Genomic DNA, 45,740 nt, shown 5'->3' on the forward strand with positions numbered 1-45,740 from the left:
TGCAGTCACCCTGACGCCAACAAGCGACATCCGAACGCACCGCGCAATCGTCTGACGATCGATTACATCGGCCAACCAAGACCGGCCAGAAACGCACCAGCTTCAAAAGCTTCACAAGCTCTCAGGATGAGGAGCGTCGGAGAATGCCGCCCCTCTCTCTGACGTCATGCTGAGACCTTCCCGAAATACCAGTCAATCACCGGCAGCATGGCGATGTTGTACGGATACGCGTTCCGGTCGGCCGAACGGATCGCCACCGCACCCGCGATCTCCTTGTCTTCGGCGACCAGCATGTGGGCCTCGATCCGCTCGACCATCTCGTCGGCCGTCAGGTCGAAACGGAAGAGCCTCAGCAATGTCACCGTACGCCTGGCGTGGCTGGCGAAAAGGCCCTGCCCCGCCACCGAATCCGAAAGATCGAGGCCGGTTTCCTCGTGGACCTCGCGGCGCATGTTGGCCTCGATGTCACAGCGCCCGTCGAAGATATCCTCGGGTTCCAGCGAGCCGGCGGCGAAATAGACCTGGCCGGGATTGGCGGTGTGCGCACCCATGCGGATCGCAACCAGCGCGCCGTCGGAGCTTTCGAGCACGGGATAGGCGAAGATGTGCAGCCCGCCTTGGCGCTGGGGCTGGCGGCGCCAGTACATGAAGGCGGAAAAGGGCGTGACGTAGCCCTCACCCGAAATTCCCTCCTCGCCGAGCGACAGCCGCTGCTGGAAGATCAGGCGTCCGTCGAAGAGCGCCGGGTTGGCGGCGATCTCCCTCACCCAGTTTTCGCGGATCGCCGTTTCCTCGGCGGCGACGAAAGGATGCGTGCCGGGCAGGATGCGGAGATCAACGCCGGCGATAGGAAAGACCGTGCTCTCCGGCGGCCAGCCGGCGAAATCATCGGAAAAATCAGTGTTCGGAAAACTTCTGCTCAAATTCGTTTTCATGTTCGCTTTCAGGGGAGATCCAGTGTCATGACGACGGGGCAATGGTCGGAGGCCTTGGGCCGGTCCCAGCCGGTACGGGGATAACGCTCCACCTCCTGCCCCGGCGGGAAGATGGTACGGTAGGGTTGGCCGCTGCGGATGATCTCGGGCAGGCGGCCGGCATTATGGGCGGCAAGTGCGGGCGAAAGCCAGATATAATCGAGCTGGCAGAGGTGCTGCTCCTGCGGCCCGCGCGCATGATAGAGCGTCCAGCGGTCGAGGGGCGGACGACGGCCGACGACGTTTTCGGCAAAGCTGTCATGGCTGAAGACGTCGAGCGCGCTTTCGGTCTCCACCTGATGCTCGAAATGATAACCGGCGCCACGCCGCCCAACGACGTCGACGCGCTCCTGATAGTCGTTCATGTCGCCGCTGATGGCAAAGCTCTTCGAGGCTGTATGGCCGGCGCCGAAGCGGTCCTCGATGATGCGACGCACGGCGCGCGCCTCGGCGCGACGGAGCGGCAGTGTCGATTGCCGCCCGTCCAGCCCGTCGCGCGCACTGCCCATCGACTTGAAATGCACGACATAGAGCGAGAAAGGCCTGCCGCCGATCAGGAGGTCGAGCTCCAGGCAATCGCGCTTGAAGATCTTGTCGTCGATACGGTTGGTAAGCGCCAGTTCCTCGTCGAAGAGATCGAATTCGCGATAGGTCGCCATCGCATGGCTTCTGATATCCCGAAGCTCGATTTTCTGGCCATCGCGCGTTTCCTCGCGCATCAAGACGGCGACATCGATGCCGCGGCTGTCATTGCCCTCGACCAGGAATTTCTGCCGATAGCCGTTTCCGACCATGCGGAAGAGATAGCCGTATTCAAACGCCTGAAGGGCGGCCATATTGTCGATTTCCTGCAGGCAGAGAATATCGGCGTCGGCATCGGCAATCGCCAGCGCCGTCATCTGCCTGGTATCATCGGTGGCGGCGATCACGCGCGCCTGCTCGAGCTGCTGATAGACGCCCTCGCTGTTCACCTCGAAAAGCTTGATGACGCGGTCCTGGCGCAGCTGGTTGCGAAAACCGGTGAAATCGAAACGGGTCAGCAGATTTTCGACGTTGAAGGTGGCGAGGCGAAGCGACATGGCAGGAGTCCGGTTGCGGACAGTACCTTAACCGGCAATCACCGCAGGAAAAGGTGGCGGACCCAAGAAATATGCGAATAACCGCCCATTTGCAGCCCGGACGCAACGAGCTGTGTTCCAGCTCTACGATCGATGGCAGCGGTTAGAGCGGTCATGTAATGTCTTCTACATTCCTTATGAATTTTTGGATGTTCTGGAGCCGCAAAAATCATGACCCCCAAAGAGAAAGAGATCCTCGAAGCACTGGCGTGGATGTGCGAGCAATACCTCAGCCGGGGCAATGGCTTTCTAGACCACAAGGCGATGCACGCCGGCGAGCTAGCGATCGAAGTCCTTGCCTCCTACGGTTTCGTCAAGTCGGACATCCAAGGAGATAGCTGGACCGAAGAAGGCCTGCTTCTTCTTGAAGGTTCGTAAGGCTTTCAAGTCCTAGCGGGTCAAAGTCGCCACCCGGCGCGGATGACGACACGCACGGCTTCCCCTGCCTCGACGACGACGCGGCTGTAGGCGCGCAGTGTCTGGCCGTTGCCAAGGATCAGCTTCACGGCGTAACGCTCGCCCTCGAAAAGCACGGATTCGACGGTCGCGGAAGCCCCTTCGTCGCCGATGATCACATCCTCCGGCCGCACGAGAATATCGGCGCCATCGGTGTTTGCCGCCTGGAGCGCATCCTGCAACTCGTCCCACTCCAGATGGCGTTCGCCGCCCATGACAGGCAGCGTGACGATCGCGCCGCGCCCGATCAGCCCGCCGACGATGCGTCCTTCCGGCCGGGCATAGATCTCGGCGGGCGGCGCCACCTGCAGCAGGCGCCCCTCCGACATGACGGCGACATCGGTCGCGAGCGCCATCGCCTCGCTCTGGTCGTGGGTGACGTAGATCATCGTCGCACCCGAGCGATGATGGAACTCGCGAAAAGTCTCCTCCATCTCCTGTTTCAGGTGCCGGTCGAGATTGGCGAGCGGCTCGTCGAGCAGCACGACGTCGGGCGATGTCACCAGGCAGCGGGCGAGCGCCACGCGCTGGCGCTGACCGCCGGAAAGATCGGCCGGCCGGCGCCCGGCATAGTCGGCAAGCCGAACGGTCGACAGCCCCTCGCCGACCTTCGCCCTATAGACATCGCCCGAGATGCCGCGGACCTTGAGGGGATAGCCGACATTGTCGGCAACGCTCATATGCGGCCAGAGCGCATAGGACTGGAAGACCATCGCCATGTTGCGCTTCTCCGGCGGCAGCGATTGCGCGGCATCGGCCAGCAGCCGCTCGCCGAGATGGATCGAGCCGTCGGAGGGCGTCTCGAAACCGGCGATCATCCGCAGAACCGTCGTCTTGCCGCAGCCGGAAGGCCCGAGCAGCGCCAGGAAACCGCCCTCGCGCACATCGAGCGAGAAATCGCTGACGGCCGCGCGCCCGGTGCCGAAATCCTTGGCGACACGATTGAGGATCAGTTTCGCCACGGGACCACCCCTTTCGGCAGGCGTTTCGCCAGAAATTCCAAGAGCAGCATCATGACGACGACCATGAGGACGATGAGCACCGAGAGCGCCGAAGCAAGGTCGGAGCTGCCGCTGTCGTCGAGATTGTAGATGGCGACGCCGAGCGTCTGGGTGCCGGCCGACCAGAGCAGCGCCGAGATCGTCAGCTCGTTGCAGGCGATGAGGAAGACGAGGATGACCGATGCGCCGGCGGCCGGCGCGATCAGCGGCACGATGATATCGCAAAGCCGGCGGAAGAAGCCGGCGCCGGAAAGCCGAGCCGCCTCCTCCAGCGCCGGATCGAGCTGGTGAAAGGCGCTGACGACGGGCTTCAGGCTGACGGCGAAGAAGGAGGAGAAATAGGCGATCAGGATGATCCAGATCGTGCCGTAGAGCGAGACATTGAGGACCGGGATCGGTGCGGCGAAAACCAGGATGAAGGCGACCGCCATGACGATGCCCGGCAGCGAATAGGGTATTTCTACCAGGCTGGCGACGATGCGCGACGCCATGTCTCTCCGCCGCGACAGCGCATAGGCTGCAAGCACCGTCACCATAAGCAGACCAAGTGCTGTGGCGCCGGCAAGCGACAGCGAATTGACAAAGGCCGTGCGCGTCACCGCCTGCCGGAACAGGATCTCCTGAAAGGCATGCAGCGACATGGTCTGGAAGGTGAGCGGCACGCCATAGGCCGGCACCAGGGCGCCGGCGACAAGCGCGAAGAAGGGTGCGGCCAGCATGAAGAACAGGATGGCCGAGAGGAGCGGCGTGGCAAGGAAGCGCCAGGGGCCAAGCTGAAAAGCGGCACTTGCCCCTGAGAGGCCGATGACGCGATAGTCCCGGCCTCTGAGCGCCCGGTCCTGGATCATCAGCCCTGCGATCGAGATCATCGCGATGATGCCCGAGAGCACGGCGACATCGCCGAAGGTGCGGCTGGTGAAGGCTGAGAATTTGGTGAAGATAAGCGTCGGCAGCGTGTAGATCGAGGCGGGAATGCCGAGAATGGCAGGGATGCCGAAATTGCCGGTGCAGGAGACGAAGGAGATCGCCGCCCCGGCGATGATGCCGGGCAGCGACAGCGGCAGGATCACGTCGCGGAACACCCTGAGACTGGAGGCGCCGGAAAGCCGTGCGGCCTCCACGCCGTCACGCGGCAGCGTCATCAGCCCTGCCCTGAGCGCGAGATAGACCAGCGGCGCATGCTGCACGCCATAGAGTAACGCGATGCCGCCCACGGAATAGAGCGGCTGCGGCGAGCCCAGCGGCGGCGCAAGCGAGAGCGCCTTCAATAGCGGGCTCGACGGTCCCGACATTTGCACCCAGGCGAGTGCGGTCACCTGCGGCGGGATCATCATCGGCAGCACGAAGAAGAAACTGAGCGGCCCTTTGCCGGGAAGATCGGTCAGTGTCAGCAGGAAGGCGAAGAGGCAGCCGATGGCAAGCGAGATGATCGTGCCCAAAACCGCGGTGACGATGGTGTAATAGGTGGCCTGCCAGAGCGACGGCTCGCTCAGCACATCGATGACGCCGCCACTGGCGAAGGCCGTTATCCCGACCATAGCGAGACGGGCGAGCGGCAGCACGCTGAGGATAAGAACCATGCTGACGATAAAAGGAAACAGCCAGGCGGGCGGGCTGTTTCCTGGTCTTCCATATCCCTGCATGAAAGGATCAGTTCGAGCCGTAAATGCTCGAGAAAGTCTTTAGATCCTGATCGGTATTCTTGAGCGCTTCGGCAGCCTTGATCGGCAGGACCTTGATGGCATCACGCGCCGGGAAACCTTCCGGCAGCTTCATGCCGTTGCGGGCCGGGATGTAGCCGAGCTTCAGGAAGCCTTCCTGGCCCTTTTCCGAGAGCACGTAATCGACGAACTTCTTCGCGGCCTCGGCATTCTTGCTGCTGGCGAGAATGCCGACCGGCTCGGTCACGGCCGAAACGCCTTCGCTCGGAAAGACGAACTCGACGGCGCGCCCTTGGCCCTTTCGCGGATCGGCAGGTAGTCGACGACCATGCCATAGGCCTTCTCGCCCGAGGCGACCGACTTCAGCACGGCGCCGTTGCCGCCGGCCGCGATCGCGCCGTTTTCGGCAAGCGCCTTGTAGAAATCCCAGCCGAGGCCGGGAACGGCGGCCAGCGTATGGGCGTGAATGAGCGCAGCACCCGAAGCGAGCGGGCTCGGCATGGTGACGAGGCCCTTGGCCTCAGGCTTCGTCAGGTCCTTCCAGCTCGTCGGCTTCATCGCCGCCGAGGTGTTGTACATGATGCCTGTCGTGATCAGCTTGGTCGAATAATAGTAGCCGTCGGCGTCATAGAGGCTGGCATCGTACCTTGCGGCTTCCGGCGACTTGTAGGCCAGCAGCTTGCCGTCTTCCTTCAAGCGCTCCAGCGTCACCATGTCGGCGATGAGGAGAAGGTCGGCGACCGGATTGCCGGCCTGGATTTCTGCCTGCAGCTTGGCGATGATCTTCGGCGTGCCGTCGCGCACCCAGTCGACCTTGATATCGGGATTTACGGCCATGAAGCCGTCGACCGTCGCCTGCGCGTCTTCGTTCGGCTGGCTGGTGTAGAGAACGAGGTTTGCGGCCGAAGCCGGCACGGCAAAGAGGCTCGCGGCGAGAAGAGCAGCGGCGGAAACGATCGTCTTCATGGGAGGGGTCCTCGGGAATTGCGTCACCCCTCCCTTATTAGGGGTCGTTGACAGAGATGTGACAGGCGGCGGTAGGCTCCGCGGCCTAGGTCACCAAGGCTGTTGCGTGGGCATCACGAAGAGCTCGGCGATATCCATGCGGGCCGGCGCCTGCAGTGCGAAGAGCACTGTCTCGGCAATGTCGTCGGCCTTCAGGAATTCCATCTGCTCTTTGAGCGCTTCCATCTGACCACGATAATTGCCGTCGGAAATCTGTTCGAACAGCTCGGATTCCACCGCGCCCGGCTGGATGCAGGTCACGCGGATATTATGCTTCTTGGAAAGCTCGAGACGCATGCCTTCCGAGATCGCCGTCACCGCATGTTTGGTCGCGCAATAGACTGCAAGACCCGGGAAGACCTTCCTTCCGGCGATCGACGAGGTGTTGACGATATGCCCAGAGTTTTGCTTGATCATATAGGGGAGAACCGCGGCAGTCGTGTTCAACAGTCCCTTGATGTTGACATCGACCATGCGATGCCATTCATCAGTCTTCCGCGCCTCCAGATCCGAGATCGGCATCAGGCCGGCATTGTTGAAGAGGATATTGATCGAGCCGAAGGTTTCTGCGAGCTTTTCAGCGCCCGCCGTGACGGAGGCCTGATCGACAACGTCCATTTCGAGAGCGACGGCCTGACCGCCATTAGCAGCGATCTGCTGCTGCAGCTCGGAGAGCCGGTCGAGCCGGCGGGCGGCGAGCCCGATCTTGGCGCCTGCCTTTGCAAGTTTCAGCGCGGTGGCAGCGCCGATACCGCTCGAGGCACCGGTGACGAGAGCAACCTTACCATCAATAGACATGTTTGCTTCCTTTCATATGGCGGCCCGAATGCGGAGTCGGCCGCTGTTGACGGAAGACAATCTAGGAAAGGCAGCCGGCCTTCGCGCTTGGGCCTTTGCGGCCGATGTCACGATCTTGCGGCAAACATCAGCCGTTGCGATATTCCGATGGGGTGATGCCGGTGGTCTTGCGGAAGACGGTAGCGAAATGGCTGGGGCTGGAATAGCCGACGTCGAGACCGATCTCGATGATACCCCGGTCGGTTTCCCGAAGCAGCCTTCGCGCCTCGGCCATCCGCATGCGGATGAAATATTCCGAGGGCGAATAGCCCGTCGACTGCTTGAAAACCCGGCTGAAATGGAACGGGCTGAGCCCAGCTTCGCCCGCAAGCACTTCCAGGCTGAAGGCTTCGGCAATCCCGCTCGCCATCAGATCCGTCACTCGTCGAAGCTTGAACGCCGGGAGGCCAATCCGGCGCCGCGGCGGCTGATCCGCATCCGCATAGGAGCGCACGAGATGGACGGCCAGCGCCTGGGCAATCCCCTGCACGAAAATCTCGCTCGGCTCGCTTGCCTCGGTCAATTCGCTGAGGATCAGCTGCAGCAGATGGTTGATCAAAGGGTCGCGTCCGGCCGATACGTCGCGCAGACAAGGCCGGTCGTGGTTGATGGACAAAACTTCCTCGACCGCCGCCTCGATCAGCGGCAGGCCAAGATAGACATGCATCACGCGTAACGGTTCGGCCGAGGTGGAGGTCCAGCGCATCTCATAGGGCGTTGCCGAGTTGGTCAGGTAGAAGTCGCCGACATCGGCGCGGGCCGACTGCCATTCACCGGAGAATTCGCGCTCTTCTATGACGGCCGAGCCCGACACGATTGAGACCAGCAGCGGCTCGGCAACGGCCGGAACGATCAGCCCCTCTTCCCGTCCGCTATGCGACAGGAGATGCACGAGCACGTTCTTCCAGGCGGGTCCTTCGCTTCGTGAGAGAAGACGGCCGTGGATGTGGTCCTTGAGCTTATCGGCGGAGGTTCTGAGCATTCGCGCATTCTGCGGGAACGCCTGCGGTCTTTTCAAGCCCATGATGTGGCTCGCAGCACTCAGGCCACGGCGCTCTCGCGCCATGGCCCCTGGATCGAATATTACTTCGCAGCTTCTTCGATGAGTTCGGCAACCTTTTCAGGCTGCGAAACCATCACGACGTGGGACGCGCCCTCGACCACGACGGTCCGCTTGGACCCTGCCCTCTCGGCCATGAAGCCAAGGGCTGCGGCCGGGATGTTCTTGTCGCCGGTGCCGTAGACAAACCATGACGGCAGCTTCTTCCAGGCGGGCTCACCGGATTTTTCGGTCAGGGCCGCTTCCGTGACCGGTCGCTGGGCCGCCGCCATCAGGGCCGCCTGTTCGGCCGGCACGTCGCTGGCGAACTGGTCATGGAACTTGGCCTGATCGATAGAGAGATCGACGCCGCCTGCGCTGAGTTTCACCGGAGCCGCCAGCGCTCCGCTCAGCGTGCCGCCGGGAAACTTGCCGGCGAGATCGGCGACCGATTCCCCGGCCTCCGGCGCGAAGGCGGCGACATAAACCAGGGACTTGACGTTGGCATGGCCGATCGCGGCGGTCGAGATCACCTGTCCGCCATAGGAATGGCCGACGAGGACGACCGGGCCGGCGATGCTGCCGACGACGTCGGAAACATAGGCGGCGTCGCCCGATACGCTGCGCAGCGGATTGGCGGCGGCCACGACCGGGAAGCCGTCCTTGCGGAGGATTTCGATCACGCCGTTCCAGCTGGATGAATCGGCAAAGGCGCCGTGGACGAGGACGACGGTCGGCTTGGCCGGCTGAGCGACGGCAGCACCGGAAAAAAGAGCGCCCGCCAGGGCGACGACTGCAGCAAACTTGAACATGGGTCATTTCCTTTCGTCGGTTGAGTTTCAAGGGGAGCCGAGCCGGGAGCCACAAGCTGCATTCCCTTCGACATGTAGTTTGCAAGCGATTTCTTTGTACGCTATCTAAATAGAGAACAACATGCCGGGCGTCAATAGCTTGCAAATAGATCGCGCACAAATTATATTGAGCGAGAGGAGAGCGTTATGAAAAACACCCCAACGGATGATCTCGCCGACGTGCCGAAGATCGATGAAATGCTTTGCTTTTCAATCTATTCGGCAGGCCACGCCTTTAACCAGCTTTACCGCCCGCTGCTCGATGAGCTGGATCTGACCTATCCGCAATTCCTTGTCATGACCTCCCTGTGGGCGCGTGATGACCGCATGGTGAAGGATCTCGGCGAAACGCTTTTCCTCGATTCCAGCACCCTCACCCCGCTCTTGAAGCGGCTGGAAAATGTCGGCCTCGTCACCCGCAACCGAAACCCTGCCGATGAGCGCCAGGTGCTCCTGCGCCTGACGCCGAAGGGACAGGCCCTCAAGAGCCGCGCCACCCACGTGTTCGACTGCATCGGCAAAGCCGTCGGTCTCGACGCCGAAACCGTGAACAAGATTCGCGATACGATCGCTTCGCTCCGCGATAATATTCACAAGAAGGACAAGGAAGCGAGCTGACGCGAGGCGGCCTCACCGCGTCGTCGTCAATCCTGCTACATCGGATCTCCTGGCTTTCATCGAAGCCAACCGGTTGATTATCCTCGCGCAGCAGTAACGGAACGTAAGGCTTTCATCGTGAGGCCCTGCATCCGGCGACCAAAACCCATCCCCAACCCCTCCCCACAAGGGGGAGGGACTAACTTGCGGGCACCGTCTCGCTCCTCCCGAAAGATCAAAGATTTTGCGGGTGCGGCAGTTTAAGCCCCTCCCCCTTGTGGGGAGGGGTTTGGGCCGGGGTCTTTAAACTGGACAGCATCAGGCATGAGCGGTTCTCACCCAAGCATAAACCTGCTCTTGCCATTCCCCCGCTATGCGTTACGTCAACCGCATTTCGATGAAGGAGGAGTTTCAATGGAATATCGTCTGCTCGGTCGTTCCGGCCTGAAGATTTCGACTTTGACCATGGGCACGATGACCTTCGGCGGCGTCGGCTGGGCAAAGATGGTCGGCGATCTCGGCGTCTCCGAGGCGAAGAAGATGATCGACATCTGCATCAATGCCGGCATCAATCTCATCGACACCGCCAACGTCTATTCGTCAGGCGAATGCGAAAATATCATCGGCGAGGCGCTCGCCGGCAAGCGGCCGCAGGGCGTGCTGCTCGCCACCAAGGCTCGCTTCGGCATGGGCGACGGGCCGAACGACCGCGGCCTGTCGCGCTACCACCTGATCCGCGAATGCGAGGCCAGCCTGAAACGCCTGAGAACCGATGTCATCGACCTCTATCAGGTGCATGAATGGGACGGCCAGACGCCGCTCGAAGAGACGATGGAGGCGCTCGACACGCTGATCCGGCAGGGCAAGGTGCGTTATGTCGGGTGCTCGAACTATTCCGGCTGGCACATCATGAAGGCGCTCGGCATTGCCAACGAGCATCGCTACCAGCGCTTCGTCAGCCAGCAGATCCATTATACGCTCGAGGCCCGCGACGCCGAATACGAGCTGCTGCCGATCTCGGTCGACCAGGGTCTCGGCGTGCTGGTCTGGAGCCCGCTCGCCGGCGGCCTGCTTTCCGGCAAGCACCGCCGCAACCAGGCCGCTCCCGAAGGCACGCGCCAGTTCGCCGGCTGGACCGAACCGCCGATCCGCGACGAAAACCGCCTCTGGAACATCGTCGAGACGCTGGTGGCGATCGGCGAGGAACGCGGCGTTTCGGCCGCTCGAGTGGCGCTTGCCTGGCTGATCGGCCGCAAGGCCGTCACCTCGGTCATCATCGGCGGGCGCACCGAAGCCCAGTTCCGCGACAACATCGCCGCTGCAGAACTGAAGCTCAGCGAAGAGGAGCGCAAGCGCCTCGACGCCGTAAGCCTGCCGCCGGTGATCTATCCTTACTGGCATCAGCTGAACACGGCGAGCGACCGGCTCGGCGAAGCCGATCTCGAGCTTTTCGGCCCGCATTTCCAGCGATAGCGCCGGACGGCAAGCCAGCCATTGCAGGGCGAAAGACAAGCATGTCGCGCAAATGTGTGCGGTATCGCTCGACGGCTGGAAGCTGGAGGACGAAAACGGCCGGACGCAGACCCTGTCGGGAACGCTTGCCGCAGGCGAACTGCGCACCATTGCGCTCAACGCCGCCGCCGGCGGCCCGCAGCTCGCCAATCGCGGCGGCGCAACGCCGACGGAGCGGTCGCCGACCGCGTCGGCTACGGCAAGAGCGAGACCGCGAACGAGGAGTGGACGACGATTTTTTGATTGGCGCTTGCGCCTGCTGGTTTGCCAAGCGTGGCAATGGAAGGATAAACTGCTTAACCCTTCCCTCTGAGAGAAGAAGGCGGAAGCACTTCCCTCTCCTCTCCTGTGCACGTCACAGGAATGAAGGATGAGAGGGCGTGCCGTGCAGCCCCCTCATCTGCCTGCCGGCATCTTCTCCCCGCTGGGGAGAAGCGGAATGGTGGCAGCGTTTCGCACTTCTTGAAAGCCTAATTGTGGAAATGAAGGAGAGCGTCTTGCCCCCTCTTCTCCCCAGCGGGGAGAAAGGTGGCCCGAAGGGTCGGATGAGGGGGCCACACGGCACAACGGTTATCGTTGTAGCCACTCCCAGCACTCACCCACCAATCTCATCAGTGATCAACCTACCCAGCCGACTAATCCCATCCTCGATCATCTGCTCATTCGCGCAGGAGAAGCTGACGCGGAAGGTATTGGCGCCCGAGCCGTCGGCGAAGAAGGCTTTGCCGGGCACGAAGGCGACCTTGGCCGTCTCGAGCGATTTCGCCAGCAGCTTGGCGCCGTCCATGCCTTCCGGCAGCGTGATCCAGATGAACATGCCGCCTTCCGGCTTCGTCCAACTCGTGCCCTTGGGCATGTACTTCTCGAGCGCCGCCAGCATGCAGTCGCGGCGATGGCTGTAGACCGCTTTAATCTTGACGACCTGCGTGTCGAAACCACGCACGGCGACATCCAATATCGCCATCTGGTTGATCGTCGAGGAATGCAGGTCGGCCGCCTGCTTCATCAGCACCAGCTTGCGGATGACGGGCGCGTTGGCAACGATGAAGCCGACGCGAAGGCCGGGCGCCAGCGTCTTGGAGAAGCTGCCGCAATAGATCGTGCGCGTATCGTTGATATGGCCTTTCTCGGCGATCTCCAGCGCCAGGATCGGCAGGATCGGCTCGCCGTCATAACGCAGCGACTGGTAGGCCGCATCCTCGATCACGGCGATATCGAGCTCTTCGGCGAGCGCCAGCACCCGCTTGCGGCCGGCGAGATCGACCGTTTCGCCGGTCGGATTGGAGAAATCTGCGGAGAGATAGGCGAATTTCACCTTGCCGCCGGCAGCCGCAGCCGCCACGCGGTAGGACTCGGGCGTCCGGTTGCCGCTCGGCGTCAGCTGGTCGTAGGCCGGTTCATAGGCGTTGAAGGCCTGCAGCGCGCCAAGATAGGTCGGCCAGGTCACGAGCGCGGTATCATTGGGCGACAGGAAGAGTTTGCCGAGATAATCGAGCCCCTGCTGCGAACCGGAAACGATGAAGACATTGTCGAGTCCGCAGGGAATACCGAGCGCACCCATCTGCCCGATCAGCCATTCGCGCAGCGGCTTATAGCCTTCGCTGACCGAATATTGCAGCGCCGAGTTGACGGCCGCACCCGAGAAAATATCGGCATAGGCCCGCTGGAATTCCTCGGCCGGGAACAGCGCCGGATCCGGAATGCCGCCGGCAAAGGAAATAATGTCGGGCTGGTCGAGAAGCTTCAGGAGCTCGCGGATTTCGGATGCGCGCATGAGCGACGAGCGCGACGCAAACATGGTGTCCCAGTTCAGCATGGAGGTTTCCTCGTATTTTCTATATCGCCGACAAACCATGCGGTGGAAATTATGTCAATAATACTGACCTATTTTCTTGTCATGGTGACAAGTCGGAGATCTTATTTCCAAGGCCTTGGTGCAAAATTCGCGCTAATGTCGCGGATTCACCTTATGGTGACGCTATCGACGATCGACGGCGCTCGATTCCGAATTTGCTGCTCGACGTCGGCCACATCGAGCGATTATTCCTCTGATCAAGCCGAAACCGGCTGCTTCAGACCTTTCCAAAACCGGCTCGGCGGCGGTAGTGTCGCCGCCACCATTCTATTTGCTATCAAGGTGCCAGCAATGACCGTGACGTCGGCCTCTCCTGAAATCAAAATCGAACTCCACAAGTCCCCCGTCCCGGACGCCGACCGCGTCCAGGCACTGGAGACGCCCGGCTTCGGCAAGGTCTTCACGGATCACATGGTTCTGGCGCGATGGACGGCCGACAAGGGCTGGCACGATGCGAAGGTTACGCCCAGGCGGCCCTTGGAGCTTGATCCTGCGAGCGCCGTGCTGCACTACGCTCAGGAAATCTTCGAGGGCATGAAAGCCTACAAGGCAGACGATGGTCGGATTCTGCTCTTTCGGCCTGAAGAGAACGCACGCCGCTTCGCGCAGTCGGCGACCCGCATGGCCATGCCTCCGGTGCCCGAAGAACTCTTTTTGAAGGCGGTCGAAGCACTGGTCCGCGTCGACAAGGCTTGGATTCCATCCGGCGACGCCAGCCTCTACCTTCGCCCCTTCATGTTCGCCAACGAGGCGTTTCTCGGCGTTCGTCCGGCTCAGGAATATGTCTTCTGCGTCATCGCCTCACCGGTCGGCGCCTACTTCAAGGGCGGCGCGAAGGCCGTCTCTCTTTGGGTCGAAACCGAATACACCCGTGCAGCCAACGGCGGCACGGGCGCTGCAAAATGCGGCGGAAACTACGCAGCCAGCCTCGTGGCGCAAGCCGAGGCGTCGAAGAGGGGTTGCGATCAGGTCGTCTTCCTCGATGCCGCGGAGCACCGCTGGGTCGAAGAACTCGGCGGCATGAACGTCTTCTTCGTGATGAATGATGGATCGATGGTGACCCCGCCCCTTGGCGGCACGATCCTGCCGGGCATCACCCGGGCTTCCGTCATCGTGCTCGCAGAAGAAAGAGGCTTGCGCGTGGAACAGCGTCCCTACTCCTTCGCGGAATGGCAGGAGGATGCCGCCAGCGGCAGGCTCGTCGAAGCCTTCGCTTGCGGCACTGCCGCAGTGCTGGCGGGCATCGGCCTGGTTCGACATGCCGGCGGCGAGTTTCTGGTCGGAGACGGACAGACCGGCAAGCTGACCAGCGAACTGCGCCAGCAGCTCGTCAGTCTACAGAAGGGCGTAACGAACGACGAGCACGGCTGGACGCGCCTCATCCCGGCCTGAACTTCAGACCTTCCACGCGAACGACGGCGCCAGCACTGACATGGTGGGCGCCGCTCTCGGCCTCGCCTTCAAAGCAGCCGGGCTGACGCCGATACGATCATTTACGCGACCCCGAGCGCCACGGTGCCGGCATCCTGACTTGAGACGCCCGTTTCAAGGATCTCGAACGCGCCGTCTACATCGATAAAGAGGACTGACCATCATGTGACCCAAGCGCTCGACTGCGGGCGACAACGCTTCTATCACGAGGTGGGGAATGGTAACGGGCATCAGGGACAGCTGAACCGGCACGCACGGACGGCAGCGAATTCAATGGCGAAAATGACGATCTCGCTTCCGGATAATCTGGCGGATTACATCGCGCGCCGTATCGCAAGCGGCAGATACGACAGCGTCGACGTATTCATGGCGGAGCTGATTATGAAGGACCAGGACCATCGTAAGCTCGACGACGACGAACTGCGCGAGATCCTGAGGCAGGCCGAGGAGAGCGGTATCAGCGACCGGCGCATTCCCGACATCCTTTTGGAAACGAAGGTGAAGCTGCGTGACATCAACCTATAGGCTGACCCGAACGGCCGACGCCGTACTGTCAGGCATCGACGAATATGCCAATCTGCATTTCGGCGAGGCGCAGGCGGATGCCTACCTTCTCGATTGGGACCGGATTTTCATACTTCTTTCGCGCGTGCCCTCCATGGGCGACGAGTGCGACGCGCTCGGCGCCGGCCTGCGCCGCCTCCTCCACATGCGCCATGTCGCCTTCTACCGGGAAATACCCGACGGCATCCTCGTCATCGACATCATCGGCGCCGACCGGCTTGCCGAAAGACATCTCCAATCCAACCGACGAACCGGACCGGCCACCCATCATGCCCCATGACAGCACCTCCGCCTTCTACGACAATAACGCAGAGATATATGCCAACCGCGCGCGCAGCCTGCCGAAACAGAAGCTCGACACTTTCCTTGCCCGACTTGCGCCGGGGGCGGCGATCCTCGAACTTGGCTGCGGCGGCGGCCAGGACAGTGCCTACATGCTCTCTCAAGGCTTCGACGTGACGCCAACCGACGGCTCACCCGAACTCGCGGCACAGGCCGAGGCGCGAATCGGCAGGAAGGTCAAGGTCATGCTGTTTGAGGATCTCAACGCCAAGGCCGCGTTCGACGGCGTCTGGGCCGAAGCGAGCCTGCTTCATGTCCCGAGATCGACCCTGCCCGACATCTTCACCCGTATTCATCGCGCGCTCAGAACCGGCGGCATCCTCCACGCAAGCTTCAAGTCGGGAGAAGCCGAAGGGCATGATGGCTTCGGGCGCTATTACAATTATCCATCCGCCGGTTGGCTGTCGGCGCTTCTGACGGCAGGCGGCTGGCGCAATCTCGCCGTCGAGGAAAGCGACGGCGGCGGATATGACGGCAAGCCGACCCGCTGGCTCATCGTGCGTGCGCAACGATAAAGGTCGGCGCTTCGCCCCGTGTTCGACGGCGATCTGGCACCGTCGCGCTTTCAGGTGAAACGCCGCCCCTTCGTCATTCCTCCGCCTGTCGCAGGAATGACCGACAGAGGACAGTGCCCCACATTGTCTTTCCGGCAGTGCAACGCGAAAGGCGGCCGCCGCAATTCCGCGATTTCGCCGAGGAGGCGATCGACAAACCGGTGCCGCCGCAACGGAACTATCCGCTGCCTCCACGGTTGGATCGCATATCTGCGCTCTTGCCGCTCGGAGCATGCCATGGCTGTACTTTCCCCCAACGATCGAGACGCGACCGCCTATCCGATACAGTCGCTCTTCGTCCCATTCCCTTTCGTCTGCTTCACGCTTGCGCTCGCGACCGATATCGCCTTCTGGCAGAGCAACAACCTCATGTGGCAGAACTTCTCCGCCTGGCTGTTGTGCGCCGGCCTGGTGTTCGGTGTGATTGCGATCCCGGCTGGCTTGATTGACCTCGCGCGGCCCCGCACTCGTCCGCTGCGGTCGGCTTTCCCGTCTGTGCTTCTCTACCTGATCATCCTCGCCCTCGCCTTCCTGAACAGCCTTGTCCATGCCGGCGACGGATGGACTGCCGTCGTGCCTTATGGACTGGCGCTCTCGGCCGTTACATCAGCGCTTTGCCTGGTGGCAGCCGCTGTTTCCGCCCGGAAATATGCCAGATTGGCCTGGAGGATATGATGATGAGATCCCTCGTTCTCGGCACCTCGGTTCTATCGCTCTTCCTCGGATTCGGCACGTCGGCGCAGGAGGCCGAATTCGATCTGTCGCAGCAGATCGGCCCAAATCCGGTTCTGCCTGAGCCATCTTCCTCCCTGATATCTGATCTCAAGGTCGCGGAAGTGGTCGGCTGGAAGGAAGGAGAGACGCCGGCCGTCCCCGACGGCTTGAAGATCAGCGCCTATGCGAAGGGCCTTGCCAATCCACGCACGGTCCATACCCTGCCCAACGGCGACGTGCTCGTCGTCCAGTCCCGCGGCCCGACCGGCGAACCGACCTCGCGGCCGAAGGATCTCATCCGCGGCTGGATCATGTCGATCGCCCACGGCGGCGGCGGCGAACAGAAAGAGAGCAATATCATTACCCTGCTGCGTGACACCAATCGCGACGGCACCGTCGATGAACGCCATGACCTGCTGACGAAGCTCGATTCTCCCTTCGGCCTTGCCTGGATAGACAATACGCTTTACGTCGCCACGACGAGCGCCATCCTTGCCTACCCTTACGAACTCGGCCGGAACGAGGTGACCGCGCAGCCGAAAATCCTGACGCCGCTTCCCGGCGGCCCGATCAATCATCATTGGACAAAGGATCTGGCCCTCAGCCCTGACGGCCAGACGCTCTATGCCTCGGTCGGATCAAATTCCAACATCGTTGAGAACGGGCTCGAAGCAGAAAAAGGCCGTGCAGCGGTCTGGCAGGTCGACCGGCAGACCGGCGCCGCCCGCGTTTTCGCCTCCGGTCTGCGCAACCCGAACGGTCTCGCCTTCAACCCCGAATCGGGTGCGCTCTGGACTGTCGTCAATGAGCGTGACGAGCTCGGCCCGAACCTCGTTCCCGACTATATGACCTCTGTGGAGGATGGCGCCTTCTACGGCTGGCCGTGGAGCTACTACGGCAACCACGTCGACGCTCGCGTCCATCCGATACGGACCGACATGGTCGAAAAGGCAATCTCACCGGACTACGCCCTGTCCAGCCATGTTGCCGCGCTCGGACTGACCTTCTCGATGAATTCCGCGCTGCCAGCCGCATATGCCAACGGCGCCTTCATCGGCGAGCACGGCAGCTGGAACCGGAATAGCTTCAATGGCTACAAAGTTGTCTTCGTACCGTTCCAGAATGGCAAGCCATCTGACAAGGCGCAGGACGTCGTCACAGGCTTTATCCAGGGTGATCAGGCAAAAGGGCGGCCGGTCGGAGTGGGGATCGATGGGACAGGAGCGCTGCTTGTTGCCGATGATGCCGGCAATACCGTTTGGCGCGTCGCTTCATCCGACGGCAAAGTCACGCCGCAGCCAATTGGCACCGACCAGCTTTCGGGGAATCTTCAAGGCTCGATGAATTCGAAAACGGCGCGGACTTTCGATTCGAACCCCGGCGTCGGAACGGAAACGACGAATTCGACCGCCCAAACCCAGGGACATCAGGCCTCGGCCGACGAGCGCTTGACCGGTCAGGAAGCACTTTCCGGAGTGCAGGACAAGTTTCAGCCTGCGCAGATGCAGATTGCCCCTGCGGCCGGCCCCTAAAGACTTGGTGGACGCCGAATTCGAAGAAGGACTGAGACGACATCTGGATAAACACCAAACGGAGATTTCAGGCATGCCGACCACATCCCGGAAGTTCAAACGACTCCTCAGCGCGCTGTCGCTCGCCGTGGCGGTCCTTACCCTACCGCTCCAAGCGAACGCGCAGGCGCCGCCTGACAAATGCGTCGCCCCGTCACAGCCAAACCAGGGCCGCGATTCAACGGATGACCATCAAGATCTCTCCAAGAAACTGGACGAATGCAACGGCGAACTCAGGCCCCCTCCCGTCGGCGATACCGAGATGGTGGAGCCGGCGCCCGACACCGGTAATTCGCGCATCATCCGCCCAGGAGATATGCCGCCCAACACCAATCCGTCGAACAACTCCCATGATTAAGTTCACCGTCCAGAGATCTTTGTGTGGGCCGAGAAGGACAATCTCGCACACAATTGGCGGTTTTTCTTCTTCAGCGGGAACCGAAAACCATCAAGAGGGTTCGGCCACAATCTGACGAAGCCGGCTAAAGCTGAACATGCCGCAGGTATCTCAAAAGCGGACGAAGATTGGAGGGGGAGATACCGAAGATCCCTTATTGACCACCTGTCTCCCTGGATGGATAGCCCGTTCGCTCGCCAGAAGTGGAGTTCACCGAATGAGCCAATTGGCAGACATGAAGAACGCCGAACTTCTCGAGCTCGCGGGGATCGGCCCCCGTTCCGTCGAGCAGATACGGTCGGCGATCAGAAAATTCAAACGTAACCGGACACACATCTCGGCGGCGCAGTCCAAGGAATGATCGACACTGCGGATCGGAGTACGGAATGAACGAGAAGGCTCGACTGGAAAGCGACATCGCAGGCCTGAGGCCATGGTTTCACAATCTGCGGATTAACGGCGTTCAGACCGCGCCGGATCATTTCCTTGGTGACTATCCGTCCTTCAAATGGGCCCATTTTCAGCAGGTTGTGCCTGAAGATCTCCAGGGATGCAGCGTTCTCGACATCGGCTGCAACGCCGGATTCTATTCACTTGAAATGAAGAGAAGAAATGCCGGGCGGGTCGTCGGAATCGATTCCGACCCGCATTATCTCAGGCAAGCCGAGTTCGCAGCCAGACAGACAGGTGAGGATATCGAGTTCAAGCTGATGTCGGTATACGAGGTGGAAAAACTGAAGCAGAGATTTGACCTGGTTCTTTTCATGGGTGTCCTTTATCACCTGCGGCATCCGCTGCTGGCACTCGACCTTCTGCATGAGCATGTCGTCGGCGGCCAGATGCTGTTTCAATGCATGCAGCGGGGTGAAGAGGAAGTCGCGGCACTCAGCGAAAATTACGACTTCTTCAACACGACGATATTTGAGCAGCGCGGCTTTCCCAAAGTGTATTTCGTGGAAGAACGTTACGCTGGCGACCCCACAAATTGGTTCATTCCGAACAAGGCGGCGGTCGAAGCGATGCTGAGAAGCGCCGGGTTTGTCATTCGTGCTAATCCGGAACGGGAAGTTTACCTGGTGGAACATGGAAGCCGCCATCCGATGGCGGAACCGCCTCCATCACTTTGCTGAAAAATTTTCCGATCCACTGCTTCGCAGTCAGGGTCCGATCAATTGCCGCAGGCGGTCCAGGTAACGTTTGATGGTATTTTCAATCCGCTCCCTCTCGGCGCCATCGACGCTGGCCCTCGCCTGCGACCACAGGCCTATCTGAAAACCGAGATAGCAGGGCTCAAAAAAGTTGAGCACATCGTCGCGCAGATGGCAGTCCGCTTCCCGCCTGACGAGATCGGCGAGACGATCACGCTCCTTGCTCGAGAGTTCGAACTCCACGCAGGCACCCACGACGTCCCAGGCAATGTCCTGGCACCCGATCAGATCGTGGGCCGCATTGTGATCGAGCGCATCCGTCTTCACGATGCGCCCGGTGGTCGTCGTCAGCCATTCCCATCGGTGAAGCCGGTTGTCCGTATCGACCCGTCGCAATCGCCCGGCTAGGCGCTCCGGCGTGCCTATCACGCACCTCAATTTTTCTGCCGTGTCCGATCCCGCCGCTTCCGTAATATTGAAAATAGCCATTTCGCACAGTGTCCGGATCGACGCACCGCCGTTTCGCGCCGGGAGGTGACGGGCACGAAAACCGAGATAACGTCCGAGGTGATCCACGATGTCGCGCCTGCTTACACCGCTATGGTCGAGGGGCGTTCCATCCAGCCATTCGTCGACAATAAATCCGTAACAGGTGCCGGCAATCCTAGGAATAAAGCCGGCTTCGCTCAGCAAAGAGCCTCTTCTGGCCTTGTCCACGTCGCTCCCGCAAAGCCCGGCAAACTTGACATGCCATACCCCGCCTTCGGCTTCCATCAGGAATTTGCGTTTTTCCACCTGCATATAGCTCGGCGGCCAATATGAAGGATTGCGATACCGAACAGCGCGCCATGCGCCACCGGACAGGTCCCGCCACGACCAACGTTCAACTCCGACAACATCGGCCGCCCATGTCTGCAAACGATGTTTTGGATCTTGGGCCTTGAGAACAAGATCGTCGAAGCCAACGACATGGCGTGGCCGATCTCGCCAACGGCTCCGATGCGGCTCGCTTGCCTGCGGGCCCGGTTCACCCGTGTGGCTCGGGAAAAAATGAAGCCGACCAGAGGCGACGCCGTTCGCCTGCAACCAGTCCGCAACGCAGCCGAACGAGCTCCCCGATAGCCCCGGCCCCTCATCGACGATGGCGAAATCGGTGTCACGGTCGGTGAGAATGCGCTTGGAAAGAGCCGGTGTGACGCGTAAGCATCGCTCGAAGGGATGGCCAGTCGGGCGCAGCGAATAGGCCGGCTCAGCACCCAAGGCGGCGGAAACCAGAGCCGCGAGTCCGGTCCCGATGCTTCGTATCCCGATGACGACTGTTTTAGGCGTCAAATTTGAGATCGAAGCCGCCTCGATATAGCTCTCGGGATACAAAGCATAAAAGGCGTAGCCCTCGGCGCGCTTCATCCGCACCGGATCGGCACTGGCGAGAGATTCGAGTTTGGCTGTCCAATCCTCTGGAAAGGACAAACTGCCGGCAAATCCATTTCGCCACGATTGCATGATCGCCCGTGCCTGCATGCGCAGAAGTTTCGCGCCTGCGTCCTGAAGCTCAGACATATCGTCCGCGCCTTTTCTCCCGAATTCCTGATCGGCCAGTCCCTGAACCAGTTCTCCGGTCAGGATAAAGGCTCGAACCAAGGTTTCGTGGCGCTGCCGGCTTGGCTGCATTCCGATGCACGCCATCATCATTCTTGAAATCGATGCGCGTATCGCTGCTGCGTTCTCGATGCGCTCGACATCGCCATAGACCAGCATCCGGTCCTCCTTCTTTGCCGCAATGCATGCCCGAACTCGTCGGACGCGATTGAAATAATCGGGAGGGCCGGGAACCGTGGCGGCTCCCGCTTGTTAGCTTTGTAGAAGCCTCAGCAAGCAGCCCTTGGAGGGAACCATGCGTTCAAAATCCATTCGCGTTGGATTGGTGGGAGTTGGCAATTGCGCCTCGTCATTGGTTCAAGGACTTACCTACTATGATAACGCCCGGGAAAACGAGCCGGTTCCAGGCCTCATGCACATTGATCTCGGTGGATATCAGGTACACGATATCGAGATATCCGCAGCCTTCGATGTTGCGGCTTCAAAGGTAGGGCGCGATGTCGCGGAAGCGATCTACGCCGAGCCGAACAATACGCAACGTTTCGCAGATGTCGCTCCGCTTGGCGTGGAGGTGAAACGCGGCAGGACGATGGATGGGATAGGAAAGTATCTTAAAGATCGGATTGAGGAATCGACGGAGCCGCCGGCGGACGTGGTGGAAATCCTCAGGCAAACCGGGACGGACGTGCTGGTTTCCTATCTTCCCGTTGGCTCGGAAGAGGCAACGAAGTGGTACGCCGAGCAGGCGCTGGCGGCCGGTTGCGCCTTTATCAATTGCATTCCGGTATTCATAGCCTCCAAACCGGAATGGCAGCAGAAGTTCGCTGCCCGAAAGCTGCCGATCATCGGCGACGATATCAAGAGCCAGGTCGGGGCAACGATCGTCCACAGAATGCTCGTCAATCTCTTCCGTGAACGGGGCGTCCGCGTGGATCGCACCTATCAGCTCAATTTCGGCGGAAACACCGATTTTCTCAATATGCTCGAGCGCGAGCGGCTGGAATCGAAGAAGATCTCCAAGACCCAGTCGGTCACCAGCCAATTGGATATTCCGCTTCCTGCGGACGATGTACATGTCGGGCCGAGTGACCATGTCCCGTGGCTCACCGATCGGAAGTGGGCTTATATCAGGCTCGAGGGCACCACCTTCGGGGGCGTGCCGCTCAATGCAGAGCTCAAGCTTGAGGTGTGGGACTCGCCCAATTCCGCCGGTGTGGTCATCGACGCAATACGCTGCGCCAAACTGGCCCTCGACCGAGGCCTGGGCGGAGCCCTGACGGGGCCCTCGAGCTATTTCATGAAATCACCGCCGCAGCAGTTCACTGATTACGAGGCCCGCCGCCGAACGCAGAATTTCATTGACGACCAGGAGGATGTTCTGCGCGGAGCCGCGGAATGACGGCAACGTTCTTCCTGGTACGTCACGCCGCGCATGACAATGTCGGGAATTTCCTGGCGGGCCGTACAGCCGGTATTTCGCTGGGCGAAGCCGGCCGCTCGCAAGTTCAGCGTCTCGGGCAGAGGCTGCGGCGCGAGGACATCAATGAGATCTACACCAGCCCGCGCGAACGAACACTGGAGACGGCAGAAGGCATCGCATCAGCCTGTGGCGCATCTCTACTGCAAACAGACGACGCTTTGGACGAAGTGAATTTCGGCGAGTGGTCCGGAAAGACGTTCGACGTTCTCGATGGCGATCCCCTTTGGCGCCGCTGGAATACCACACGCAGCCTCACCCGCACGCCCGGAGGCGAGACGATGCTGGACGTCCAAGCTCGGATTTTCGGCCTCATAGAGACTTTGGCTGGCAGCGGCGACGGTAGGCGCATAGCGCTGGTGTCGCATGCCGACGTCATCAAGGCGGCGGTCAGTCATGTTCTGGGACTGCCGATCGATGCTTGGCCGAGATTTGATATTGCGCCCGCCTCCCTCACGACGGTTGTGATCGGCGACTGGGGGGCAAAAGTGATGACGCTCAACGAAGTGACCTTATAACCCGTTCGTTAAATCCTCCCCGGGGAAGTCAAATGATCGAAGCTGCAATGATCTGGAACGAGCCGAACAACAAATCGCACTGGGATCCTGAGATCGATCCCGAATGGAGCCTGTTTGCGCAAATGGCAATCCTGGCGGCCGATGCCATCGCAGCCAAGAATCCGGAACTGACGAAGGTGCTCGGCGGAATATCTCCGATAGACCCCTTCTTCATCAGCCGCATGAAAAATTACGGCGTGCTCGATCACCTCGATGCCGTTGCGCTTCATGGTTTCCCGCTCGACTGGAACCTCTGGCAGATTCATGACTGGCCAGAGAAAATCAACGAAATACGCGCCGTCACCGATCTGCCGATCTGGGTCAGCGAAGTGGGCGTCTCGACCTTCGGCGCGGAGGAAGTGCAGTTATGGGGCCTACAACGAACTGCCGAGTTGCTCAAGGGCAAAGTCGAGCGCTGCCAATGGTACAGCCTCTACGACCTCCCCCGATCATGGGAGGCAACAACGCGTCATCGCGAAGCGGAAGGCTCCTCCTATTATCGGCACTACTATATGGGCATTCTGCGCGAAGACGGAACGCCCAAACCGGCGCTTGAGGAGTTTGCAAAACACACGCCGGATTTCGGGCTGGTGCAATGGTTCCACTTCGAAGACCCGCGGCTGGATGAGGCCGCTGCCTGGATGCGGCGGTTGGGCGTGAAATCTGTGCGCACCGGGCTTTCCTGGGCGGACAGATTCCGGCCCAATGCTCTCGATTGGTTCGACCGACAGATGCAGGCCCTCGAAGATTTCGAGGTAACGGTGACATTCTGCTTCACACCGGAGCATAGAGGTATCGCGCCGCACCATACCAGCGCGCCCCTGGTGCCCGAAGAATTCGCCGGCTTCTGCGAGGAAATGGTCGAACGTTATGCACCGCGCAGAGATAGCGGATATGTGTCACGCGTTGCCAAGTCGGCTGCCCGATTGCTGGGGCTTGAATCACGTGCGTCCCTCGGAGCCGGCTAAACCCAGGCTCTGGGCTATCCTGCCGATCGGCCCCCTGGAATAAGCGATCCCCTGATAGCATGCCAGGGCCGCACGAGCCCACAGAATGTAAATTCTGGGGCTGTGCAAGAAATCGGCGATTGCAAAGACACGATGACTCCAGAAGCTGATCCAATAGCGCATGATGTAGACCGCCATGCGCTGCCGGGACAGGCCATTGCTGCCGGCACGGACTCGTTTGCGCGGGCGCATACCCATACGAGGCCAGCTCAACCGGAATGCGAGGCCTTCACGACGCTGGCGGAATCCGGCTGCCTGGGTGGCCACAACGAAGGCGGAATCGACAGAAGACAGTGCGATCCTCTTCTCAGCGATCCCCGCATGGATCACATCCAGAAGTGCATTTGAGCGGACGATCACCACGTTCGTTCCTCTTCCATCAGAGGAGTAGGGCTCCTTCCAGGCATCCCCGAAAGCGATATCGGCCGTTTCTGCAACGACGTCGTCGCAGAAATTGCAGGCGGAATTCTGAAAAAAGCCCGCACCCCAGTCCCCATCGACCAGATCCCACCAGTCTTGGGCGCACGTCTCTCCGTTTTCGAGCGTCAGCTGCGCCCGATACCAATTCGCAGGCCGGTCCTGAGTTTTCTTCCTGTAGTCGAGCCGTTTAACCTTCCGGATGTCCTGCCCCATCTGCCATGCGAAGCTCTCCGCCATGCGCGCGCTTTTCATATGGCCGCAAAATAGCCCAAGCGTGAAGGCAATTCGCTCTTTCAATACCCGGTCATCGGCACAGGCCAGTCGCACCGCCTTGATGAAACAGGGAATGCCAACCACGGCATACCGGCCCGGCGCCTCACGAATGGACTGAAGCACGCCGGAAAGCTCGACAGGATAATATCGAGATTTGGCGCCCGCCTGAAGTTCCTGCAGATTGCGCGACAGCGAATAATGAAACAGGCGTCCTTCCGATTGCGGATCATCGCTCTCCTTGACGTGAGCGACACAGTCGACAAGCCCCAGGCGCAGCAGTTCCGCCGCCACCCAGGTGACCATGCCGCCGGAGCTGCCGCTCGAACGATATTCCCCTTCCTCGACGTAGCCGACAAAGGCGGCCTCGAAACGCCCCAGCAGAGGGTCTCGGTTTTTCGCAGCGGCAAAATACTCGGCCGCCAATTCGTCCTCGTCCCGGGCCACCGGCGAAAACGGGCAAATTCGCGCCAATTCTTCATCACTGCCCTGCAACCACGTCTTCGGGCCTGTCGGCTTCATCTGCCCGTACCGGTCGAGTTTCATGTGCACATCAGGTCGCGATGACCTTGCGACACAGGAGCCGCAGCCGATGCAGAAGCCCGAGCCTGCAATATCCTTGGGAGCGATGCACGGCGCGAGCCGATTCTTTTGATCGGAGCTATTGCAAGGCATGGCTGAGATAGGCGTTGGAGGTATCGCGCAGGGAGGATATTCGCTGCGAAATACCCGTCGGAAGTGGATTACCGAGGATAACATCCAGATGCGACGGGGACGTATCTTCGGTCAGCACGTGATGTCCAGCTCGGACGAGCCGCGTTAGATCGCGAATCTTGTTGGAGCGGTAATCGGAGAGGACGCATGCAAACGGCTTCTCGTTGACAAGCGAGAACACGCATCCATGAAAGAAGTTCGTCACGACAGCCTTTGCTTCGGAAATGAAGCCGGCGAAGTCCTCCGGCCCGGCATCAATCCATTGCTCGTCGGCCCAATCGTTCCGATAGCCGATGCTGACAAGCGGATAGCCCCGGTCTCCTGCCCATCGGCGCACTGCATCCTGGAACCACGTGGGAAAACTGTGCCCGTAGACGGCTATATAGGTTGCCGCCTCCCCCTCATCCCTGCTCGCCTTCATCGTCTGCGGAAATTGCAGGCACGGGTCGAGAACGAGTTCGGGCTCCAGTCCCAATGTCTCGCGGATGATCCGCTCCGAATGGAGATCCCGGACAGAAATATGAGAAAACTTTCGCAGCTTTTCCGCCCAACCCTCCAGTCGCTCCGACGACGCCAGACTTCCAAACGTCGCGGCATAGGAGACAAGACGCCCGCATCGCAGGCCCTCTCCATAAAACAGCGGATACCCACCATACCAGGGATGGCGAAGGTTCCACACCTCGTCGCTGCCGACGACGATGAGCGAATAGTCGTCCATCGCGGCTGGGTTCTCCAAGGGAAAGGGCGATGAAAGAGGTAGACTGGCAAACGAGTGAAAGAATTTCCGGATCTTCGCTTTGTAGAGCGGGTAGTCTTCCCTTGGCGTTGCGGCAGGAAGCAGCGGTTGCAGCGCGCATTGCCATTCCGCGCGGTTCACGCGATCGGACATATGTTCCAGAAGAACGGCTTCTACTCCCATGGATGCTAGGCCTTTCGCCAGACAGCGTGCCTGCCAATAGGAACCGTAATTGATGCAGCGGTGAAAGGTAAGAATTCCAGCCTTAGGCATTTGGTCCCTGAAGCAGATCGAAATATCGCACTAACCGATCAACTCCAGTTCCGTTCCCAACAAACCGAGGCTCGTCTCCTGCTTCGCGTGATGTGATCACTACCAATCGGTGCTCGATTGCCGCGTGTTCGGGAGCAGGTTTCTTCAGCATGTCGCAACGAATCAAATAACCCCCAGCGCAGCCGGGGGTTATCAGCGGTCTGTAGGCTGGATTTACTCCGGCCTCGCTATTTACTTTAGTGGAACAGCTTAGTTCACGCTCTTGTCGACCAGCTTGTTCTTGCCGATCCAGGGCATCATGCCGCGCAGCTTGGCGCCGACTTCCTCGATCTGATGGCTGTCGTTGTTGCGGCGGATGCCCTTGAAGCGGGCGGCGCCCGACCGGTATTCCTGCATCCACTCGGAGGTGAACTTGCCGGTCTGGATGTCCTTCAGGACGCGCTTCATCTCAGCCTTGGTTTCTTCGGTGATGATGCGCGGACCGGTGACGTATTCGCCCCACTCGGCCGTGTTGGAGATCGAGTAGTTCATGTTGGCGATGCCGCCTTCATAGATCAGGTCGACGATCAGCTTCACTTCGTGCAGGCATTCGAAATAGGCCATTTCAGGGGCATAGCCGGCTTCAACAAGCGTTTCGAAACCGGCGCGGATGAGCTCGACGAGGCCGCCGCAGAGAACGACCTGTTCGCCGAAGAGGTCAGTTTCGCACTCTTCGCGGAAGTTGGTTTCGATGATGCCCGAGCGGCCGCCGCCGACGCCGCAGGCGTAGGAGAGAGCGAGTTCCAGCGCATTGCCGGACGCGTTCTGATGAACGGCGACGAGGCAGGGAACGCCGCCGCCCTTCTGGTATTCGCCGCGAACCGTGTGGCCCGGGCCCTTCGGGGCGATCATGACGACGTCGACGGAAGCCTTCGGCTCGATCAGGCCGAAGTGGACGTTGAGACCGTGGGCGAAGGCGATGGCAGCGCCGTCGCGGATGTTCGGTGCGATGTCGGCCTTGTAGATGTCGGCCTGCAGCTCGTCCGGCGTCGCCATCATCATCAGGTCGGCCCAGCCGGCGGCTTCGGCGACGGTCATGACCTTGAAGCCGTCGGCTTCGGCCTTCTTGATCGTGGGCGAACCGGCCTTGAGAGCGATGACGAGGTTCTGGGCGCCGCTGTCCTTGAGGTTCAGCGCATGGGCGCGGCCCTGCGAGCCGTAGCCGATGACGGCGACCTTCTTGGCCTTGATGAGGTTAAGATCGGCATCACGATCGTAATAGACGCGCATTTGAAGTTCCTTCCCTTGTGCTTGTCCTGTTGACTGTCATTAAGGCGAAATCAGCCGAGAGCCGGCATCTCCGCCAGAACCTTCTCCGTGCCGTAAAGCCGGAGGAAGGCGGTCACCGCCCTCTCCGCCTGGCGCGCGGTATCCTTGAGGCCGGGTTCGCCGAGCAGCATGCGCACATGCAGGTCGGAAACAACAAGGCCGTAAAGCGTGTGATAGGCTTCGTCGGCATCGGCAAAGCGCAGCAGCCCTGCCCTCTTGCCGGCGTCGATCAGCGCCATGGCGCGCCGGTCGATCTGGCGGCGGCCGCGTTCAAGCAGGAGCTTGCCGAGCTTCGAGCCGTCGCGGTGAGACTGGCCGATCGCCAGCCGGTTCAGCGCCAGCGAGACGTCGCCGGCGAGCACCTCCAGCAGGTCGCGCGCGAAGATGACGACATGGTCGTGCAGGCTCGCCGCCGTCAGCCGTTCGCCGTTGCGCTCGAAAGTGCGCACCTTGCTCGCCTGATAGGCGATCATCGCCGAGAGCAGCCCGTCGCGGTCGCCGAACCACTTGTAGAGGCTTTCCTTCGAGCAATTGGCGGCGCGCGCAACACCCGAGGTTGTCAGCGCTTTCTCGCCGCCATCAACGAGCAGCCGCAGCGCCTGCTCCAGAACGGCGTTCTGGCGCGGCGAAAATTCGCTCGGCTCTGCGGTATCGACGGACACGGTCATGGCTCCCAGATACGTACCGTACGGTACGGTTCGCGAGCTTTATGCGGCAATCCGATCGGGCCGTCAAGCGGGCCCGGAAGATTTTTATACGGGAAAGTCCGGTGCCGCACCAGAATTGGATAGGCGGACATCGGATTGAGATTGCATAATGCGGCAGAATGTCATTTGCCGGGAGCCTTCCATGTCGCGTCTATCTGCTGCCCTTCTCCTAGCCGGAGTGATGTTCCTCGGAACGACGCCCTTCACCGGCCGCGCCGCCGCTCAGTCGGATAGTGAGGTCTATAACCGCATCGAGGAATTGCACGGCAATGCTGCCGGCTTCGACAGGCCGCTGCGCCAACTTGTTTTGGCCATGCGCTCCGGCGACGCCGAGACCATCGCTGGCCTTGCCGAATATCCGCTGAGCGTAAAGGCAGATGGCGAAACCTATGATGTCGAAAACGCCGAGGATTTTGTCGAGAATTTCGACGATCTGGTAACGCCGGAGACCCGCCGCGCGGTCGGGCGCCAGCAATATGAGGATCTCTTCGTCAACAGCGAAGGAGTGATGCTCACAAATGGCGCCGTCTGGATGGGTGCAGTCTGCGACGACAACGCCTGCGAGGAAAGCCATTGGGCGATCATCGCCATCAATAATTAGCCCGCGGCATTTGTCGCGCGGGGCTGTCAGCTATCGCTGCGAAGCTTGCGCGCCAATGTCTGAAGCTCCTTAAAGGCTTCGTAACGCTTGCGGTGGAGATCTGAAATTTCACCCTCTGACGGCTGAAAACGCTTTTCCACCTTGGTGAGCTCGCTCATCGCCTCGCCGACATCGGCAAATTGCCGGCCGGCGACAGCGCCGAGGATGGCCGCTCCCAGCAACACCGGCTCCTCGGCCTTCGTCGCCACCACCGGCTTGCCGCTCGCATCAGCGAGCACTTGGCGGACGAAATCGTGCTGACCGGCCCCGCCGCTGATGACGATGTTCTCAACGGCCACGCCCGACTGGGCCTGTGTTTCGATGATCTGCCTGAGGCCGTAGCCAATGCCACAAAGCCCGGCGATGTAGAGCGCGACCAAGTTGTCGACATCCCGCTCCATGCCGAGACCGGTAATGACCGCGCGGGCATGGGGGTCGGCGAAGGGCGCACGGTTGCCGAGGAATTCGGGAACGACGTGCAGCCCGGCCACCAGCCTGACGGCCTCGGAAGACCGGCCCGCCTTGCGGGAGGCCATGTCGGCAAGCAGGACCGGCAGCGCAATGCCGGCGCTCTTCGCAAGCTCCTTCGCCTCGCCGGCTGCCGGATGAAAGGCGAGGAGGTGGTCGATCGCCGCGCCGGCGGCACTCTGGCCGCCCTCGTTCAGCCACAGGCCCGGCACCATCGCCGAATAATAGGGCCCCCAGACACCGGGCACGAAGGACGGTTCTGCCGTCGATGTCATTGTGCAGGAAGAAGTCCCGAAAACATAGGCAAGATTGGTCTGCGGGTCGGCGCCGACGGTTCCGACACCGCCCGCATGGGCATCGATCAGTCCGGCTGCGACGGCCGTGCCCGGCGTCAGGCCGAACTCCTCCGCCGCGGCCGCAGTCAGTCCCTGGCCGAGCGCCGAACCGGGCTCGACAATGACTTCGCCGATGCGAGCAAAGCCTTCCTCCGCCAGCACGCCGAGACCGATCCGATGGAAATAACCGCTGTCCCACCGCTTTTCATGAGCAAGATAGGTCCACTTGCAGGTGACCGTGCAGGTCGAGCGCGACAGATCGCCGGTGGCCCGCCAGGTGAGGAAATCCGCAAGATCGAAAAACTGCCAGGCAGCATCGAAGACGCCAGGGCGGTTTTCCCTGAGCCAGAGAAGCTTGGGCGTTTCCATTTCCGGCGAAATACGGCCGCCTACATAACGCAGCACGTCATGCCCAAACGCATTGATGCGCTCCGCCTGCGGGACGGCGCGATGGTCCATCCAAACGATGATGTTCCGGTCCGGATCTTCGGAAGGCCCGACGGGAAGTGGTTTGCCGCCTTCGCCGAGCACGACGAGCGAGCAGGTGGCGTCGAATCCGAGCCCGACCACGGAAGCCGGATCGACGCCGGCTGCGGCAACCGCCTCTCGCACGGCTGCGCAAACGGCGCTCCAGATTTCGCTGCTTGATTGCTCGACGATGGAACCGGCTTCATGAAACAGGCTGATATTCCGCTTGGCGGAGGCAAGCATACTGCCGGCCATATTGAACAGGCCGGCCCGGGCGCTGCCGGTGCCGACATCGACGCCGATGACATATTTAGCGCCGGCTTCTGCGGTATGAGATGTGTCGCTCATGATCTCTCGTTTCGAATCGCCAAGGATCGGTTAATTAGCAGCTGCGGTCCAATTTCAAAGTCTGTCGTCTGGAAAGATCCCCGCCTCCAGGACGCTGACATTACGCGGTCGCGACAACATGGCAAGGAGGCTGGGGGCTGAGCGCGCCCTCCGCCCCGGGGCGCCATCACAGCCTCGCTCCGACATTTTCCAGAATGGCGGTGAGCTCCCCTGCCCCTGTCGCCACGGCGGCGGCTCCGGCGGCATCGAGCACGGCGCGGCGGCCGGGCCTCGGATCGGCCGGATCGACGAATCCGATGGCCGTCATGCCTGCGGCGATTGCCGCCGCCACACCATGAACGCTGTCGTCGATCATGATGCATCTGGCCGGCCGGGCCCGAAAACGCTCGGCGCAATGCAGCAGCAGATCGGGTGCGGGCTTCGGCCGGGATACGAATTCGGCGCTGAAAACGCCTTCGCCGAATGCGCTCCAGAGATCGAGTTTGCCCAAGCTGTTGCGCAGCCGCCGCATCGTGCTGTTCGATGCGACGCATTTAGGGCGGTCGAGACTGTTGACGACCTCGGCAATGCCGGCAATGGGCGTCAGCGAGCGCGCGAATTCCTCGAACAGATGAAGATGCCACTTCTCGAACAGCGCAGCGACATCGATGATCCCGTATTCGCGCCGACACATCTCGGCAATGATGCTTTCCGAATTGCCGGTGAATTTGACATGCGCCTCCGCTGCGGTGATCGCAATGCCCGCGCCTTGGAGCGTTTCCGCCAGGGTACGGCTGGCGATCGGCTCGCTGTCGATCAGCACGCCGTCGCAATCGAAGATCACGAGGTCGATGCTGTCCATGGCGCCTGACATGCCGGGATAATCGATGCGGCTATCAAGCATGCCTCACCCCCGCGCCTGCAAGGCGAGATCCGGACGGTCCGTGGTGATCTGCCGGATCGGTTTGGCAAGCCAATATTCGAGATCGCTCATTTCGTTCGGAACCCAGGCGCCGAGCCGGTCGAGCGGCACGAGCCCGGTGATCTCCTCCCACGTCGCCTGAAGCAGCGACTTTTCGACGGCGATGATATCCGAATATTGCATCATCAGGCTGAGGCCGCTCGCCAGGCCGAGACGCTCAGCAGACTTGGCGTCGAAGGACGACAAGGTGCGAATACCAGGGGCGACCTTGCGAATATCGGCGAGCACGTCGGGATGAAAACTCGTCAGGATCGAGCGCTCCATAAGACCAAGCCGCTCGACGGCGGCGAATGCCATGGCGGCGAGCCCCTCGTAAGGCGTTCCATCGGCATGGGTCTTCAGTTCGATATGAAGCTCGAGGGGCGTATCCTTGAAGACGGCAAGCACCTCTTCCAGGGTGGGGATCGCTTCCCCGTCACTGTCCTTGAGGCTGATTTCACGATGTTTCCCCGGGTCGAGATCGGCGACCGGCCCGCGCGCATCCGTTGTGCGCTCCAGCGTCGGGTCGTGAATGACGAGCATTTCGCCCGAACGCGTCAGGTGGATGTCGAACTCCACGCCGTCGACAGGCATCTGCGCGAGTTTGCGGAAGCCCGAAAGACTGTTCTCGGGCCAGAGATTGCGGCCGCCACGGTGGCCGATGATATGCACCATCGTCTGAATATCCTTGAGATGTCGCGTGTTACTTTCCGGAGTCCACCAGTCCCTTGGTGAACCAGCGTTGCATGAAGAGAATGACGGCCGCCGGCGGCAGCATGACGAGCAGCGCAGCGCTCATTGCAATGTTCCAGGCGGGCGCTGAGTCGGAGACTGGGACGAGCTGCTTCAGCCCGAGGACCGCGGTCCCCATCTCCTTGTCGGTGGTGAAGAGCAGCGGCCACAAATACTGGTTCCAGCCATAGAGAAACAGGATGATCGATAGCGCAGCGATATTGGCGCTCGACAGCGGCAGCAGGATATCCTTGAAGAACTTCAGAGGGCCGGCGCCGTCGAGCTTGGCCGCCTCGCAAAGTTCGTCGGGAACGGTCAGGAAAAACTGCCGGAACAGGAAGGTCGCCGAGGCGGAGGCGATCAGCGGCAGGATCAGGCCGGCATAGCTGTTGACCATGTTCCATTTCAACGAGGCTTCGATGCTGTATCCGGTCAGCTTTTCGACGATACCGGACAGGCCGATCGTGCCAGCCAGCCAGCGGATCGGCCCGGCGGCATCGGCGACCGCTTCATAAGTCGGAATGATGCGGACCTCGACCGGAAGCATCAGCGACACGAAGATCAGCCAGAACGCCGTCATGCGGAACGGGAAGCGGAAATAGGTGACGCCGAACGCGGCGATCAGCGAGATCGCCAGCTTGCCGACGACGATGCCGGCGGTGACGATGATCGAATTCAGGAACAGCTGGGAGAACTCGCCCTGCTGCCAGGCGGCGGCCAGGTTTTCGAAGAAATGCGAGCCCGGCAGCACCGGGAACGGCGCCTGCTGAACCTCCTGCAAGGTCAGCGAGCCGGCGACGAAGGCGAAGTAGAGCGGCAGGCAGACAAAAACCGCGCCGATCAGCAATATGGCGTGGCAGAAGATCGAAAGACCGAGATGGCGTTCGGGCATGGCTACACCTGGTAATTGACCTTGCGCTCGAGCGCGCGGAATTGAACGATGGTGAACAGGATGGCGATCAGCATCAAAAGCACGGATTGCGCGGCCGACGAGCCGAGGTCTAGCTGCACGAAACCATCCTGATACACCTTGTAGACCAGGCTGTTCGTCGCCCCGGCCGGGCCGCCGCGGGTGACCGCGTCGATAATGCCGAAGGTTTCAAACAGGCCGTAGACGAAGTTCATCACCACGAGGAAGAAGATCGTCGGCGAGATCAGCGGAAGTGAAATCGTGAAGAAGCGCCGGACGGGTCTTGCGCCGTCGAGCTTTGCCGCTTCCAGAAGCGAGACAGGCACGGCGAGCAATGCGGCGACGAGAAAGATGTAGTCGTAGCAGACATTCTTCCAGACAGAGGCGATGGTCACCAGAAGCTGCGCATCGAAAGGCCGCCGGTTCGGATCCCATTCGAAGCCGAACCCGTGCAGAAGCTGAGCGATCGGTCCAACCGCCGGATTGAACAGGAAGGCCCAGATCACGCCCGATATAACCGGCGCGATCGCATAGGGAAGCAGGATGATGCTCTTGTAAATCCCCCTGCCCCTGATCACGAAATCGGTCGCGAAGGCAAAGAGACCGGCAAGCAGAAGCGTTGCGGCATTCTGTGCGACGGTGAACCAGAGCGTGAACAGCGCGCTGGCGCGATATTCCGAGCTTGCGAACAGATTGTGGAAATTTGTGAGCCCGACGAAAATCTGCGTGCCCCCGAAGGGATCGACCTGAACGAAGGCCAGCGACAGCGCCTTGTAGGACGGGATGAAAAAGAAGAACAGCAGGATCAGCAGTTGCGGCGCAACCAGGCCGAAGGCGAGCCACGGCTTGTTGAAGTGGGCGGACTTCAATCCGGCCTCCGACGGCGGCGCGGCCGAGCGGCCCGTCGACAGAAGATCGGGGATGCGATGGCGCCTGGCGGCGCCTTCCATCTTTCCCAAGGTTCTACTTTGCTGCATGAAGCTGCTCATACTGGCGAAGGATCTGGTTTCCGCGGGCCGCCGCGGCATCCAGCGCCTGCTGTGGTGTCTTCTGGCCGGTCCAGACGCCCTGGATCTCTTCCACCAGAAGCGCCATCGCCTGATTGTGATTGCCGAAGCGGAAGCCGCGCGAGTTGTCGGTCGGGGTACCGCGCGTGAGCTGGAGAATGGCGATCTCGCGGGTCGGGTGGTCCTTGAAATAACCCTCGGACTTGGCCTGCTCGTAGGCTGTGTTCGTAACCGGGACGTAGCCTGTCTGCTTGCTCCACCAGACCTGCGTCTTCGGTGAGGCGACGAAGTTCAGGAAGGCGGCCGCACCGGCGTATTCTTCCTCCGACTTGCCTTTGAGAACCCAGAGCGCACCGCCGCCAATGGTGCTGTTTTTCGGCTCTATGCCTTCCTCATGCGGCAGGAACGTTGCGCTCCAGTTGAATTTCGCGCCGCTCTCGACGGCGGCATGCGCCGCGGTGGAGGCCACATAGGTCGAGCAGGTTCCAGAGGTGAACAGCTGGTCTGGCGAGAGCCCCTGCCCGGCGATCTGCAGGATGCCGGCGTCCATCCACGTCTTGAGGCGCGTCACCTGACCGACCACCAACGGGCTCTTGTTGAAGATGAATTCGGTGTCGAGGCCGCCGAAACCATTCGCCTTGGTGCCGTAAGGCTGGTCCTGAATCGCCGCATAGTTCTCGATCAGGCTCCAGTAGAAGTCGTTGGCAAGCGCCATCTGGCACTTCGAGACACCTTTCTCCTTGATAGCGCGCAGCTGCTTGTCGACCTCCTGCCAGGTCTCGCCCGGCTTGTCGAAACCGGCTGCCTTGAAGTGGTCGGCATTGTACCAGAAGATCGGCGTCGAACTGTTGAAGGGCATTGCCGCCGGTTTGCCGTCGACGAGATAAAAACCGGCGACCGGAGCGACGAAATCGTTCCAGTCGACCTTGTAACCTTCCTTCTCCATCAGCTCCGGCACCGGAATGATCGCGCCGGAATTGTACATAGTGAGGAACCCGCGCTCGGCCGCCTGGATCAGCACGGGCTGCTGATGCACCCGGTAGGCTGCCACCATTGCCGCCATGGTCTCTTCATAATTGCCTTTGCCGATGCCGACGACCTCGTATTTGTCCTGCGAGGCGTTGAAGTCCTTAATCAGCTGGGTGGTGATTTCGGCCAGGCGGCCGCCTGCCGCATTCCACCATTCGATCTTGACGCGATCGGCGGCGCTGGCGTCGCCCGCATTTGCCAATCCGAGCGTTACCAGTGCAGCGCCCGCCGCGAATGACCGGATCGTCCGCCCCATACAGGACCTTATCGAAGACATTGCCGTCATTTCGTTTTCCTCTCCATTGCCTTTGTTCGCCGACCGGTGCGTCGAGCGCCGGTCAACCCCTCCCAAAGTGGCGATAAAACAAGGTTGGGGTCACTTGTTACAAATGTCAATAGCGTGTTACAAATGTATGACGACCTCGGAGGAAGGATGCCATGGCGGCTATCGAATTGATCGACCTGAAGAAGAACTATGGACCGGTTCCCGCGGTGAAAGGGATCAATCTGACTGTCGCGGACGGCGAAATGATTGTGCTGGTCGGCCCATCAGGATGCGGAAAATCGACCTTGCTGCGGATGATTGCGGGCCTCGAAGCCATAAGCTCCGGGCACCTCAGGATATCAGGCAACGACGTTGGCCATGTCGATCCGGCCGACCGCAACATCGCGATGGTCTTCCAGAACTACGCGCTCTATCCTCACATGACCGTTCGGCAGAATCTCGAATACGGACTCAAGAACCGCCGCGTTCCTCGCCACGAGATCGACCGGCGGATCGCTGACGCAGCCAGCATCCTGGAGATCGGCGAGTTCCTCGAGCGCCGCCCCCGTCAGCTCTCGGGCGGACAGCGCCAACGCGTCGCCATGGGCCGCGCCATCGTCCGCGATCCCGCCGCCTTCCTCTTCGACGAACCGCTGTCCAATCTGGACGCGAAGCTTCGCGTGCAAATGCGCGTCGAAATCCGCAGGCTCCAGCGGCAGCTCAAGACGACCAGCCTCTATGTGACACACGATCAGCTCGAGGCGATGACCCTCGCCGACAGGCTTGTCGTCATGAACGGCGGCCGAATCGAGCAGATCGGGACACCGATCGAGGTGTATCGCCATCCCGAAACCGTCTTCGTCGCCGGCTTCATCGGTTCCCCGCCGATGAACCTGATCGATCTGGATGAACTCGGCCCCAGCGACCTCGCGCTTCCGAGAGACACGGATCTCGTCGGCATCAGACCTGGTTCGATCAACCTCGGCACCGGATCGGCGCATGATCTCCGGTTCGATGCCCACATCGAATTGATCGAAACCGTCGGAGATGAGAACAACGTGCATCTGCGCATCGACGACAGCCGGAAGCGCATCGTCGCGAGCGTGCCTACCGATCGACGTCTGCGGGAAAACGATCGCATTTCGTGTCATGTTCGAATGGAAGCTTTGCATCCTTTCAACAAATCGACCGGCCGGCGAACCGACCGACCGAGGTGAAGCGGCCTGACGACGGCCCCCTGCGATTGACAAGCGCCGGGAATTTGAGATCCATGGCGTCGAAGCGGAGGCGCAGATTATCGCATGTCACAGAACAGAAGTGCTTCTTCCGCGCCCGTAGCCCTCCCGGACGAGCAGATGCAGGTGCGCGTGGTCTGGCTCTATTACATGGAGGGACGCACCCAGGGCGAAATCGCGGAAGCACTTTCGACCAACAGGCTTCGCGTCAACAAGATCATCGCCGAGGCGCGCCGATCCGGCCTTGTAACGATCACCCTCAATTCCCGACTGACGTCCTGCGTCGCCCTGGAGCAGCAACTGGCGGCGGAATTCTCTCTCAACCGCGCGATCATCGTACCGACACCCGAGGACCAGGAGCTCATTCCCGTCCTGCTCGGCCAGGCGGCCGCCGATTATCTCGTTCAGCTGCTGAACGGCGGCGGCATCCGCGGCGTTGGCGTCGGGTGGGGAGCGACACTCCGCGAGATGGTGCGTCATATGCCCTCCCTCAAACGGCCTGATATCTGCGTCAATTCGGTCATGGGCGGGCTGACGCACGGCATCGAAATCAATACCTTTGACATTGCGAGCGACCTTGCCCGCCAGCTCAATGCGGAATGCTCCTATCTTGCCGCGCCGATCTATGCCGGCAGTCCGGAATCGCGGACGGCAATCGTCCGACAGGATGTTTTTGAATCGGCCTTTCGACAGATCGAGACCAATGACGTCATCGTGCTCAGCATCGGCGACATGACCGAGCGTTCGCTGCTGATGCGCTACGGCTTGCCGCGCAACATCAACATTGAGGAATTGCTCGCAGCCGGTGCCTGTGGTGACGTGCTCGGCCAGTTCGTCGATAAGATCGGGCGGCCGATCGACCACGCGATAAACAGGTGCGCGATCGCTCCCGAGCTGGAAGCCCTGCGCGCCATTCCCAATGTCGTCTTCGCGTCAGGCGGCTTGAACAAGGCGCAGGCTATCGCAGCCGTGCTGCTGTCCGGTCTCGGCAACGTGTTGATTTGCGATGAAGACACTGCACGACAGGCACAACAGCTTGCTGGCGAGCTCAGGACGAGCGGCAGTTCGTAGAGCCGAACATGCACGGCATCGGTAGCCTAGTCTAAGACGCCCTGGCGCAACCGGCCGGGATCGAGAGAGATTCCGCCGGCGTGACCTTGTCGATCGCATAAAGCTTGGCGAAACCGGCATCCTCGATAAGCGTCAGTCCCGCCGGCATCGAGCTGCCGACGTAGCGGTCGGGGATATCGGCATTGGCGACGAGGATGAAATCGAAACGCTTGCGCCAATCTGAAAGATAGGGCGTAAAGCCCTCATACTCCCGCATCATTGCCGGGCATAAAAGTACGCCGATCGACACCAGATTGCCCTCGGGAACCGCGATCTCTGACCATGGCGGCAGGACGGAAAGCGGCTGCTTACCCTTTGCCGTGAAGAGCGTCGGCACGAAAGCATGCGAGAACGGCACGGCGAGCGTCGGCAAATGCCGGAAGGTATCCAATCCCCAGGCAAAGTGCCGATTGGAATGGGCAAGGCTGCTGGCGGTCTCCGGTTCATGCCCCAGAGGCAGCACGGCCGCGCCGGCGGGTATCTTTCTCAGCACAGCCTCGACAGCCGCGACATCTTTCTCCGCCAGCCACCAATTCCAGCCGATCCAGCCGGCTCGGCCGAAGACCGCGAGATTGATGACCAGCGCCAGCGGCAGCGCCTGCCGGCGCGTCAAATTGGCAAAGGGGCAGACCATCGCCATGGCGACGAGCGCCGTCATGATCGGAAAGCGCCAGCTGATCCAGCCGGTGCCGAGAGCGTGTCGCGGCGAAATACAGGAAAGAAGCAACAATCCGCAGGCGGTGACGGCAAGCCCGGCATGCATCTGCATGTCGCCCGCACGTGCGGCCCGCGTGCAGATGAGGATCAGTGGCAGAATCAGCACGACGTCCACCAAAGGAACATAGGTCGTGATGGCGGAGACAAGATTTATCAGGATCAGGATGACGCCATCGTTCCAGGCAAGTCCAAGGCCGCTCCCGCCGGCATCCGGTAAAGCAGCAGTGCGGAGGTACAAAGCGAGCGGCGGTAGGACGCAGGCACTGATCGCCAGCGCCAGACGGCCGGTGAGCGTCGCCAACCCCGCCTTCGATCGCAATATGTCGAAACGCCAGGAAAATTCGAGGCCGCAGACGATCGCGATATAGAACCCGAGCGAGAAGATGTGCATCACCGTCAGCAGCAGCGCGGCGACGAGCCGCCAGGCAAAAAGCCAGACCGGATTTCCGACCTGCAGCCGCAGATCGATGCACGAGAAGAACAAGGCCATGCCGAGGCCGATCTGGAAATTGATGAAGCCGCCGATCATCGTGGCGCACCAGCCGAACGACAGCATGGCGATCTGCCAATAGTGCCGGCCGTCGAACAGCGCGCGATGCAGTCCGATCGCACCAAGCGGCGGCAACACGATCGCCAGAAAGAGCAATGCCCTCGCCAATTGGTCGGCGCCGACCAGCGGCCCCAGCCAGACGGCGAGAAGATCGATTCCGACATTAGTGAAGGTGCGGTTCCAATCGATCGCATAGATCTCAGGGAACGGCGGCTCGCCGATACCGCCCGAAAGCAGCCAAATCCGGGCGTAGTGATTGGCGTAATCGAGAACCGGCGGGAAGTGAAACAGGACGACCAATGCAGCCGCAAGCGCGACGAACACGGCGATCGCAATGTTGGAATCTTGCCGGGCGATCAAATCCTCCCGCCCGGCCAAATCATGAACAGGCGCAGCAATTCGATTCATTATTTGATCCGGTTGCTCTTTTGCGGCCGCGGCGGCTCTGTCGGCGCGAAGGCCGAATCCAGGGCGGCGCGCCGCTCGCCAGCACTCATTTCCGAAAAAGCCGTCGGCAGTTCAGCCTGGTCGCCGCCCCGCAGGATCGTCTCGACCATGAACATCGGCCGCCTCTTGCTCTCCTGGACGAGACGGCCAAGATACTCGCCGATGATGCCGATGCAGATCAGCTGGATGGCGCTGAAGGCGCTGACGGCGGCCATGATCGATGACCAGCCGGTGACGGTTTCGCCCTGCAGCCAGCGAATGAAAGTATAGACCAGCAGCGCGATCGCAACGCCGGCACTGATCATGCCGAGCCATGTGGCGATGCGCAGCGGCGTCGTCGAAAAGCTGGTGATCGCATCGAGGGCGAAATTGATCATCTTGCGCAGCGGATATTTCGTCGTGCCGGCAAAACGGGCGTCCCGCTCGTAAGGCAGAGCCACCTGCCGGCCGCCGATCCAGCTGACCATGCCGCGGATGAAACGATCACGCTCCGGCATCGCCAGAAGAATATCGACGACGCGCCGGCGCATCAGCCGGAAGTCGCCGGTGTCGCGCGGGATGGTCACGGAAGCGAGCCTGGAGAGCGCACGGTAGAAAAGCGAAGCGGAGGCAAGCTTGAACCAGGTTTCACCCTCGCGACGTGTGCGCTGACCGTAAACGACGTCGGCGCCGCGCTCCATGATCGGCATCATCATCAACAACAGCTCGGGCGGATCCTGGAGATCGGCGTCGATCAGGAGCACGCGCTCGCCCCGCGACGCCGCAAGACCTGCCGTCGATGCTAGCTGGTGGCCGTGATTGCGCAGGAGACGGACGCCGAGCACCTGCGGCACCTTGGCTGCCAGATCCGAAATGATTTCCCAGGTGCCGTCCGACGAGCCGTCATCGACGAGAATGAGTTCGAAGGCATCGCCCGCTGCGCTCTGCGCGGCAGCGGCGGCGCGGCGGCAGAATTCGCGCAGGCCCTCTTCCTCGTTGTGACAAGGCGCGACGATGGAAAGTAACGGTGCTTGCGTCATGCGGACGGCGGTGCCTGCTTAATGGATGGCGCCAGCCTAACCGGGAAAGGTCAAACATCCTTTAATGGCTGGAGGGCAGCCGCGCCGGCGTCCCCAATGTTATTCCGCCGCGATGATCTCGCGCACGCCGTCGATATCGCGGGCCGGTGACGCGCCGTAGAGGCGGCTGTATTCGCGGCTGAACTGCGACGGGCTCTGATAACCGACTCGGTGGCCGGCCGTGCCGGCGTCGAGCCGCTCGACCAGCATCAGCCGGCGCGCCTCGTGCAGCCGAAGCTGCTTCTGATATTGGACGGGCGTCATCGCCGTCACCGACTTGAAATGATGGTGGAAGGAGGACGCGCTCATATTGACGCGTTCGGCAAGATCCTCAATGCGTAGCGGCCGCGCGAAATTCTCCTTCAGCCAGGCAACGGCGCGCGCGATCCGGTTGCTGTGGCTGTCTGCCGTGGCGATATTGATCAGCCGCGCGCCGTGCGGCCCGGTCAGCACCCGGTAAAGGATTTCCTGTTCGATCAGCGGCGCCATGGCGGGAATATCGCCTGGACGATCGAGCAAACGCAGCAGGCGGACGGCGGCATCCATGAGCTCCGGCGGCGCGACGTTCACCACCATCCCGCGCTGCCCGTCGGTATGAGCGGCCGGGCGTGGGATATCGATGCGGCTGAGCAGCTCCAAGAGCTTCTCGGAATCGATTGCCAGCCCGAGACAGAGATGCGGCACCTCGGGGCTCGCTTCCGTGACGCGCCAGGCGACCGGCAGGTCGAGCGAGGTCAGGAGATAATCCCCGGTGCCGTAGCTGATCTGCTCCGTGCCGAGCTGCAGGCTCTTGGCGCCCTGCAGCACGAAGGCGAAACAGGGCCGGTAGCTGCTGTGCAAGGGATCGCTCGGCTTGGACCGACGGCTGACATGAAGTTTGCCGATTGGAGTCGAGAACTCACCGTCGCCGGGCGCAAAGCGCATCGCGATGTCGACGATTTCCTGATAGGGGCTGAAGGGCAAAGTCATGCGGCAACTCTTTCTGTCCATTGTCCGACGCCGGCGATACCGCTCTTATCTAGAGTGCCTCGGCCGTTTCGCAAACAGATAGGCGTCTCACTTTTGCAGGATCGTGCAAAAAGCTGAGAGGATCGCTCTAACCCTCTCGCGCCGTTCCGGGCAATAGTCCGCCATCCCGCTCAACCCCTCCCAAACGAAAAGGAAGGTTCCCATGCCTATTGCAAGAGGTTACGCCGCCACCGACGCTTCGAAGCCGCTGACCCCTTTCACCTTCGAGCGCCGCAACCCGAACCCCGATGACGTCGTCATCGACATCAAGTTTGCCGGTATCTGCCATTCAGACATCCACACCGTCCGCAACGAGTGGAAGAACGCCGTTTATCCGATCGTGCCCGGCCATGAGATCGCCGGCATTGTCTCGGCCGTCGGTTCTGCCGTCACCAAGTTCAAGGTCGGCGACCGCGTCGGCGTCGGCTGCTTCGTCGATTCCTGCATCGGCTGCGCCGAGCGCGACCTCGACCGCGAACAGTACATGCCGGGTCTCAGCGGCACCTACAATGACTTCGAAGCTGACGGCAAAACGAGGACGCAGGGTGGCTATTCCGATTCGATCGTCGTTAGGGAAGGCTATGTCATGTCCATTCCGGACAACCTGCCGCTCGACGCCTCCGCGCCGCTGCTCTGCGCCGGCATCACGCTCTATTCGCCGCTGCGCCACTGGAATGCCGGCCCCGGCAAGAAGGTCGCGATCGTCGGCATGGGCGGCCTCGGCCATATGGGCGTCAAGCTGGGCTCGGCCATGGGCGCCGACATTACCGTTCTCTCCCAGAGCCTTTCCAAAAAGGAAGACGGTCTGAAGCTCGGCGCCAAGGAATATTACGCCACCAACGACCCGGAAACCTTCACGAAGCTCGCCGGCACGTTCGATCTCATCATCTGCACCGTCAGCGCCGAGATCGACTGGAACGCCTATCTCGGCCTCCTCAAGGTGGACGGCTCCTTCGTGGTCGTCGGCGCGCCTGAGAATCCGATCCCGGTGCACGCCTTCTCGATCATTCCCGGCCGCAAGAGCATCTCCGGTTCGATGATCGGCTCGATCAAGGAAACCCAGGAAATGCTGGATTTCTGCGGCAAGCACAACATCGTCTCCGAGATCGAGACGATCAACATCGACCAGGTCAACGAAGCCTATGAACGCGTCCTGAAAAGCGACGTCCGCTACCGCTTCGTCATCGACATCGCCTCGCTGGCAGCCTGAGGATAATGGAAGGCGGCTCGAAAGAGCCGCCTTTTTTAAGCGGCAAACTCCACCGCCCTCATGCTGAGGTGCGCAGCCCGTGGGGCGGAGCCTCGAAGCATCACCCGCAAACGCCGCTCCCGCCCGCTACCTCGGAACACCCGCCCCGTAGCCGGATTCCGACCGGCATGGCCTATCCATGACCAAAATGCGCTCTCATACACCCCCTCGCAACCGCAGCAGATACTCCACCCCGTTAAACGGATCAGGCCCCGAACGCCGGCGCAGGCGTGGCGGCCCGGCCATCGGCGCATAGTGATCGAAAGCGGTTTCCATGGTTCCCGCCCCGCTCGTCAGCCCCGGCAATTGCTGCTGGACGCTCCGCACCATCTGAGACGCCATGGTGCCTTCGAGCCGGGCGACGCCATCGGCAATCACCGAATCCGTCGTCGTCGCGGCTGATCTCGCAAGCAAGGTCAGCACGCCGCTTAGACTTTCCGCCGGCGCTTCGAGATGAAAGCGGTCGACCGGCTCGCATAACGCGGTCCGCGCGGCCGATAGCGCCGTGGCCAGCACCCAGGGCGTCAACTGCCGGAAATCAGCGGCGGTGCTTGCCGGCGAACTATGCCGGGCCGCCGTCATCGCCACATGGCAATCGATGATCTGCCAGCCGAAAATTCCCTGCTTCAGCGTCTCGAACACGGTTTCCTCGACCGCCCGATAGAAGGCTGCTGGCATTTGGCCGACATCCACTTCGAGCGCAAAGCTGTTGCCGGCCCCGGCAGGACGCGGCTCGACGCGCAGCCCGACGGTCGCGAGAAACGGATTGGGTTCCTTGAAGAGGATCTGTAGGCCGGTCCCGATTCCCACAGGTCTCTCGGCCAGGATGACCGTGCTTTCCTCGAAGCTGGCATCGAGACTGAAATCCGTCAGCAGCGTCGATTGGATCACCTCTTTCTGCACCTCGCCATAGAGCGAGACGAACACCTCGTCCGTCTCTTCGTTGCGGCGCAGATTGATCAACGGGTCCTGTTCGGCCATCTGGTTCAGCGCCAGCCAGAGCGCCGCCTTATCGGACGGGCGGCGGGCAAGCACGCGGGTTTCGAGTGTCGGCGGCGCAAAGTGAGCCTGCCCGCCGGAAAACCGATCGCCGCCCACTGCGTCGCCGATCCGCGCTCCGGCCAGGCCGCTGACGCGTGCGATCTGCCCGGCGCGGAGGCTATCGGCGCCATGGATCCGGCCATTCTCGAACAGCTGGATCGCCGTCACCCGCCCAGGGCCTTTCGGCAGATCCAGATATTGCCGGAGCCATACCGTGCCCGAGGTCAGCGAGAGATAGCACAGCTTTTCTCCGCCCCAGCCGCGCTCGATCTTGAAGATCTTGCCGGCGACCGGACCATCCGCATCGGGTTGTCGCGCCGGCAAGATCGTCGCGATGGCCGATGCCAGGGCTGATATGCCGGCGCCTGTCATCGCAGCACCCGCGAAGACGGGATGCACGAGGCCGCGCGCCACCTGATCGGCCAGAGAGCGCCCGAGCCTTTCCTTGGTCAGCCGATCGGGAGCGAGCACATAGTCATCGAGCAGCGCCTCGTCATTTTCCCCGAGCGCCTCGCAGAGCGCCGAAAAAAGCGGCTCATCTCTCGGAGCGAGCGCCTCCACCCGGGCAAGCTTGCTGCCGGCATCGATAACGGTGGACATGGCGATCGGCCGGACGGAAAGTTGCGCGGCAAGTGCCTCCAGCACCTCCTGATAGCGGGCGCCGAGCCGATCGACCTTGTTGACGAAGAAGACGAAGGGCACGTCGAGCCGCCGCAGCGCCCGCACCAGCACGCGCGTCTGCGCCTGCACGCCTTCGACCGCCGAAACGACGACGACCGCCGCATCCAGCAATCCCAACACCCGCTCGACCTCGGCGATGAAATCCGGGTGGCCGGGCGTGTCGATCAGATTGACGATCCTGTCGCCGATCTTAAACGACACCACCGCGGCCCGGATCGTGATGCCGCGCTGCCGCTCGAGTTCGAGATTGTCCGTCTGTGTATCGCCGGTATCGACGCTGCCGAGCTTGTCGATGACGCCGGCGTTGAAAAGCAGTCTTTCGGTAAGGCTAGTCTTGCCTGCATCCACATGGGCGAGGATGCCCAGATTCAAAGTGCGCATGAACCACCAACTTCTCGGAAATTCGGATGTGATTTTCGTGAGAAGTGACTCGGCGCATGGGAACCTCTGTCCGTTGTTACGGCTGGACGCGTGACCTCCCGGTGGTTGGGAGACGCGGGTCGGATGCTAAGGGCGTGTGGGGAGATGTGTCAAGCTTCGGTGTATGCCCGCTTGGAGGCTCCGGCCTGGATTGACGCCGCGGCAAGCACAGCGATCAGCCCTCATGGTGAGGAGGTCCGCAGGGCCGTCTCGAACCACGAGGGCGGGTGGTGCGCTGATATTGCTGGGTGAAACGAAGGTGGCCGGCCTCGTCCTTCGGGGCCCCTTAGGGGCACCTCAGAGCCTGTGAATGTTTTGTGGCGGCGGCGATTGGATTGTGATTCTGTGGGTCGTTGATTTGCTTGGGGGATGATGGTGGGCGACGAT

Annotated in this window: 42 protein-coding genes and 2 pseudogenes; 20 read left to right on the forward strand and 24 right to left on the reverse strand. The window is 61.2% G+C overall.

The genetic code is table 11. The annotated features are described in order from the left end of the window. Positions 1 to 164 precede the first annotated feature (164 nt). Together GGD53_RS28545 and GGD53_RS28550 are read right to left on the reverse strand one after the other, a co-directional pair. On the reverse strand, positions 165 to 935 hold the full coding sequence (locus tag GGD53_RS28545) for an NUDIX hydrolase (protein WP_184460077.1): 771 nt from the start codon (positions 933 to 935) through the stop codon (positions 165 to 167). A gap of 8 nt (positions 936 to 943) precedes the next feature. Then, on the reverse strand, positions 944 to 2,053 hold the full coding sequence (locus tag GGD53_RS28550; RefSeq protein WP_184460078.1) for an endonuclease/exonuclease/phosphatase family protein: 1,110 nt from the start codon (positions 2,051 to 2,053) through the stop codon (positions 944 to 946). A gap of 210 nt (positions 2,054 to 2,263) precedes the next feature. Here GGD53_RS28550 and GGD53_RS28555 point away from each other — a divergent pair, with 210 nt between their 5' ends. After that, on the forward strand, positions 2,264 to 2,470 hold the full coding sequence (locus GGD53_RS28555; protein ID WP_179874248.1) for a hypothetical protein: 207 nt from the start codon (positions 2,264 to 2,266) through the stop codon (positions 2,468 to 2,470). Between the two features lie 20 nt (positions 2,471 to 2,490). On the opposite strand, the gene GGD53_RS28560 is transcribed toward GGD53_RS28555, so the two are convergent. From GGD53_RS28560 to GGD53_RS28585, 6 genes and pseudogenes are all read right to left on the reverse strand, one after another. After that, the gene (locus GGD53_RS28560; protein WP_184460079.1) at positions 2,491 to 3,510 is read right to left on the reverse strand and encodes an ATP-binding cassette domain-containing protein; all 1,020 of its coding nucleotides are present in this window, start codon (positions 3,508 to 3,510) and stop codon (positions 2,491 to 2,493) included. Next, entirely contained in the window at positions 3,498 to 5,192 is a 1,695-nt protein-coding gene (locus GGD53_RS28565; protein WP_184460080.1) for an ABC transporter permease, read from the reverse strand. The genes GGD53_RS28560 and GGD53_RS28565 overlap by 13 nt, the downstream gene beginning before the upstream one ends. Positions 5,193 to 5,199: 7 nt before the next feature. After that, positions 5,200 to 6,176 (reverse strand): annotated as a pseudogene (locus GGD53_RS28570) (ABC transporter substrate-binding protein). Positions 6,177 to 6,266: 90 nt separating this feature from the next. Beyond that, a complete protein-coding gene (locus tag GGD53_RS28575; RefSeq protein ID WP_184460081.1) occupies positions 6,267 to 7,013 on the reverse strand; it encodes an SDR family oxidoreductase in 747 nt (248 codons plus the stop codon). Between the two features lie 127 nt (positions 7,014 to 7,140). After that, a complete protein-coding gene (locus GGD53_RS28580; RefSeq protein ID WP_184460082.1) occupies positions 7,141 to 8,034 on the reverse strand; it encodes a helix-turn-helix domain-containing protein in 894 nt (297 codons plus the stop codon). Positions 8,035 to 8,135: 101 nt separating this feature from the next. Beyond that, the gene (locus GGD53_RS28585) at positions 8,136 to 8,903 is read right to left on the reverse strand and encodes an alpha/beta fold hydrolase (protein ID WP_184460083.1); all 768 of its coding nucleotides are present in this window, start codon (positions 8,901 to 8,903) and stop codon (positions 8,136 to 8,138) included. A gap of 186 nt (positions 8,904 to 9,089) precedes the next feature. Here GGD53_RS28585 and GGD53_RS28590 point away from each other — a divergent pair, with 186 nt between their 5' ends. The 3 genes and pseudogenes from GGD53_RS28590 to GGD53_RS28600 all read left to right on the forward strand — a co-directional run. Beyond that, positions 9,090 to 9,560 carry a MarR family winged helix-turn-helix transcriptional regulator gene (locus GGD53_RS28590; protein ID WP_184460084.1) on the forward strand — a complete coding sequence of 157 codons (471 nt, stop codon included), beginning with the start codon at positions 9,090 to 9,092 and terminating at the stop codon, positions 9,558 to 9,560. 393 nt (positions 9,561 to 9,953) lie between these two features. Then, positions 9,954 to 11,012: an aldo/keto reductase gene (locus GGD53_RS28595; RefSeq protein WP_184460085.1), complete on the forward strand. Its 1,059-nt coding sequence runs from the start codon at positions 9,954 to 9,956 to the stop codon at positions 11,010 to 11,012. A gap of 58 nt (positions 11,013 to 11,070) precedes the next feature. Further along, positions 11,071 to 11,294 (forward strand): annotated as a pseudogene (locus GGD53_RS28600) (DUF2278 family protein); the annotation flags it as partial. A 352-nt stretch (positions 11,295 to 11,646) separates the two neighbouring features. Here the strand turns inward: GGD53_RS28600 and GGD53_RS28605 are convergent. Continuing rightward, positions 11,647 to 12,867 carry a PLP-dependent aminotransferase family protein gene (locus GGD53_RS28605; RefSeq protein WP_184460086.1) on the reverse strand — a complete coding sequence of 407 codons (1,221 nt, stop codon included), beginning with the start codon at positions 12,865 to 12,867 and terminating at the stop codon, positions 11,647 to 11,649. A gap of 330 nt (positions 12,868 to 13,197) precedes the next feature. On the opposite strand from GGD53_RS28605, the gene GGD53_RS28610 reads away from it, so the two are divergent. The 9 genes from GGD53_RS28610 (at position 13,198) to GGD53_RS28650 (ending at position 19,609) form a co-directional block, all read left to right on the forward strand. Continuing rightward, positions 13,198 to 14,298 carry a branched-chain amino acid aminotransferase gene (locus tag GGD53_RS28610; protein WP_184460087.1) on the forward strand — a complete coding sequence of 367 codons (1,101 nt, stop codon included), beginning with the start codon at positions 13,198 to 13,200 and terminating at the stop codon, positions 14,296 to 14,298. A gap of 312 nt (positions 14,299 to 14,610) precedes the next feature. Then, positions 14,611 to 14,862 (forward strand): ribbon-helix-helix domain-containing protein, encoded by a 252-nt coding sequence (locus GGD53_RS28615; protein ID WP_184460115.1) that lies wholly within the window; start codon positions 14,611 to 14,613, stop codon positions 14,860 to 14,862. Then, positions 14,846 to 15,181, forward strand: a complete 336-nt coding sequence (locus GGD53_RS28620) for a type II toxin-antitoxin system RelE/ParE family toxin (protein WP_184460088.1) — start codon at positions 14,846 to 14,848, stop codon at positions 15,179 to 15,181. The genes GGD53_RS28615 and GGD53_RS28620 overlap by 17 nt, the downstream gene beginning before the upstream one ends. Beyond that, a complete protein-coding gene (locus GGD53_RS28625; RefSeq protein ID WP_184460089.1) occupies positions 15,171 to 15,758 on the forward strand; it encodes an SAM-dependent methyltransferase in 588 nt (195 codons plus the stop codon). The genes GGD53_RS28620 and GGD53_RS28625 overlap by 11 nt, the downstream gene beginning before the upstream one ends. A 276-nt stretch (positions 15,759 to 16,034) precedes the next feature. Further along, positions 16,035 to 16,472, forward strand: a complete 438-nt coding sequence (locus GGD53_RS28630; protein WP_184460090.1) for a DUF2231 domain-containing protein — start codon at positions 16,035 to 16,037, stop codon at positions 16,470 to 16,472. Further along, positions 16,472 to 18,043 (forward strand): PQQ-dependent sugar dehydrogenase, encoded by a 1,572-nt coding sequence (locus GGD53_RS28635; RefSeq protein WP_184460116.1) that lies wholly within the window; start codon positions 16,472 to 16,474, stop codon positions 18,041 to 18,043. The genes GGD53_RS28630 and GGD53_RS28635 overlap by 1 nt, the downstream gene beginning before the upstream one ends. Positions 18,044 to 18,116: 73 nt before the next feature. Then, positions 18,117 to 18,440, forward strand: a complete 324-nt coding sequence (locus tag GGD53_RS28640; protein ID WP_184460091.1) for a hypothetical protein — start codon at positions 18,117 to 18,119, stop codon at positions 18,438 to 18,440. A 256-nt stretch (positions 18,441 to 18,696) separates the two neighbouring features. After that, positions 18,697 to 18,840: a hypothetical protein gene (locus tag GGD53_RS28645; RefSeq protein ID WP_184460092.1), complete on the forward strand. Its 144-nt coding sequence runs from the start codon at positions 18,697 to 18,699 to the stop codon at positions 18,838 to 18,840. 25 nt (positions 18,841 to 18,865) lie between these two features. Continuing rightward, positions 18,866 to 19,609 (forward strand): TIGR04290 family methyltransferase, encoded by a 744-nt coding sequence (locus GGD53_RS28650; protein WP_184460093.1) that lies wholly within the window; start codon positions 18,866 to 18,868, stop codon positions 19,607 to 19,609. A 27-nt stretch (positions 19,610 to 19,636) separates the two neighbouring features. Here the strand turns inward: GGD53_RS28650 and GGD53_RS28655 are convergent, their stop codons facing one another. After that, positions 19,637 to 21,385, reverse strand: coding sequence for a hypothetical protein (locus tag GGD53_RS28655; protein WP_184460094.1), 1,749 nt, complete (start codon positions 21,383 to 21,385; stop codon positions 19,637 to 19,639). A 136-nt stretch (positions 21,386 to 21,521) separates the two neighbouring features. Here GGD53_RS28655 and GGD53_RS28660 point away from each other — a divergent pair, with 136 nt between their 5' ends. The 3 genes from GGD53_RS28660 to GGD53_RS28670 are packed head-to-tail and all read left to right on the forward strand — an operon-like array spanning position 21,522 to position 24,228. Beyond that, positions 21,522 to 22,625 carry an inositol-3-phosphate synthase gene (locus tag GGD53_RS28660; RefSeq protein ID WP_184460095.1) on the forward strand — a complete coding sequence of 368 codons (1,104 nt, stop codon included), beginning with the start codon at positions 21,522 to 21,524 and terminating at the stop codon, positions 22,623 to 22,625. Beyond that, a complete protein-coding gene (locus tag GGD53_RS28665) occupies positions 22,622 to 23,221 on the forward strand; it encodes a histidine phosphatase family protein (RefSeq protein WP_184460096.1) in 600 nt (199 codons plus the stop codon). The genes GGD53_RS28660 and GGD53_RS28665 overlap by 4 nt, the downstream gene beginning before the upstream one ends. Positions 23,222 to 23,253: 32 nt before the next feature. Further along, a complete protein-coding gene (locus GGD53_RS28670; RefSeq protein WP_184460097.1) occupies positions 23,254 to 24,228 on the forward strand; it encodes a beta-xylosidase in 975 nt (324 codons plus the stop codon). Here the strand turns inward: GGD53_RS28670 and GGD53_RS28675 are convergent. The 4 genes from GGD53_RS28675 to GGD53_RS28690 form a co-directional block, all read right to left on the reverse strand. Next, complete coding sequence (locus GGD53_RS28675) at positions 24,202 to 25,503, reverse strand: Coenzyme F420 hydrogenase/dehydrogenase, beta subunit C-terminal domain (protein ID WP_184460098.1); 1,302 nt, start codon at positions 25,501 to 25,503, stop codon at positions 24,202 to 24,204. The two genes, GGD53_RS28670 and GGD53_RS28675, sit on opposite strands and share 27 nt — an antisense overlap. A gap of 115 nt (positions 25,504 to 25,618) precedes the next feature. After that, the gene (locus GGD53_RS28680) at positions 25,619 to 26,680 is read right to left on the reverse strand and encodes a polysaccharide pyruvyl transferase family protein (protein WP_184460099.1); all 1,062 of its coding nucleotides are present in this window, start codon (positions 26,678 to 26,680) and stop codon (positions 25,619 to 25,621) included. A gap of 249 nt (positions 26,681 to 26,929) precedes the next feature. Further along, positions 26,930 to 27,949 (reverse strand): ketol-acid reductoisomerase, encoded by a 1,020-nt coding sequence (gene ilvC / locus GGD53_RS28685; protein ID WP_184460100.1) that lies wholly within the window; start codon positions 27,947 to 27,949, stop codon positions 26,930 to 26,932. A gap of 50 nt (positions 27,950 to 27,999) precedes the next feature. After that, a complete protein-coding gene (locus tag GGD53_RS28690) occupies positions 28,000 to 28,656 on the reverse strand; it encodes a TetR/AcrR family transcriptional regulator (protein WP_184460101.1) in 657 nt (218 codons plus the stop codon). 181 nt (positions 28,657 to 28,837) lie between these two features. Here GGD53_RS28690 and GGD53_RS28695 point away from each other — a divergent pair, with 181 nt between their 5' ends. Further along, positions 28,838 to 29,296 carry a hypothetical protein gene (locus GGD53_RS28695; protein WP_246717908.1) on the forward strand — a complete coding sequence of 153 codons (459 nt, stop codon included), beginning with the start codon at positions 28,838 to 28,840 and terminating at the stop codon, positions 29,294 to 29,296. A gap of 26 nt (positions 29,297 to 29,322) precedes the next feature. Here the strand turns inward: GGD53_RS28695 and GGD53_RS28700 are convergent, their stop codons facing one another. The 6 genes from GGD53_RS28700 to GGD53_RS28725 all read right to left on the reverse strand — a co-directional run bounded on the left by GGD53_RS28700 (position 29,323) and on the right by GGD53_RS28725 (position 35,858). After that, entirely contained in the window at positions 29,323 to 30,954 is a 1,632-nt protein-coding gene (locus tag GGD53_RS28700; RefSeq protein WP_184460103.1) for an FGGY-family carbohydrate kinase, read from the reverse strand. Positions 30,955 to 31,120: 166 nt separating this feature from the next. Next, positions 31,121 to 31,837 carry an HAD-IA family hydrolase gene (locus tag GGD53_RS28705; RefSeq protein ID WP_184460104.1) on the reverse strand — a complete coding sequence of 239 codons (717 nt, stop codon included), beginning with the start codon at positions 31,835 to 31,837 and terminating at the stop codon, positions 31,121 to 31,123. A gap of 3 nt (positions 31,838 to 31,840) precedes the next feature. Next, on the reverse strand, positions 31,841 to 32,569 hold the full coding sequence (locus GGD53_RS28710) for a glycerophosphodiester phosphodiesterase family protein (protein ID WP_184460105.1): 729 nt from the start codon (positions 32,567 to 32,569) through the stop codon (positions 31,841 to 31,843). Between the two features lie 28 nt (positions 32,570 to 32,597). Continuing rightward, complete coding sequence (locus tag GGD53_RS28715; RefSeq protein WP_184460106.1) at positions 32,598 to 33,518, reverse strand: ABC transporter permease subunit; 921 nt, start codon at positions 33,516 to 33,518, stop codon at positions 32,598 to 32,600. A gap of 2 nt (positions 33,519 to 33,520) precedes the next feature. Continuing rightward, entirely contained in the window at positions 33,521 to 34,486 is a 966-nt protein-coding gene (locus tag GGD53_RS28720) for an ABC transporter permease subunit (protein ID WP_184460117.1), read from the reverse strand. Positions 34,487 to 34,499: 13 nt separating this feature from the next. Beyond that, entirely contained in the window at positions 34,500 to 35,858 is a 1,359-nt protein-coding gene (locus GGD53_RS28725; protein ID WP_184460107.1) for an extracellular solute-binding protein, read from the reverse strand. A gap of 152 nt (positions 35,859 to 36,010) precedes the next feature. Between GGD53_RS28725 and GGD53_RS28730 the strand changes: the two genes are divergently transcribed. Both GGD53_RS28730 and GGD53_RS28735 read left to right on the forward strand, forming a co-directional pair. Then, on the forward strand, positions 36,011 to 37,054 hold the full coding sequence (locus tag GGD53_RS28730) for a sn-glycerol-3-phosphate import ATP-binding protein UgpC (protein WP_184460108.1): 1,044 nt from the start codon (positions 36,011 to 36,013) through the stop codon (positions 37,052 to 37,054). 84 nt (positions 37,055 to 37,138) lie between these two features. Continuing rightward, positions 37,139 to 38,143: a sugar-binding transcriptional regulator gene (locus tag GGD53_RS28735; protein ID WP_184460109.1), complete on the forward strand. Its 1,005-nt coding sequence runs from the start codon at positions 37,139 to 37,141 to the stop codon at positions 38,141 to 38,143. A gap of 31 nt (positions 38,144 to 38,174) precedes the next feature. Here the strand turns inward: GGD53_RS28735 and GGD53_RS28740 are convergent, their stop codons facing one another. The 3 genes from GGD53_RS28740 to GGD53_RS28750 all read right to left on the reverse strand — a co-directional run bounded on the left by GGD53_RS28740 (position 38,175) and on the right by GGD53_RS28750 (position 41,923). Further along, the gene (locus GGD53_RS28740; RefSeq protein ID WP_184460110.1) at positions 38,175 to 39,857 is read right to left on the reverse strand and encodes a hypothetical protein; all 1,683 of its coding nucleotides are present in this window, start codon (positions 39,855 to 39,857) and stop codon (positions 38,175 to 38,177) included. Next, positions 39,857 to 40,915: a glycosyltransferase family 2 protein gene (locus tag GGD53_RS28745; protein ID WP_184460111.1), complete on the reverse strand. Its 1,059-nt coding sequence runs from the start codon at positions 40,913 to 40,915 to the stop codon at positions 39,857 to 39,859. Before GGD53_RS28745 ends, GGD53_RS28740 begins: the two co-directional genes overlap by 1 nt. Before the next feature lie 99 nt (positions 40,916 to 41,014). Continuing rightward, a complete protein-coding gene (locus GGD53_RS28750) occupies positions 41,015 to 41,923 on the reverse strand; it encodes an AraC family transcriptional regulator (protein ID WP_184460112.1) in 909 nt (302 codons plus the stop codon). 202 nt (positions 41,924 to 42,125) lie between these two features. Between GGD53_RS28750 and GGD53_RS28755 the strand changes: the two genes are divergently transcribed. Then, complete coding sequence (locus GGD53_RS28755; RefSeq protein ID WP_184460113.1) at positions 42,126 to 43,172, forward strand: NAD(P)-dependent alcohol dehydrogenase; 1,047 nt, start codon at positions 42,126 to 42,128, stop codon at positions 43,170 to 43,172. Positions 43,173 to 43,367: 195 nt separating this feature from the next. Here GGD53_RS28755 and GGD53_RS28760 read toward each other — a convergent pair whose 3' ends face one another. Then, the gene (locus tag GGD53_RS28760; protein WP_184460114.1) at positions 43,368 to 45,314 is read right to left on the reverse strand and encodes an elongation factor G; all 1,947 of its coding nucleotides are present in this window, start codon (positions 45,312 to 45,314) and stop codon (positions 43,368 to 43,370) included. Positions 45,315 to 45,740 lie beyond the last annotated feature (426 nt).

Source organism: Rhizobium aethiopicum (assembly GCF_014197535.1).
GTDB classification, from domain to species: Bacteria; Pseudomonadota; Alphaproteobacteria; order Rhizobiales; family Rhizobiaceae; genus Rhizobium; species Rhizobium aethiopicum_A.

Bases quoted from the DNA above. Each gene is read 5' to 3' on its own strand.
- GGD53_RS28545 (WP_184460077.1), bottom strand. From the start codon at position 935: ATGAAAACGAATTTGAGCAGAAGTTTTCCGAACACTGATTTTTCCGAT.
- GGD53_RS28550 (WP_184460078.1), bottom strand. From the start codon at position 2,053: ATGTCGCTTCGCCTCGCCACCTTCAACGTCGAAAATCTGCTGACCCGT.
- GGD53_RS28555 (WP_179874248.1), top strand. From the start codon at position 2,264: ATGACCCCCAAAGAGAAAGAGATCCTCGAAGCACTGGCGTGGATGTGC.
- GGD53_RS28565 (WP_184460080.1), bottom strand. From the start codon at position 5,192: ATGCAGGGATATGGAAGACCAGGAAACAGCCCGCCCGCCTGGCTGTTT.
- GGD53_RS28575 (WP_184460081.1), bottom strand. From the start codon at position 7,013: ATGTCTATTGATGGTAAGGTTGCTCTCGTCACCGGTGCCTCGAGCGGT.
- GGD53_RS28580 (WP_184460082.1), bottom strand. From the start codon at position 8,034: ATGCTCAGAACCTCCGCCGATAAGCTCAAGGACCACATCCACGGCCGT.
- GGD53_RS28585 (WP_184460083.1), bottom strand. From the start codon at position 8,903: ATGTTCAAGTTTGCTGCAGTCGTCGCCCTGGCGGGCGCTCTTTTTTCC.
- GGD53_RS28590 (WP_184460084.1), top strand. From the start codon at position 9,090: ATGAAAAACACCCCAACGGATGATCTCGCCGACGTGCCGAAGATCGAT.
- GGD53_RS28595 (WP_184460085.1), top strand. From the start codon at position 9,954: ATGGAATATCGTCTGCTCGGTCGTTCCGGCCTGAAGATTTCGACTTTG.
- GGD53_RS28605 (WP_184460086.1), bottom strand. From the start codon at position 12,867: ATGCTGAACTGGGACACCATGTTTGCGTCGCGCTCGTCGCTCATGCGC.
- GGD53_RS28610 (WP_184460087.1), top strand. From the start codon at position 13,198: ATGACCGTGACGTCGGCCTCTCCTGAAATCAAAATCGAACTCCACAAG.
- GGD53_RS28615 (WP_184460115.1), top strand. From the start codon at position 14,611: ATGGCGAAAATGACGATCTCGCTTCCGGATAATCTGGCGGATTACATC.
- GGD53_RS28625 (WP_184460089.1), top strand. From the start codon at position 15,171: ATGCCCCATGACAGCACCTCCGCCTTCTACGACAATAACGCAGAGATA.
- GGD53_RS28630 (WP_184460090.1), top strand. From the start codon at position 16,035: ATGGCTGTACTTTCCCCCAACGATCGAGACGCGACCGCCTATCCGATA.
- GGD53_RS28635 (WP_184460116.1), top strand. From the start codon at position 16,472: ATGATGAGATCCCTCGTTCTCGGCACCTCGGTTCTATCGCTCTTCCTC.
- GGD53_RS28640 (WP_184460091.1), top strand. From the start codon at position 18,117: ATGCCGACCACATCCCGGAAGTTCAAACGACTCCTCAGCGCGCTGTCG.
- GGD53_RS28645 (WP_184460092.1), top strand. From the start codon at position 18,697: ATGAGCCAATTGGCAGACATGAAGAACGCCGAACTTCTCGAGCTCGCG.
- GGD53_RS28650 (WP_184460093.1), top strand. From the start codon at position 18,866: ATGAACGAGAAGGCTCGACTGGAAAGCGACATCGCAGGCCTGAGGCCA.
- GGD53_RS28655 (WP_184460094.1), bottom strand. From the start codon at position 21,385: ATGCTGGTCTATGGCGATGTCGAGCGCATCGAGAACGCAGCAGCGATA.
- GGD53_RS28660 (WP_184460095.1), top strand. From the start codon at position 21,522: ATGCGTTCAAAATCCATTCGCGTTGGATTGGTGGGAGTTGGCAATTGC.
- GGD53_RS28665 (WP_184460096.1), top strand. From the start codon at position 22,622: ATGACGGCAACGTTCTTCCTGGTACGTCACGCCGCGCATGACAATGTC.
- GGD53_RS28670 (WP_184460097.1), top strand. From the start codon at position 23,254: ATGATCGAAGCTGCAATGATCTGGAACGAGCCGAACAACAAATCGCAC.
- GGD53_RS28675 (WP_184460098.1), bottom strand. From the start codon at position 25,503: ATGAAACTCGACCGGTACGGGCAGATGAAGCCGACAGGCCCGAAGACG.
- GGD53_RS28680 (WP_184460099.1), bottom strand. From the start codon at position 26,680: ATGCCTAAGGCTGGAATTCTTACCTTTCACCGCTGCATCAATTACGGT.
- ilvC (WP_184460100.1), bottom strand. From the start codon at position 27,949: ATGCGCGTCTATTACGATCGTGATGCCGATCTTAACCTCATCAAGGCC.
- GGD53_RS28690 (WP_184460101.1), bottom strand. From the start codon at position 28,656: ATGACCGTGTCCGTCGATACCGCAGAGCCGAGCGAATTTTCGCCGCGC.
- GGD53_RS28695 (WP_246717908.1), top strand. From the start codon at position 28,838: ATGTCGCGTCTATCTGCTGCCCTTCTCCTAGCCGGAGTGATGTTCCTC.
- GGD53_RS28700 (WP_184460103.1), bottom strand. From the start codon at position 30,954: ATGAGCGACACATCTCATACCGCAGAAGCCGGCGCTAAATATGTCATC.
- GGD53_RS28705 (WP_184460104.1), bottom strand. From the start codon at position 31,837: ATGCTTGATAGCCGCATCGATTATCCCGGCATGTCAGGCGCCATGGAC.
- GGD53_RS28710 (WP_184460105.1), bottom strand. From the start codon at position 32,569: ATGGTGCATATCATCGGCCACCGTGGCGGCCGCAATCTCTGGCCCGAG.
- GGD53_RS28715 (WP_184460106.1), bottom strand. From the start codon at position 33,518: ATGCCCGAACGCCATCTCGGTCTTTCGATCTTCTGCCACGCCATATTG.
- GGD53_RS28720 (WP_184460117.1), bottom strand. From the start codon at position 34,486: ATGGAAGGCGCCGCCAGGCGCCATCGCATCCCCGATCTTCTGTCGACG.
- GGD53_RS28725 (WP_184460107.1), bottom strand. From the start codon at position 35,858: ATGACGGCAATGTCTTCGATAAGGTCCTGTATGGGGCGGACGATCCGG.
- GGD53_RS28730 (WP_184460108.1), top strand. From the start codon at position 36,011: ATGGCGGCTATCGAATTGATCGACCTGAAGAAGAACTATGGACCGGTT.
- GGD53_RS28735 (WP_184460109.1), top strand. From the start codon at position 37,139: ATGTCACAGAACAGAAGTGCTTCTTCCGCGCCCGTAGCCCTCCCGGAC.
- GGD53_RS28740 (WP_184460110.1), bottom strand. From the start codon at position 39,857: ATGAATCGAATTGCTGCGCCTGTTCATGATTTGGCCGGGCGGGAGGAT.
- GGD53_RS28745 (WP_184460111.1), bottom strand. From the start codon at position 40,915: ATGACGCAAGCACCGTTACTTTCCATCGTCGCGCCTTGTCACAACGAG.
- GGD53_RS28750 (WP_184460112.1), bottom strand. From the start codon at position 41,923: ATGACTTTGCCCTTCAGCCCCTATCAGGAAATCGTCGACATCGCGATG.
- GGD53_RS28755 (WP_184460113.1), top strand. From the start codon at position 42,126: ATGCCTATTGCAAGAGGTTACGCCGCCACCGACGCTTCGAAGCCGCTG.
- GGD53_RS28760 (WP_184460114.1), bottom strand. From the start codon at position 45,314: ATGCGCACTTTGAATCTGGGCATCCTCGCCCATGTGGATGCAGGCAAG.